The sequence below is a fragment of the Bacillota bacterium genome (assembly GCA_040755295.1).
GTDB lineage: Bacteria > Bacillota > Desulfotomaculia > Desulfotomaculales > Ammonificaceae > SURF-55.
Genome location: JBFMBK010000005.1, coordinates 115344 through 159329, shown reverse-complemented (window position 1 = coordinate 159329; position 43986 = coordinate 115344). Strand labels below are relative to the sequence as shown.

At 54.8% G+C, this 43986-nt stretch carries 41 protein-coding genes and 1 riboswitch (1 of these 42 cut by a window edge); of the genes, 23 read left to right on the top strand and 18 right to left on the bottom strand.

The genetic code is table 11. The features are described from left to right. The 4 genes from AB1500_05980 to AB1500_05965 all read right to left on the bottom strand — a co-directional run. Positions 1–141 (bottom strand): ribbon-helix-helix domain-containing protein (locus AB1500_05980; protein ID MEW6182713.1); only part of this gene is annotated, 141 nt, incomplete at its 3' end. 174 nt (positions 142–315) lie between these two features. Further along, the gene (locus AB1500_05975) at positions 316–645 is read right to left on the bottom strand and encodes a hypothetical protein (GenBank protein MEW6182712.1); all 330 of its coding nucleotides are present in this window, start codon (positions 643–645) and stop codon (positions 316–318) included. Positions 646–969: 324 nt separating this feature from the next. After that, positions 970–1641 (bottom strand): transposase, encoded by a 672-nt coding sequence (locus AB1500_05970; protein ID MEW6182711.1) that lies wholly within the window; start codon positions 1639–1641, stop codon positions 970–972. 111 nt (positions 1642–1752) lie between these two features. Next, entirely contained in the window at positions 1753–2859 is a 1107-nt protein-coding gene (locus tag AB1500_05965) for a DUF3866 family protein (protein ID MEW6182710.1), read from the bottom strand. Positions 2860–3189: 330 nt separating this feature from the next. On the opposite strand from AB1500_05965, the gene AB1500_05960 reads away from it, so the two are divergent. Beyond that, a complete protein-coding gene (locus AB1500_05960; GenBank protein ID MEW6182709.1) occupies positions 3190–4944 on the top strand; it encodes an NFACT RNA binding domain-containing protein in 1755 nt (584 codons plus the stop codon). Positions 4945–5288: 344 nt separating this feature from the next. On the opposite strand, the gene AB1500_05955 is transcribed toward AB1500_05960, so the two are convergent. Further along, on the bottom strand, positions 5289–5597 hold the full coding sequence (locus AB1500_05955) for a PDGLE domain-containing protein (GenBank protein ID MEW6182708.1): 309 nt from the start codon (positions 5595–5597) through the stop codon (positions 5289–5291). Positions 5598–5606: 9 nt separating this feature from the next. Continuing rightward, positions 5607–6230, bottom strand: coding sequence for an energy-coupling factor ABC transporter permease (locus AB1500_05950; protein MEW6182707.1), 624 nt, complete (start codon positions 6228–6230; stop codon positions 5607–5609). A 331-nt stretch (positions 6231–6561) separates the two neighbouring features. Between AB1500_05950 and cbiQ the strand changes: the two genes are divergently transcribed. Beyond that, positions 6562–7491, top strand: coding sequence for a cobalt ECF transporter T component CbiQ (gene cbiQ / locus AB1500_05945; GenBank protein MEW6182706.1), 930 nt, complete (start codon positions 6562–6564; stop codon positions 7489–7491). A gap of 25 nt (positions 7492–7516) precedes the next feature. Here the strand turns inward: cbiQ and AB1500_05940 are convergent, their stop codons facing one another. After that, positions 7517–8416 carry an ABC transporter ATP-binding protein gene (locus AB1500_05940; GenBank protein MEW6182705.1) on the bottom strand — a complete coding sequence of 300 codons (900 nt, stop codon included), beginning with the start codon at positions 8414–8416 and terminating at the stop codon, positions 7517–7519. 428 nt (positions 8417–8844) lie between these two features. Here AB1500_05940 and AB1500_05935 point away from each other — a divergent pair, with 428 nt between their 5' ends. The 6 genes from AB1500_05935 to AB1500_05910 all read left to right on the top strand — a co-directional run bounded on the left by AB1500_05935 (position 8845) and on the right by AB1500_05910 (position 15051). Beyond that, entirely contained in the window at positions 8845–9216 is a 372-nt protein-coding gene (locus AB1500_05935; GenBank protein MEW6182704.1) for a metalloregulator ArsR/SmtB family transcription factor, read from the top strand. A gap of 57 nt (positions 9217–9273) precedes the next feature. Next, the gene (locus AB1500_05930) at positions 9274–11259 is read left to right on the top strand and encodes a heavy metal translocating P-type ATPase (protein ID MEW6182703.1); all 1986 of its coding nucleotides are present in this window, start codon (positions 9274–9276) and stop codon (positions 11257–11259) included. A gap of 313 nt (positions 11260–11572) precedes the next feature. Further along, positions 11573–12043 (top strand): MOSC domain-containing protein, encoded by a 471-nt coding sequence (locus AB1500_05925; GenBank protein MEW6182702.1) that lies wholly within the window; start codon positions 11573–11575, stop codon positions 12041–12043. 58 nt (positions 12044–12101) lie between these two features. Continuing rightward, the gene (locus AB1500_05920; GenBank protein MEW6182701.1) at positions 12102–13010 is read left to right on the top strand and encodes a cysteine synthase family protein; all 909 of its coding nucleotides are present in this window, start codon (positions 12102–12104) and stop codon (positions 13008–13010) included. A 219-nt stretch (positions 13011–13229) separates the two neighbouring features. Beyond that, on the top strand, positions 13230–13709 hold the full coding sequence (locus AB1500_05915) for an Rrf2 family transcriptional regulator (protein ID MEW6182700.1): 480 nt from the start codon (positions 13230–13232) through the stop codon (positions 13707–13709). 445 nt (positions 13710–14154) lie between these two features. Continuing rightward, positions 14155–15051 (top strand): ATP-binding protein, encoded by an 897-nt coding sequence (locus AB1500_05910; GenBank protein MEW6182699.1) that lies wholly within the window; start codon positions 14155–14157, stop codon positions 15049–15051. A gap of 247 nt (positions 15052–15298) precedes the next feature. Here the strand turns inward: AB1500_05910 and AB1500_05905 are convergent, their stop codons facing one another. Beyond that, positions 15299–15868, bottom strand: a complete 570-nt coding sequence (locus tag AB1500_05905) for a PadR family transcriptional regulator (GenBank protein MEW6182698.1) — start codon at positions 15866–15868, stop codon at positions 15299–15301. Between the two features lie 388 nt (positions 15869–16256). Here AB1500_05905 and AB1500_05900 point away from each other — a divergent pair, with 388 nt between their 5' ends. After that, positions 16257–16715: a DUF3795 domain-containing protein gene (locus AB1500_05900; GenBank protein ID MEW6182697.1), complete on the top strand. Its 459-nt coding sequence runs from the start codon at positions 16257–16259 to the stop codon at positions 16713–16715. A 129-nt stretch (positions 16716–16844) separates the two neighbouring features. Here the strand turns inward: AB1500_05900 and eam are convergent, their stop codons facing one another. Then, a complete protein-coding gene (eam, locus tag AB1500_05895; protein ID MEW6182696.1) occupies positions 16845–18125 on the bottom strand; it encodes a glutamate 2,3-aminomutase in 1281 nt (426 codons plus the stop codon). 94 nt (positions 18126–18219) lie between these two features. Further along, positions 18220–18436, bottom strand: a riboswitch (cyclic di-AMP (ydaO/yuaA leader). 236 nt (positions 18437–18672) lie between these two features. Continuing rightward, positions 18673–19728 carry a stalk domain-containing protein gene (locus AB1500_05890; protein MEW6182695.1) on the bottom strand — a complete coding sequence of 352 codons (1056 nt, stop codon included), beginning with the start codon at positions 19726–19728 and terminating at the stop codon, positions 18673–18675. 400 nt (positions 19729–20128) lie between these two features. Here AB1500_05890 and AB1500_05885 point away from each other — a divergent pair, with 400 nt between their 5' ends. From AB1500_05885 to AB1500_05870, 4 genes are all read left to right on the top strand, one after another. Further along, positions 20129–21208 (top strand): TolC family protein, encoded by a 1080-nt coding sequence (locus AB1500_05885; GenBank protein MEW6182694.1) that lies wholly within the window; start codon positions 20129–20131, stop codon positions 21206–21208. 228 nt (positions 21209–21436) lie between these two features. Next, complete coding sequence (locus AB1500_05880; GenBank protein MEW6182693.1) at positions 21437–22954, top strand: HlyD family efflux transporter periplasmic adaptor subunit; 1518 nt, start codon at positions 21437–21439, stop codon at positions 22952–22954. Between the two features lie 2 nt (positions 22955–22956). Beyond that, complete coding sequence (locus AB1500_05875; protein MEW6182692.1) at positions 22957–23706, top strand: ABC transporter ATP-binding protein; 750 nt, start codon at positions 22957–22959, stop codon at positions 23704–23706. Continuing rightward, a complete protein-coding gene (locus tag AB1500_05870; protein ID MEW6182691.1) occupies positions 23703–24917 on the top strand; it encodes an ABC transporter permease in 1215 nt (404 codons plus the stop codon). Before AB1500_05875 ends, AB1500_05870 begins: the two co-directional genes overlap by 4 nt. 108 nt (positions 24918–25025) lie before the next feature. On the opposite strand, the gene AB1500_05865 is transcribed toward AB1500_05870, so the two are convergent. The 3 genes from AB1500_05865 to AB1500_05855 all read right to left on the bottom strand — a co-directional run bounded on the left by AB1500_05865 (position 25026) and on the right by AB1500_05855 (position 27032). Further along, positions 25026–25829 carry a peptidylprolyl isomerase gene (locus AB1500_05865; GenBank protein ID MEW6182690.1) on the bottom strand — a complete coding sequence of 268 codons (804 nt, stop codon included), beginning with the start codon at positions 25827–25829 and terminating at the stop codon, positions 25026–25028. A 252-nt stretch (positions 25830–26081) separates the two neighbouring features. Then, on the bottom strand, positions 26082–26297 hold the full coding sequence (locus tag AB1500_05860) for a hypothetical protein (protein MEW6182689.1): 216 nt from the start codon (positions 26295–26297) through the stop codon (positions 26082–26084). A gap of 525 nt (positions 26298–26822) precedes the next feature. Next, on the bottom strand, positions 26823–27032 hold the full coding sequence (locus AB1500_05855; GenBank protein MEW6182688.1) for a hypothetical protein: 210 nt from the start codon (positions 27030–27032) through the stop codon (positions 26823–26825). Positions 27033–27415: 383 nt separating this feature from the next. Here AB1500_05855 and nuoE point away from each other — a divergent pair, with 383 nt between their 5' ends. The 8 genes from nuoE (at position 27416) to AB1500_05815 (ending at position 38722) form a co-directional block, all read left to right on the top strand. Then, a complete protein-coding gene (gene nuoE / locus AB1500_05850) occupies positions 27416–28057 on the top strand; it encodes an NADH-quinone oxidoreductase subunit NuoE (GenBank protein ID MEW6182687.1) in 642 nt (213 codons plus the stop codon). Beyond that, complete coding sequence (locus AB1500_05845; GenBank protein MEW6182686.1) at positions 28023–29912, top strand: NADH-ubiquinone oxidoreductase-F iron-sulfur binding region domain-containing protein; 1890 nt, start codon at positions 28023–28025, stop codon at positions 29910–29912. The genes nuoE and AB1500_05845 overlap by 35 nt, the downstream gene beginning before the upstream one ends. A gap of 10 nt (positions 29913–29922) precedes the next feature. Continuing rightward, a complete protein-coding gene (gene fdhF / locus AB1500_05840; GenBank protein ID MEW6182685.1) occupies positions 29923–32595 on the top strand; it encodes a formate dehydrogenase subunit alpha in 2673 nt (890 codons plus the stop codon). Between the two features lie 448 nt (positions 32596–33043). After that, positions 33044–34351: a phenylacetate--CoA ligase gene (locus tag AB1500_05835; protein ID MEW6182684.1), complete on the top strand. Its 1308-nt coding sequence runs from the start codon at positions 33044–33046 to the stop codon at positions 34349–34351. Next, positions 34348–36132 carry an indolepyruvate ferredoxin oxidoreductase subunit alpha gene (gene iorA / locus AB1500_05830; GenBank protein MEW6182683.1) on the top strand — a complete coding sequence of 595 codons (1785 nt, stop codon included), beginning with the start codon at positions 34348–34350 and terminating at the stop codon, positions 36130–36132. Before AB1500_05835 ends, iorA begins: the two co-directional genes overlap by 4 nt. Next, entirely contained in the window at positions 36129–36749 is a 621-nt protein-coding gene (locus tag AB1500_05825; GenBank protein MEW6182682.1) for an indolepyruvate oxidoreductase subunit beta, read from the top strand. Before iorA ends, AB1500_05825 begins: the two co-directional genes overlap by 4 nt. Next, positions 36736–38040, top strand: a complete 1305-nt coding sequence (locus AB1500_05820; protein ID MEW6182681.1) for a phenylacetate--CoA ligase — start codon at positions 36736–36738, stop codon at positions 38038–38040. Before AB1500_05825 ends, AB1500_05820 begins: the two co-directional genes overlap by 14 nt. A 250-nt stretch (positions 38041–38290) precedes the next feature. After that, positions 38291–38722: an ACT domain-containing protein gene (locus tag AB1500_05815; protein ID MEW6182680.1), complete on the top strand. Its 432-nt coding sequence runs from the start codon at positions 38291–38293 to the stop codon at positions 38720–38722. Positions 38723–39055: 333 nt separating this feature from the next. Here the strand turns inward: AB1500_05815 and ytxC are convergent, their stop codons facing one another. Together ytxC and AB1500_05805 are read right to left on the bottom strand one after the other, a co-directional pair. Next, positions 39056–39892, bottom strand: coding sequence for a sporulation protein YtxC (gene ytxC, locus AB1500_05810; protein ID MEW6182679.1), 837 nt, complete (start codon positions 39890–39892; stop codon positions 39056–39058). Positions 39893–40399: 507 nt separating this feature from the next. Beyond that, positions 40400–41182: a hypothetical protein gene (locus AB1500_05805; protein MEW6182678.1), complete on the bottom strand. Its 783-nt coding sequence runs from the start codon at positions 41180–41182 to the stop codon at positions 40400–40402. Between the two features lie 425 nt (positions 41183–41607). Here AB1500_05805 and AB1500_05800 point away from each other — a divergent pair, with 425 nt between their 5' ends. Then, positions 41608–42414: an FRG domain-containing protein gene (locus tag AB1500_05800; GenBank protein MEW6182677.1), complete on the top strand. Its 807-nt coding sequence runs from the start codon at positions 41608–41610 to the stop codon at positions 42412–42414. Positions 42415–42525: 111 nt separating this feature from the next. Here the strand turns inward: AB1500_05800 and AB1500_05795 are convergent, their stop codons facing one another. Together AB1500_05795 and AB1500_05790 are read right to left on the bottom strand one after the other, a co-directional pair. After that, on the bottom strand, positions 42526–42735 hold the full coding sequence (locus tag AB1500_05795; protein ID MEW6182676.1) for an aspartyl-phosphate phosphatase Spo0E family protein: 210 nt from the start codon (positions 42733–42735) through the stop codon (positions 42526–42528). 234 nt (positions 42736–42969) lie between these two features. Further along, positions 42970–43332: a hypothetical protein gene (locus tag AB1500_05790; GenBank protein ID MEW6182675.1), complete on the bottom strand. Its 363-nt coding sequence runs from the start codon at positions 43330–43332 to the stop codon at positions 42970–42972. Positions 43333–43469: 137 nt separating this feature from the next. Between AB1500_05790 and AB1500_05785 the strand changes: the two genes are divergently transcribed. Continuing rightward, positions 43470–43748, top strand: a complete 279-nt coding sequence (locus AB1500_05785; GenBank protein ID MEW6182674.1) for a hypothetical protein — start codon at positions 43470–43472, stop codon at positions 43746–43748. Positions 43749–43775: 27 nt separating this feature from the next. On the opposite strand, the gene AB1500_05780 is transcribed toward AB1500_05785, so the two are convergent. Next, on the bottom strand, positions 43776–43986 hold the 3' portion of the coding sequence (locus tag AB1500_05780) for a hypothetical protein (protein ID MEW6182673.1). The gene runs 53 nt beyond the window's last position; 211 of the gene's 264 nt are visible here — the last part of the coding sequence; its start codon lies beyond the right edge, outside the window — the gene reads right to left on this strand; the stop codon is at positions 43776–43778.

The following is a 43986-nucleotide window of genomic DNA, read 5'->3' as shown; positions in this document are numbered from 1 at the left end:
GGCATCCTCGGCGAGCGCCTCTCTGACGGCTTCGTTTACAAGTTCGGATAAGGATTGGTTGGTCTCTACGGCTTTAAGCCGCAGCGCTTTATGCAAATCGGGGTCAAAGTAGATGGTCGCCCTCTTGGTTTGTGCTGTCATAATGCCCTCCTCCTTTGTCATCTAAAGACATTATAGCATCTTAACGTCATGGCGCCAAGTCATCTTATAGCAAACGTCCGGCGCTTCGGCGGCGCCGGGAAAATCCTTCGATTGAAGCACCAACATAACTTCGGCGACCGCTGGAAGCGCTTGTTATGCGGCATGCCCTGTGGATCACTTCAGGAGAGCGACAATCCATGGCACTACTGCTGTTATAATAGCAGAGATGGAGAGCAAGCCGAGAACGGATACCCACTTGGGAACAATGCCGAGGTCGGCCGTCAGCTCCCAGGCCTGTGTCCCTGGAACTACCTCTTCATTTGATGCGAGTTCGGGAGCACGCCTTTTGATGAAATGCTGGATTAGGAAGACATTCGCCAGATACAAGATGATAGCGAGCCCAATTAAGATCAGCGATACTTGCCACTTTTCAAGCCCAACCTGTCGTTGGACCCGCATAGCAATCACTGCGAGGACAAAAGTGCCAACAAGAATGATCATCACCTGCTAATACCTCCGTTTCCAAGCACAAAAACGATTGACTATGACCGTAATTCCGGTTGGGTACATACCCCGAACGAGGCTGTTCAGCGTGCTGCCCACGATCTTGTACTGCTCTACAAGTTTGTTGTAATGATCGCAATCCTGATTGTAGGCTTCAATCGAATACCCTTGTTCACCCTGGGCCTTTCGGCACAGCAAGTCCGTTATTCGCTGCAACTCAGTCACAGCGGCGTCCAGCGACCGGACGTATTGTACGAGAGTTGAAGCAAACTGGTAGAATCTTGGGGGGGTAGAATCTTGGGGACACCATACTAAATTACTTACTCAATTCTTTTTCTGCCGGGGTCCTTTAGGTCCGCTCTTGCGTGGCCGCAACGCCCGTCCCAGTGCTTCTTCGAGACTGGTAAGGAAAGATTCGTCACCAAGCGGTCGCCCCGTCCTCTCGTGAAGCCGTAATGCTTCGATCTCCTCGACCGACATGCAGCAGGCAAGATATTCCCGCCAATCGCCGAACATTTCCAACAACGGCCTGACCCGCACCAACCGGTCGTCGTGCCCCGCAACGTGCGCCCCTGCACTACTCCAGGGGTATTGCCACGGTTCTGCCACTAATCCGGAACGGACAGGATTATGCTCTATGTAGCGTGCCGCGGCATACAGGTGAGCTTCATCCATTGGAAAAGAAGAAAAACGTCCCTGCCACAAGTGCCCCGTCCATCCTTCCCTCAGGTTTACCCGGGAGGTATAGCGGCGATGGGCTTCGGCAATCGCTCCTGTCAAGGCCTCTTTTGACGGTGGTACGGCTATGAGATGTACATGGTTCGGCACCAGGCAATAGGCCCAAATCTCGACCTTCCACCTGGAACACCATTCCGCCATTAGGTGTAAATATGCTTTATAGTCCTCTTCGCAAAAGAATGTTTGCTGCCGCCGGTTACCACGCTGTGTAATATGGTGGGGTACACCGGGCGCTACCACCCGCGCTATTCTTGCCATACCTGTATTATAATTGGTATCGGTTCCCGGGGGCAATAATTCCGTATGGTGTCCCCCGAATTTCCGATCTTAAATGTGTCTATCGGCATGAGCTGAACGTTGAACGTTCTCTTACGCTTCCGCGAGGGCGAGTTTTGCGGCGAGCACTCCCGCGGCCCCGGCCGCAAGGAAAAACTCCGTCTCTTCGTCGCGGCCCCGCCCCATGGTGCTTACTTTCAGTTCCAATTCATCCAAAGTGTCAAAAACCCCCGTGGCGTCCACCGTTTCCAAACGGTGACGCCGGGTTATGCCCACCGCATCTAATTGTTGAAGAACCAAAGCCGTTTTTTCCGTTTCCATGACCGGTACCGGCACGGCGCACGGAACCAGGGCGACCGATCCCAGCGCGGTCAAGGTGTGGTGGCTTACACCCCTGTGCCGCTCCCGCCGGTCCGCAAAACTGAGACGCAGAGCGGCCACGGGCTTTCCGTTGAGGACGCCGGCGGCATTGACCACCTCCCCCTGCTCAATGGCGGTCGTGCCGAAGCGCGTTCCCGTCCCCACCACGCCGGGACCCATCCCGACCACAATCACGTCGGCCTCGCCGGCGTAGCGCGCCGCCAGAAGGCCGCTATAAACGTTCACGGCCTCGAAATCCCCGCCGAAGGCGTGACCCGCGGTCACCGTAGCGGATAGCAGCCCTTTCCCCTTAAGGGCGTGGACGGTGCGGGAAAAAGCCAGCGGTAAAGCGGCGCCGTCGGTCATCACGTAAACCAGGCGAAGCCTTCCCCCGCCCTGCCGCCAGAGCGCGGCGGCGACCGGAGCAAGCTGGCTGTGGAGTTCCAGCGCCACCACCGGCACCCCGCCAAGGTCCGCCGTGTTCTCAAGCACTGAGTGGAACGGGCTGTCCGGCTCCTCCACCGCCATGACCTTGATTTGCGCCGGCGTATAACGCAGCTTCATGATATGCCCTTTTTCAGGGGCTTCCAGGCTGCGGGGCAAAAGGCCCGCAACCACAAAATGATACCCGCCGCTTCCCAGACCTTCGGCCACAGCGGTTGTATTCAGCAGGACCTCGTCGCCCGGAGCCGGCCTGCCGGTAAAGGCCTCATAGGCTATGGCTTTCGCTTCCGCGCCTTCCACGGCCACCACGAGTTCGATAAGGCCGGGGCGGGAATCGATTGTCCTCAAGACCCTGCCGGCCCGAAGCCGCACCAGAGTGCCCGTGTTTCCCCGCATTGACCTGCACCTCCACCCCTGTTATACTCAGGTTCAAAGTTCAAGGTTAAAAGTTCAACGTTAAAGGCTTGAAGAGTTCTTCATGCCGCAGCAGCACTACGAACGATCAAAGATGTTGACCCGTAAGCCGATTACTCAAAAGCAGCAGCGTAACACGGGCGGAACGCGGCGAAGAAATAATGCAGTGCAAGGAAGACTGGTAGAGACGAACCGGAGCGTACTCGGAAGGTACGTGAGGATTCGGCTCTGCCGGGCTGACGCAGCAACGCGTTGCTTATCGACGCGCCCATCTAAAGAAGTATTTATTCTATTATAAAGGAGATTCCCTAGGTGCCTTTTGACGGCCTGGTTTTAAACAGCGTAACCCGCGAGCTTAATGCCCTTATTACCGGCGGCCGTGTCGAGCGTGTCTACCAGCCCGCCGCACTTGAAATAATACTCGCGGTACGCAGCAACCGCGAAAAGCACCGGCTTTTCCTGTCCGCCGCCGCCGATGCGGCCCGTGTACACCTTACGGAAACGGACAGACGGAACCCGGCCAAAATCGCTTTCTTCTGTTCCACCATGCGGCGGCACGTCGAAGGCAGCCGGATAACCGCGATAACCCAGCAGGGCCTGGACCGCATCCTTCATATCGAACTCAAGGGAACGGATGAACTCGGCAGGCCCGTCACGCACCTGCTTATCGCCGAAATAATGGGCAAGCACAGTAACATTATCCTCCTTAACCCCGCGGAAAACAAGATTATTGACGCCATTAAGCGTTACTCCCACGCCGTCAGCCGCTACCGTGAGGTGCTTCCGGGCCAGGTTTTCACCCCGTCGCCCCCTTCCGGTAAAGCGGACCCCCGCGCGGCCGCCGAAGACGATTTCATTGACGCGCTGAGCGCTCTGGGACCGCAGACAGGGGCGGCGACCGGCATTCAGCGCCTTTACGAAGGTTTCAGCCTTTTCAGCGCCCGGGAGGTGGCCCGCCGGGCGGGACTTGATCCGGACGCAGCCCTGGAAGGCTGCGGTATTTACGAATACCGGCGCCTCCACGCATCACTAAGGGAACTCGTGGACTCCGTCACGGGTGGTGGCGCATCACCCACCCTGATCCTCAAGGGCGAAACGCCGGCTGATTATGCCGCCTTCGAACCTTCGGCGGGCGCCGGTCAGCCGGTCCGCGCCGGGATGAACGAAGTCCTGGACCGGTTCTACCGGGAACGTAACCGGGCAGCGGCTTTTGCCGCGCAAAAGCACCGGATCGAGCAGTGTTTGACCCGGGAAATCGGGCGCCTGAACCGGAAGCTCGAGAACGTCGAGACCCTGCTGTCCGACCCGGAGCCGGACCGTTTCCGGATGTTCGGAGAACTCCTCACCGCCAACCTATACCGCCTCGGCCCCCACGTGGATGAAGCGATATGCGAAAACGTCTACAACCCTGATGCCCCGCCGGTGACTATACCGCTCGATCCGGCGCTTACGCCGGGACAGAACGCCCAGCGGTATTTCAAGAAATACGCCAAAGCCCGAACCGCCCGCCGGCGCGCCGCAGACGAAAGGCAGCGGCTGGAGGAAGAAATCGCCTACCTGTCGGGCATCAGTGTTGCCGGCGAGCAGGCCTCCGGCCTGGAGGATCTCACGGAGGTCGTGGAAGAACTTGCGGAACAGGGGTACCTTCAGACCGGCGCCGCCCCGCACAAGAAGGATAAAAAAGAGGAGCCCCGGCCGCTGAAACTGGCTTCGGCCGAAGGCTTTGTGATTCTCATCGGGAAAAACAACCGGCAGAACGACTATGTCACCTTCCGCATGGCCGCCGCCGACGATATCTGGCTTCACGCCCGCGGGGTGCCGGGCGCCCACGTTATAATCAAAACCGGAGGCGGGGAACCGTCTCCGGGAGTGCTTGCCGAAGCAGCCGCCCTGGCCGCCCACTTCAGCCAGGGCCGCCGCAACAGGTCCGTACCCGTAGACTGGACCCGCCGCGCCAACGTCCAGCGCCCCAAAGGCGCGCGGCCCGGTTTCGTAACCTACTCCGGGGAAAAGACCATTCACGGCGATCCGTCTCTGGCCGGAGCCCTTTTGATACAGCCCGAATGAAAGGTTCAAGGTTCAAGGTTCAAAAACAAAATTCAGAATCCAGAAGCCAGAATCCAGAATGTAAAAGCCGGAATACAGAAGTCAGAAGACGGAAGGCAAAAATAAGACTCCCGCCTTCTAACTTATTTTTGTCTTCTAATTACTGACTACTGCCTCCAAGTTCAAAGTTCAAAGTTCAAAGTTCAACGTTCAACGTTAAAGATAGCATTCGGAAGTCAGAATCCAGAATTCAGAAGGTAAAAATGGGACTCCCTTGCCTTCTATCTTGTGTTTATTGTCTTTTAACTTCTGCCTACTGTCTCCTGACTACTGCCTACTGTCTTCTACCTTCTACCTTCCACCTTCTATCTTCTGACTTCTACCTCCTGCCTTCGCCTTAACCTCAGAACCCGTCCGGCACCGAAGGCTATTACGAAGGTAAGCGCCGTACCGGCGATGCCGGCGACAGCCGTAGAAACCCCTTCGCTCCGAACGCCTGGAAGGGTATAGTCCGCCATTGGCGCGTGAACTACTGCCTTACCCTCGCCCTTATCGATAAAACCATTGGTCCGGGCCACCTTTTCCAGCCCGTCCGGATCGGATGAGGCAAAAGGTGAAAGGATACCCGCCACGATCACAGCCGCAACAATTACAATCCATATTTCCCTGCGCATTATGTCACCTCATATCCCGGCGGTCCGGGTCAACAAGCCGGAGCGCGTCCGCTGCAGATACCCCAACACCGCCGCCGTGATTATGCCCTCACCGACCCCGATGAACAGGTGCCAGAAAAGCATCGCCGGCAGAACCACCATGATGGGGCTCGTCCCGGAAAGGGCAAGTTCGAGCGCGCAGGCGGCAGCCGCGGCAAGCACGGAAATCCAGCCCGCGACGAATGAAGCGGCCGCAGCCCCCAAACCCCGCAGAGCCTTATAAACCGCATAGCCCGTAAAAGGAGCGATGAAACCCATATTTAAAACGTTGGCGCCGAGAGCCGTCAGCCCGCCGTCGTTAAAGATAAGACACTGGATGATCAGGATTGCGGTCATAATGATACCCGCACTGAAAGGACCGAAAAGAACGGCGGCCAGAACACCGCCGATCAGGTGCCCGGACGTGCCGCCGAAGACCGGAAAGTTGATCATCTGGGCGGCAAAGATGAATGCCGCCATGACCCCCATCACAGGAACCTGTTTCTCAGCAAGCGCCTCCCTGGTCTGCCTTATCGCCGCCCCGACCAGAGCGGTTGAAATAACGCCGCAGGCCGCCCATATTTTAGGATTTAAGAAACCGTCAGGTATATGCATCTTCTCTCCCCCTTTAAGTGTTCTTTTTTAGGGCGCGACGATAAGCTGCGCATAGCTTTGTCAGCCTGCCACGGCCGGGTCCTCACGTATTTCAGGGATACGCTCCGGGCTGTCCCCGACAGGCTTTCGCGCTCTACTTGCTTCTCGCCGCGTTCCGTTTATGTTACTCTTCTGCTTCTAAGTTTTAAGCTTACGGGTCTGCATTACTTCCTTCACGTTCCGCTTAGGCGGTATGGTTAACTCAGAACCTTTTTCTAAAAGCGTCACTGTACAACGCGGGATTTTTCCTGTATCCTGACTACTGAACACTGAAAATCCCAAGGAGACCGGCATGAAAATCCCACAGTGGCTGAGTGAACCGGCGGCGTCCACGGGTGATTTGACCCATGTTCCGAAGCGGCGCCGCACCGAGGGACCACTCGAGAAAGCCCTTAAAGGCCTGGAACGGTTTCTCGCGGAAACCCTTTCCGCGGAATCGGCGGAAGAAAAAAAGGGCTTCTGGCAGGCATTGGACCCGCGGGTCAAGGTGATAACCACCGTTGTTTTCATAGCCCTTCTCACCGCCGAAAACCACCTTCCGGTTCTGCTTGCATCTTATGGACTGGTACTCATTCTGGCAGTCTCATCACGCGTCCCGCTCGTCTCTTTCCTGGCGCGCACATGGGGCTTCACTCTTATTTTTGCCGGAGTAATGGTCGTTCCGCTCACCCTGAGCCCGGTGACTCCGGGCGCGCCGCTGATGGTGCTCCTGCGTGACGGCATAGATATCGGATTCATCCGTTTTTCCGGCCCGCTTACCGTCACCGACGCCGGTCTCCTGCGCGCCGCCGTCATCTTTCTGCGCGCCGGCGCGGCAACGTCTCTCGCGCTGCTCTTGACCTATACCACGCCGTGGACCAGTCTTCTTAAAGCTCTGCGGGCGTTCCGTATCCCGCGGCTGGTTATCTTGATCCTGGAAATAACCCTGCGGTACGTTTTTCTCCTGGTCAAGGTCGCCGTTGAGACCCTCGAAGCCCGTAAACTCCGGATGGTAGGTCCGCTCAGCCGGAGAGAGAAAAGGGCCTTCTTCGGCGGGATACTCGGCGTGATCGCCTCCAGGTCGTACACCCTGCACGAAGCGGTTTACGAGTCGATGCTCGCCCGCGGCTACACCGGTGAACCCAGACTGATCGACCGCTTCCGCCTGCGGGCGGTTGACTTCATCTGGATCGCTTCCGCCGCCGTGATTATCGGAGCCCTTTATTGTTTCAGCCGCTTCTGATCCTCCAACCTCCGACCTCCAACCTCTAATTCCGGCCTCCGTGGCCCTTTTCCGTACCGTGCTCCGGGATTGAGCCGGCATCCTTTGCATGCGCTTCCATCCCGTTATGGAAAAGGTGAACATGCGGGTAGATGTGATCCCTGCCGCTTCCCACCTGATGCAGATGGTAGTCCGGATGCACCAGGTTCGCCGATAACAAAAGATTACGGTCGGAGAGTATCTCCTCCAGCCCCCCGGCGGCAATCAGCCTGTGGTTCTCCCCCAGGACCAGAACCCTTTCCGCCAGCACCGGCACCGTAACGAGGTCGTGCGTAACCACGACGATCGTCTTACCCGCGCGGGAAAGCGTGAGCAGGAAATTCAACAGCCAGTGCTGCGAACGGGGGTCAAGGTTGGCGGTAGGCTCGTCTAACAACAGCGCTTCCGGATTGACGGCAAGCACGGCGGCAAGCGCCACCTTCTTCTTTTCCCCGTCCGAGAGCCGGTGCGGCAGGCGGTTCCCGAGATGAGCGATTTCTACGAGGGACAGGGTATCGGTAACGCGCTCCTTTACCTCGCCGGGGGACAAACCGAGGTGAAGCGGTCCGAAAGCCACCTCGTCCCAGACCGTGGGGCAAAAAAGCTGTGCGTCCGCGTTCTGCAGCACTACTCCTACCCGCCGCCGGAAAGACCGGGCAAAACGCCGGTCCTTGAAAGCCGGAGCCCCCATCGGTTCACCGTAAGCGGTCAACGTGCCGCTGGTCGGGAAAAGGAGCCCGGCCATCAGCTTCAAGAGCGTTGATTTCCCGGAACCGTTCGGCCCGAGCAGCACCAGGCGTTCCCCGCGACGGATACGGAAGCTGATGTCCTCGATAACCGGCCGGTCCGGGTGGTAGCGGAAACCCACGTCGGACAAAGAAAATACACATTCGCCGTCCGGCGGCATAAACAACCCCCTGCTCCAAGAAATATAACCTTGAAAAACAAAAAACCACTTCAGTCAAAGACCTCCATGGCCTATTCAAGAGTTTTACGAAACTCTGATTCCGAAATTCTACGTTACAATTATGAACGGACTCTAGGGGAAACCGCGCCGATTGGAAGCCGGAACCGAGAAGTCCTCAAGTGATTCCTTTCCATATCCGTTATTCGTTATTGTCATTGCGGTTTCCGCGGGTTCTTCTGAACCCCTTTTAAAAATTATACGGGTTCCGGCAAAAGGCGTCAATCTCTTATTCCCTTAAGACCGACGGCGCGCACGTATTTTTCAGCGTCTGCTTGACAAGGGACAAGCCCTTTTCATATAATCAATTAAACAGTTGCTTAAATGTATAATCTATAAGCAGCCCCAAAAATCACACTCGGAGGGTCCATATGGTACACGAGCCGCCGAAAAAACAACCCGATCCCGACGTCTGTGACAGTTTTTGCCCCTCCGGCGAATCCGCCCGGCTCAGGAATAAGGTGCTTGAGGTCGAGGGACTGTCGGAGCTTTTCAGGGTTCTCAGCGACGAAACACGCACCAAGATCGTTTACCTCTTATACCATAAAGAGTTATGTGTCTGCGACCTGGCGGAGTTGCTTGAAATGAACCTGCCGGCCATCTCTCATCACCTGCGGATACTGAAAGCCTTACACCTGGTAAAATACCGCCGGAAGGGCAAAATGGTATTCTACTCCCTCGATGACCAGCACATCGTCAACCTGATCCGTGAGGCCCGGGAACATTTCGCGGAGGTCAGGTAAAACCCGGACAGAGTCCGACGATTATAATGCCGTTTAACGGAGCGGGTTGGTGCAACAGTGGCGCTTGCCGATATTAAGCAAATGAATAAAACGATTCCGGAAATAAAGGACACTTGTAACGGATGTTGCCCGCGTTGTGCTCCGGGACAAAAAAACGTCCCGGAGGAAAATCGCGGTCGGCTGCCTGCCATCGTAACGGCGGGACTTCTTTTCGCCGCTGGTGTTGTTTTCGGCGCCGTTCTGCGCGGTAACGGCTACGCATGGGCGGAATACCTGATTCTGCTCACCGCTTACCTCCTGGTCGGCGGGCGGATTATCCTGGAGGCATTCAAGGGCTTGCTGCGCGCCCGGGTTTTCGACGAAAATTTTCTGATGACGACGGCCACGGTCTGCGCCATCGTCATTCACCAGGTGCCCGAGGCCGTGGCGGTCATGCTTTTTTATTCGATCGGGGAGTACCTCCAGGAACTGGCGGCCGGCCGCTCACGGCGTTCCATCACCGCCCTCCTGGAGATCAGGCCGGATATCGCCAACCTGAAGGCCGGCGGTGAAACGCTTAGGGTCAGACCGGAAGAGGTGCAGGTCGGCCAGTCCATCATCGTCCGCCCCGGCGAAAGGGTTCCGCTCGACGGCGAGGTCGTCGGGGGATCGTCGTTCGTCGACACCTCCGCCCTTACCGGGGAACCCGTGCCCCGGAAAGTGGAAGCGGGCGGGGACGTCCTTGCCGGTACGGTTAACGGACCGGGTCTCCTGGAAATCAGGGTTACCAGGACCGCCGGTGAATCCTCAATCGCTAAAATCCTCGACCTCGTTAAAAACGCGGCGTCCAGAAAGGCGCCCACGGAACAGTTCATCACCACTTTCGCACGGTATTACTCACCGGCGATGGTCCTGGGAGCGCTGACGATCGCCGTCGTTCCGCCGCTGCTGCTGCCGGGGGCCTCCTTTTCGGACTGGATTTACCGCGCCCTGGTGCTGCTTGTCATCTCCTGCCCCTGCGCGCTGGTGGTTTCCATCCCGCTGAGCTATTTCGGCGGGCTCGGCGGCGCCTCCCGCAACGGCATCCTGATCAAGGGGGGCAACTTCCTGGAGGCCCTTACCCGCCTGCACACCGTGGTCTTCGACAAGACCGGCACCCTGACCAGAGGTGTGTTCCGGGTCTCAGCGGTGACCCCCCAAAACGGTCACCGCCAAAATGAGGTTTTGAGGCTGGCCGCCGCGGTAGAATCCGGCTCCAACCACCCCATCGCCAGGTCGATTATCGAAGCTTACGGGCGAAAGACAGCGGTAAACGCGCCTGAGGATTTCCAGGAAATCGCAGGCTTCGGGGTTAAAGCCCGGGTGGACGGCCGCGCGGTCCTTGCCGGAAACGACCTTATGCTGCACCGTGAAAACATTCCTCACGATGATTGCGATATTCCGGGAACCGTGGTCTACGTGGCGGTGGACGGCGCATTGGCCGGGCATATAGTTATTTCCGACGAAGTCAAGGAGGACGCTGCGGAAACCATCGCCGCGTTAAAAAGATTGGGGATAAAGAAAACGGTGATGCTGACCGGCGACGACGCCACCTCCGCGCGTCGAGTGGCCGCCGCCCTAGGGGTTGACACTTGTTTCGCCCGGCTTTTGCCGGAAGACAAGGTGGAAAAACTCGAAGAACTTCAGGCCGCCCTTAAAGACCAGCGACGGGAAAAGTTGTTGTTTGTCGGTGACGGCATCAACGACGCCCCTGTTATTGCCCGGGCTGCCGTAGGCGCGGCCATGGGCGGTCTCGGCTCCGACGCCGCCATCGAAGCCGCGGACATCGTAATCACTGACGACCGCCCCGGCAAACTGGTCGCGGCCATTGAGATCGCCCGCGGGACCAAAAGGATTGTCGTCCAGAACATCGCCCTCACCCTGGGAACCAAGTCTTTTTTCCTGATCCTCGGCGCCGCCGGAATCGCCACCATCTGGGGAGCGGTCTTTGCCGACGTGGGGGTCGCGCTGCTGGCCGTTCTCAACGCCGCCAGGGCTCTGCGCCCCGCCGTAAGCCGTTTGTAAGCCATTTTTAACTGCCAAAACGCCAAGGCTTCAAAAGAGCATAGTAGTCAGTAGCCAGCAGTCGAATATAGAATTTTGGATTCCGGACCGCCGTTTGACTCAGGACTCAGGACTGAGGACCGGGGACTTAACCTGTGACTTGTGACTCGTGACCGTAACTTTTTATCCCCTCCGTGTGCCCTGTGTCGTTGCGGTTAATGTGACCTAGTTGACAGAAACCCGGTCCGCGGTTATGTTAAAAGAACATGGCTCTGCTCGCGACCGTCATGATCGACCGATACAGGACACACCACCGTGGGAGGTGAAAAAGACTTTGGGAGCTTGGGGCGCTGAAGCCGACAAGAAGGGACAGGTTGTAGCGGTTTGCCGCAGTGAGCATAAGGGCGAGCGCAAGAAAAACATCGGCAGGGGCTTGCTTATAACCGGCCACGGCCTGGAGGGTGACGCCCACACCGGTACCTGGCATCGCCAGGTGAGCCTTCTCGCTCTTGAAAGCATAGAAAAGATGCGGGCGAAAGGTCTAGATGTCGGACCGGGTGATTTTGCGGAAAACATCACCACCCGCGGACTGGGCCTGATGCACCTGCCGGTTGGCACCGTGCTGCAGATCGGCGCCGCTTTGGGGGAAATAACCCAAATCGGCAAGGAGTGCCACTCCGCCTGCGCCATTCGCCGCCAGGCCGGGGACTGCGTGATGCCGCGCGAGGGCATTTTTGTGAAGGTGCTCGAAACCGGTCCGGTTCAGGTCGGCGACACGGTGGAGGTAGTAACGAAAGGTCGGTAGCCGGTAGGTAGTAACCGGAGTAGAGGGCAAGAACAGAATTCCTGGAGGTAAAGCCAAGGTGAGCATTCTATTAACCATTGGTAACACGCCGATTGTCGGACTGACTAACCTTAACGGCAATAAAAACGTAAGGGTATTCGGGAAACTTGAAGGCAACAACCCGGGTGGTTCAGTCAAGGACCGCCCAGCATACTACATGATCAAGAAAGCCGAGGAGTCCGGGGAGTTAACCGGGGACAAGATAATACTTGAGTCCACCTCGGGAAATACGGGAATCGCCCTTGCCATGATCGGAGCTGCTAAGGGGTACAGGGTCAAGCTCTTCATGCCGGAATGCGTCAGCGTGGAAAGACAACGCACCCTCCAGGCCTTCGGCGCGGAGGTTGTGCTCACCCCTGCGCGGGAGAGCACAGACGGCGCCATCAAGAGGGCGCAAAACCTTCTGGATAATGAGCCGGACAGGTATTACATGCCCAACCAGTTCGCCAACAAGAACAACGTGCTCTCGCATTACGAAACCACGGGCCCCGAAATCTTTGCTCAGACCGGGGGAGAGGTCGATGTGTTCGTCGCCGGTATGGGAACCACCGGAACACTAATCGGAACCGGCAGGTATCTCAGAAAAGCAAAACCCGGGATTAGGATTATCGGGGTGGAACCTACGAAGGGGCACGCGATACAGGGGCTAAAGAACATGGAAGAAGCCATCGTCCCTGCGATTTACAACCCAAAAGAGCTCGACGGAAAGGTCACGGTTGAGGACGGCGAAGCCTTTGAAACCACACGGCTGCTTGCCGTGAAAGAAGGGGTCTTTGTCGGCATGTCGAGCGGCGCGGCGGTGGCCGGCGCGCTGCGTATCGCCCGCGAAATGACTTCCGGTACGGTCGTTGTGATTCTGCCCGACCGTGGTGATCGCTATCTTAGCACCACCCTCTTCCGGTCGATCTGTGCGAAATGTCCCCCTTAGACTTTATTTGACATTTCCCTAAAAACGTGATACATTTTACCAAAATAATTTCAGATTAACGTAATTTAGACAGTTGACAACAATATTTTTACAATTTATAATAGCTACTAATTTAATAATATTAGTTATATATTGACATAGGTTCTTTCCTTTCATTCGTTGTTGAGTTTGAGTGAACAACTTTAGGGTGCTCTTCCGGTAAATCCGGGGAGGAAGCAGATGAAAATTTCAACAAGGGTTCGCTACGGGGTCAGGGCGCTGATGGACATCGCAGAAAACGGTTCGGAGCGTCCCGTAAGCCTTAAAGACGTCGCGCGCCGGCAGGGGATATCCGAACAATACCTCGAGCAACTCGTCTTACTTTTGAAAGGAGCCGGGATGCTGAGGAGCGTGCGTGGCTCGCGCGGCGGATTTTTTTTAAATAGGAGTGCCTCGGAAATCCGAATCAACGAAATTGTTAAGGCTCTCGGCGCTAGAATCGCTTTCATTGACTGTCTTGAAAATCAAGCGCTGTGCCAAAGGGCCGATTGTTGCGCCGTACGCGACCTGTGGCAGGAAGCCAACGACGCCTTTTGGAGTGTGCTGTCCTCGGTAACGCTCCACGATTTAATGCAGCAGCAGCAAGACAAGGTCGAACGTTCAAGGGCTCCTTATTATTCTGTTAAAAGGCTTGCGGTGGATTGCACCGATCTGCGTTAAAGATCAAAGAAGCGGTGATTGTTAAACAGCGGTAATAATTGGGATTGCCCCGGTTCAGCCCTAGACTATGCAACTTTCGTACCAAGTGTGCCGTCACACAGACGACGCTATAATCCCTAGCTCTTTATAAAACCGGGGCACCCATAATTATTCAAAGGGGCTGTAGCATTTCCAGCCATTATTTGCGATTTCCTGTAACTGTCTTCATTTGCCACAATTAAACTTTCTTCGCCATAATATCGTCTAATCATAATGCCCCGGCTCATCCCAAACAGGAACTTTATTGATGAACATCTCCGTCGATCCAATACAGCGGGATTCCTCGCCGCAGGGCGAATCTTGTTCTGTACGGTTGTTGTTAGGAAAAGCAGCGATTTGTAATTGAAAAGGCGACGGACAGCGTGTAAAGTTAGTATGTAAGTAACCGGCACCGGGGGTATGTCTCATGAAATGCCGCGTCTGTAAAGAAGAGGCTTTTGTTAAATTCCCCGCGCATAACGCCGCGTTTTGCGAAAAGCATTTTGACGCCTTTTTCCTGCGACAAGTGGCACACACCATAACGAGATACCGGATGCTCCCTCCTGAAGCCCCTGTTATGGCGGCGCTTTCGGGCGGAAAGGACTCCCTGGTTACCACTGTCGTGCTCAGCCGTCTGGGGTACCGGGTGGAAGGTCTGTTTATCGACCTCGGGATCACCGAAGGGCATTTTTCGCCTGCTTCCAGGAAAGCCTGTGACGATTTTTGCGCGGAACGCGGTATACCGCTGAGGGTCTTCAGCCTTGAAGCGGCGTTCGGAATGACGATCCCTCAAATAGCCGGCCGCTATCCCCGGCTGTGCGCCGTCTGCGGCGTGACCAAACGCCATATCATGAATGAATACGCCCTGGCGTCCGCGGCGGCGGCCCTGGCCACCGGGCACAACCTAGACGACCTTGCGGCCGCCCTTTTTGCCAACCTCCGGCGGTGGGACCTCCATCACCTTGCTAAAGGACTTCCCGTCCTCCCCGCCGAAAACGGTTTCGCGATGAAGATCAAACCCCTAGCTATGCAAACGGAGGAAGAAATCTCCACGTTCGCAGGACTTCACGGGATACGACCTGTCTCGGAAAGCTGCCCGTACGCCGCCGAAGCCAAATTCAAGCGGTACAAAACGATGCTGAACAACCTTGAAAAGGAATCACCCGGGACAAAGCGCGTTTTCTATGAAGGTTACATAAAAAACGCCAATCGGTTCAAGGAGGATACCTCCCGCCCGCCGCTTAAAGCCTGCAGCGTCTGCGGGCTGCCGTCCTCGGCGCCGGTCTGTACCTTCTGCCGCATCTGGCGCGAAGCGGGAAAATAAAAACGTCGTAGGAAGCGAAGGTCGGAACCCCATTCAACCGTACAATAAAGTTATTTCTCATCATATCAACATCCATTGCACTGCTGGCAGGGGAAGGTTCACAGGCCTTATCTATCAATGTCAGCCGAATAATATGCCGGGTACCACTTCTGAAACCAGATGCTGAAACCAGATGCTGAAAACAAATCCGCGGAGTACACTTCGGGGTCAACTAGACAGGTGTCGAGCATTTGCTGAGTCTAAGGTGTTATACAATCCTGCCGGACCGCTTCACGCCCGGCTCAACCTTTTTTATGGTCTCTTCCAGCCACTGCACCCACGCCCTCTCGTTCTTGATGCCCATCTCAAGCGGCAGGCCCCAGAAAAAACCTTCGCGCCTCTGTCCCGTCTCTTCAATCCTTTCCGCCAACGCCTGTTTTACGGACCCTTCATACATGCTCAGCACCTTCCGGTGGGATTCCAGGTCATGGCGCAGAAGGGTAATTATCTCTTCCTTGCGCAGATTGCCCCCGAAGAAGACCTTAATCAGAAAAGCCAGTCTCAGCGGCGACGGCTCCGCCGGTTCCCGAAGCCACCGCTGCAGCTCTTTGCGCCCCGCACCGGTAATATGATAAACCTTTCGATTCGGGCGGTTCTCCTGGTACTCCACCCGCATCGAGAGCAGGCCCTCCTGCTCCATCTGGTTCAGCGTAGGGTATATCTGGCTCAGGTTTGCATTCCAGAAGTACTTGATAGACTGATCGAAACATTGCTTAAGATCGTAACCGGTCATTCCCTTGTAGTTTAAAAATCCCAGCAGCGCGTGTTTTAGCGACATGTTTTACCTCCTTTTTTGCTCTTTATAGGATTATATATATATGGTTATATATATAATATTTTTAATATTTATCGCCATCAAGTATTAATTAGAATTTTTTGCCCGGGCACCCTTCTAAACACCCATTTTTATTAAAACGGCAGGAAAATTGAACCGCATAAAGAAGAATTCACCTGTCCGACATACACCAGACAACCCCAAACGGCCTGCCCGAATCCCTCAACGAACGCGCCCCGGACGTATTTAACCGCCGGATACCATCGGCAGAAAGAAACGCCGGGTTTTCCACCCTGTAAAGGAGGAGATGCGGGGGTTCACGCTTGAATAAATGATTAGCGCTGGCGATGTCCGTAATGAAATTCAATGTTGTAAGAATAGGGGAGAAACAATGGATAAAGAAAGTGCGGGCTTAATCGCGTATTGCGGCCTTTACTGCGGCGATTGTCCCAACCATACCGGCAGGATCGCCGACCTGGCGAGGGACCTCAGAAAAGAACTCCGGCAGATAAGGTTCGATAAAACAGCGGAATTTATGTCGACTTTTTCGTTCTTTAAGGTGTTTGAAAGGTACACGGATTGTTACGAAGTGCTCGGCGCGATGGTAAAATTCCGCTGCAAAAGAGCCTGCAGGGGCGGCGGGGGTCCGCCCTTCTGTAAAATGCGAAAGTGCTGCGAAAAGAAAGCCATCGAAGGCTGCTGGGAATGCGCCGAATTTGAAACCTGCAATAAGCTTGACTTCTTAAAACCGTCGCACGGTGTCGCCCATATTGAAAACCTGAAAAAGATAAGAAAACAGGGCGCCGAAGAGTTTGTAAAAGGCAAAAAACTATGGTACAAGGAAGGATAGCGTGCATACATGCGAATGCCGGCGCACTTCGGGTGGAAGCAACAGAGGTTTGCCTGAGGGAGGGTGCCTTTACCCCGACCGGGTGCGAAAAACAAGACTCCCCTCCCTTTTAGAACTCAAAGATGCCGGCTATATTGTCGTTCCGTCATCCTCCGGAATGATAGTGCATTCGATTTCACGGTGTTCCCAGTTTCTCAGCCTGACCGAGTCCCCGTCGTTGCGCAGGATATAATTAGGAAGCACCGGAACCTTCCCCCGGCCGTTAGGAGCATTAATAATGTAGGTCGGTACAGCAAGGCCGGAGGTATGACCGCGCAGTTTATCCATTATTTCCAGGCCCTCGTTCAGGGTCGTGATGAAATGGCGCGTCCCTTTTACCGGTTTGGCGTGGAAGATGTAATAAGGACGGACTCTTATTTTCAGAAGCTCCTGGTTGAGTTTTTTCATCACGTGGGGGTCATTATTGACGCCCTTCAGCAGGACGGACTGATTCCCCAGAATTACACCGGCCTCCGTCAACCGGTCACAGGCCTCTTTGCTCTCCGGCGTGACGGCCCGCGGGTGGTTAAACTGCGTATTTATGTAAACCGGCGGGTGCTTTCGCAGCACCGCGCAAAGTTCCGGCGTAATCCGCTGCGGTAATGTAACGATGGTTCTGGTGCCTATGCGCTTAATTTCCACGTGCTTGATGCTGTCCAGTTCACTCAGCAGCCATGCTATTTTCCTGTCGCTCAAAAGCAGCGCGTCACCGCCCGTGAGTAAAACGTCACGGATCTCCTTGTGCCCGCGGACGTATTCCAGCGCCGCAACCAGTTTGTGATGCGGCTCGTGCCTGTCGACCTCCCCGATATTCCTGCGTCTCTGGCAGTGCCTGCAATACATGGCGCACTGATTCGTGACGTTTATTATCAGGCGGTCAGGGTAACGTCTGGTTATGCAGGGCGCCGGCGACGTCAACTCCTCGGCCATGGGGTCTTCGTAACCGGTTTCATCCATCTCGTCTATGGAGGGAACAGACTGGCGCATTATCGGATCGTCAGTCCTCCCCGGTTCGATCAACGAGGTAAAGTAAGGGGAAATAGACCAACGGAACCGGATCCCTACAGTCCTGATTTGATCGCAGTGCTCGTCGCTAAGCCCCAGCAATACGGCCAGGGTCTCGACGTCGTTTATCCGGTTGCGCAACTGCCAGCGCCAATCGTTCCAGTTGTCTTCCGTGGCGTTGAAGAGTTCGAGTAGTCTGTTTTTATTAGCCTCGATGGTCCTCTTCATATCAAACCCTGTTTTTATTTCATCCTTCTTTTCCAGGTAATCGCTTATCGTTTCTTTCAATTCGGCCGCCCGCATAAGAGCGTAGGCCCTTTTCCCCCCTTCGTTTTCCGTCCAGTCTTTCTTGAAAGGTATAGACATGGTTTACATCCCTCCTCTGATAGTTTTTCCTGAAAATAAACAGCCCCGGACTAAGCCATAGGCATTCCGGGGCTAAACATACGCAAAGCGTAACGCTTCCCATCTTTCAACGCTTACGAAGTTAGCTGACGGATTCGGGTTGAAAGAATAACCCTACCCAACACTCAACGAATAATTACCTGGCGTTTGCTACAGATGATTCAGCGTACAATCAAGCTGCCAGATAAAGCTCATAAACTCCTGAGTGCCGGGATTCACCCCGGAAAATCGGTTCCCCCGTTTCCCATACGGGAACTCAGCGATTTTAAAAAGCATATTAAGTTATTAATTTTAAGTAGGTAAGCAACAACCTCTCTTTGTTATAATTTAGGAAAACCAAGCATTCTTTTCAACAACTGTTAAGGCCGTTTATACAATATAATCTTAACAATAAACGGATGATAAGTCAATATTATTTACCGGTAAATTATGTAATTATTTAAATCTTAGTAACAACTGTCTTCGGCCTGTAGAAACCGGATTTCAGTGTTCTGAATTAATAATACGATCAACTGTTAACTGATAGATGAGGATCCACCGGCAACGGGACGACGGCGTATGCCTTTATCTTCGAAACTGTCAATCCTCCCCGAATGTAATTAGAAAAACTGCTTGTCCCGCCTCCAGGTAAAAGATTCACAAAAGTATACCCTCCCCCTATTATCTCTTCGTTTGCGTCATAAAGAGCATAGGTGACCATGACATTTTTTAATGTTTGGTTATATGGGTTATTAATTATCCCGGTGACTTCTCCGTCGTACAAGGAGCTTCCGTCCGAAGTATACTGCAAATCATAAAACTTAAAGAGAGGGATCTGCCTGCCCATTTCATCCCAGGCGGTTTCGGAAACTTCAACACTCATAGACGAAGGCGGGACCGAAAGAAAGACCTTGTCTCCCGCATAGACGGTTTTTTCCGGCGGAATATAGGATATCTGATCGGTTATTGTTTTGATAATGTTGCCTTCAGCATTAGAAAACCGGACCACGACATCAATATAATCCGCCGCCGAAACGGTGTCGAGGTTGGTTATTTCTATCCCATACGTTACGTGATAATAGTTCAAATCCCGTGGCCCGAGCGTCCAACCTTTTTTGACGACGCTCAGTTTCCCCGCGGGCACTGCCGGCGGTCCGGTCGATACGGGAACACCGGCGCTCTCGACATATACCGTCCGGGAAGACTGAACCCAGTCCACCCGGCAGTCCAAAGCCTCACCCACAAACCGCAGGGGGACCATGGTGCGGCCGTTTTTAATAACGGCCGGAACGTCCAAATCAACCGGGGCGCCGTTCTTGGACACCTGGCCGCCCACGACCAGAACGATCTCTATATCGCCTTTCCTGGCCGTAACCGTACCGGTATCGCCATCCCACTGCACCTCCGCATCGACAGCCTCGAAAAGCGCCCTCATGGGGACAAGAACCCGTCCCTGCAGAATTTCCGGAGGGACATCGAAAGATAATTGCTTTCCATCCAGAACAACGGCGGGCGCGGCTTGAGCGACGCCTGCGGCCGCAACTAATACAAGTAAGGCCGCTGCGAAAAACGTGATTACACGCATCAGGATCCTCCTTGTGACAGATGTTCAACCGGCTGGAATACCGCCAAGAATTAAATTAAAATCCCGATGTCTTGTGTTTATTTTCATGATTCGCTGTCAGCTTTCGACTTTCCTGTAAAATAAATTCTTAAACGGTCCCGGGTTCAATTAAATAGAAGTAAATGATCCACGGAAGGCCAACGGTGCGTTAGTTCACAAACTCTCCATGTTTTGTTAACAGTTTGTTCACAATTATTTGGTAGAATCTAAGGCATCAGGAAGGGAAGCAAAAAAACCACGTTATTACCATAGGAAAAGGAGGTGCTTTCAAAAAGTCCATCATACACTCCGGCATAAAGGGGATTAGACCGAGACGCCCTCTAATACCGTTCATCACAAATCGGTTATTGGGAGGAATTGGATGCGAAAACTGATTATCTCATTACTGACCCTAATCTTCGTTTTAGGGTTATCTGTATCGGCAACATTCGCAGAACCGGAGGATAAAACCATGACCCTGGAACAGGCGATCGGCCTGTCTCTCAAGAACAGCAGCAGTCTTATCAAAGCCCAGGGCAATATTGACATCGCGAAGGCCCAGCGCGACGACGCAAGTGCCGCAGTCAGCTTTATCCCAGTGGAGGGAAGTGAATACGACGCCGATTTTGAATCCAACTGGAACAAGCTGCTGACCGCCGATCTTAACTGGCGAAAAAGTGAAAAAACCTTAGGCACAACCCGGGACAGTGTGGTGATGAGTGTGTATAAAAGCTTCTGGGACGTGCAGACAGCCCAAATGAAGCTGGACCTACAGCAAAAACTCAACCGGCAATCGTTAACAAAGTTACAGGATACCCGCACCGGAGTCAGGGCGGGAACCGTTTCTCCGCCTGACCTGGCTACGGCTGAAGCTGCCTGGCAGCAGGCGCAAAGCAGTTTGGTCACCGCTCGGAACGCCCTCGATACCGCATACACTAACTTCAACCAGTTGCTTGGACTGCACCCGGACGAACGGCTGCAACTGACCGATACTCCGGTCTTTGAACCTTTAAACATAACCAGCCTTGATTACGAGGTTGAAAAGGCTGTTGAGAACAGTCCCGACGTCTGGGAAGCCCTACAAAATATAACAAAGGCGGAATGGGCGGCCGATATGATGTTTTTTAACGGTTCGTATACCACTTATACGGAAAGGCAAATAGCGGTCGATCAGGCGGAACTCAGCGCCGCCGACGCTAAGGAATCCCTGGACAAATCTATTCGCAACCTCTATTACCAGATCAAAAACCAGGAAGAAAGCTATGCCGTAGATCTGGTATCTTTAAAAACGGCTCAGGATAACCTGCGGATTGCAAAGCTTAAATATGACGCCGGTATGATTACAAACGCCGAAGTGATAGCCGCGGAAATTGAAGTGGCCAAGGCCCAAGAGACGATTGAGGAAATGGTCCGCAACCACGCTTATTCGGTAATGACTTTCCAAAAACCCTGGGCCGCTTGAGAAGGTAACCCGCCAGCGGAAGTTAACTATTCGGGCACGGGTTTCAGGGCTTGATTCATCCGGCACTCAGTGAGCAATTACACCGGGTGAAAGAAACGGTATCTATTAGCCGGCTTGCACCTCTGCAATTTAACGGCGAGTTTAAAACCTGAGCGCTGGAAGTAGCCATAATCGAGAATAGCGACGGATTGGACCCGGGACCAAGTACTATTTCAGTGGAGGTCGGTTATGGAAGCAGTTTCCGAGATAAAACTCCCAAACAGGCGCAAAGGATTATTCCTGCTCCTGGGATCATTGGTGATAATTGTGGCCGGGATCGGTTACTGGTGGTGGCACGGGCGTCAGGACCAGCCACGGTACATATCCATGCCTGTAATGCAGGGCAGTATTATCAACGCCATCAGCGCAACAGGAATGGTCAGTGCGGTTAAGAGCACGGGTCTGGACTTCAAGAACAGCGGCGAAATCAAGAAGGTGAACGTTAAAGCCGGCGACCGGGTGAAGGCCGGACAAGTCCTGGCCTCTCTCGACACCGCCGACCTGGAAGTGCAGTTGATAAAGGCCCGGGCCGCTTTGAACTCCGCGGAGGCAAAGCTGCGCCAGTTGCAAGACGAACCTACGGCTTCCCAGCTTGCTCAATCAAAGGCAAGTCTGGCCCAGGCTCAGATCGCATACAATAGCGCGGAAGCCGCCTTAAAGCGAAACCAGATCCTTTTTGACGGAAAGGCGCTGGCCCAGATGGATTTGGATAAATCCATCTCCGACCGGGATACCGCCCTCGTCAAACTCCAGCAGGCGCAAGCGGACCTGGAAACGCTTGAAGAGGGCGCCGGCGCGGAAGATATAGCCGCCGCGAAAGCCCAGGTCGATTCGGCAGAAGCGGAGCTTACGCTCGCCCGGAACAATTTGGATTCCGCCGACCTTCGGGCTCCCTTTGACGGGATCATCAGCGCCGTCAGGGGGGAGGTCGGCCAACGCACCAGCGGCGGCGGCAACAGCAGCAACGACAATGACATCGCCAACAGTTTCATCGCCCTGATTACGCCCGAATTGCAGGTAAAAGCTCAGGTTAATGAAGCGGATATCGGCAAAGTCAAGACCGGTCAGCCGGCGACATTCACCGTAAACGCCTTTCCGGATAAAAGCTTTAACGGGAAGGTATCTTCCATATCCGCCGAAGCGACAACGGTATCAAATGTACAGTTGTACGACGTCATCATATCCCTGATCGATCCCGACACTTCCCTTAAAGGCGGCATGTCGGCAAGCGTTGAGATAATTGTGGCGCAAAAAGACGGCGTAATAACCGTGCCCCGCGCGGCGGTAACCTTTGCCGCCGGTAACCGGAACCTGGCCCGTACCGCCGGCACGACCGGCGTCGAAACGCGAGCCGGTAATTTGCGAGTGAAAGGAACACCTTCGACAAGCGGGAACGGCGAAAACACCCCACAGTCGTCCGACAGCCGCAGCGACGGAACAACCGCACCAACCCCGGAGAATACCGGCATGTCTTTGGTATTTGTCTTAAAGGACGGTCAACCGGAAGCCCGGCGGGTTGTCACCGGTTTGAGCGACGAGCGCAATATGGAGGTCCAAAGCGGTTTAAAGGTAGGCGAGCAAGTAATCATTGGAAATGCCGCTACAGGAAACCGGGCTGCGACCAGCGGTGCGACAAGCAGTGGTTCATCCAACAGGTCGCAACAGCAACAAGGGCAGATGATGTTCAGGATGGGGAGGCCCGACTGATCATGACCGATCCTGTGATAAAGGTCGACAAAGTGACTAAAATCTATATAACCGGTGATACAAAGGTGCCGGCTTTGAAAGAGTTAGATCTGACTGTTAAACCGGGCCAAATGGCGGCAATTATGGGAACCTCGGGTTCGGGTAAATCAACCCTCATGCATATCCTGGGGTGTCTCGACCGCCCTACAAGCGGCCGTTATTTATTGAACGGCCGTGATGTAAGCCTGTTGGACCGGGATAGTCTGGCCTATATCCGCAATCGTCAGATCGGCTTTGTGTTCCAGAGTTTTAATCTTCTAAAAAACACCGCGGCATGGGAAAATGTATGCCTTCCGTTGGTCTACACCGGCGTTCCGAGGAAGGAAATGATCACCAGGGCCCGGAGCGCGCTGCAGCAGGTAGGATTACAGGGAAGAGAGTCGCACCTGCCCACCCAGCTTTCGGGAGGTCAACAGCAGCGGGTCGCGATCGCCCGCGCCCTGATCAACGAGCCGGCGATAATACTGCTTGACGAACCAACCGGAGCCCTCGATACCATAACCAGCATCGAGGTTATGGCCCTGCTGCAGCGTCTTCACGCCGAACGGGGAATCACCATTATTATCGTCACCCACGAACACGATATCGCGGAGTATTGCCAGAGGGTCGTACGCCTGCGAGACGGTACGGTGGTTGATGACGGTATCATCGAACAACCGCGATCGGCGGAACAAGAGCTGTCGGCCATGCCGCGGGAAGAAGGTGTTATATGAACCTCCGTTCAGCATTCACGGTCGCCTGGCGAGGACTCCTTACCAACAAAATGCGTTCCCTGTTGACCATGCTGGGCATCATCATCGGCGTGTCGGCCGTAATCATCATGATCAGCGTGGGTCAAGGGGCTTCAAAGCAGATTACTTCCCGAATCGCCAGCATGGGTTCCAACCTCCTGGTTGTCAGGCCGGGGATGGCACTCGGCGCCGTCCGCGGCGCAGGCGGGTCTGTCAACAGCCTCACCCTCGACGATAACCGGGCGATAGCAGACCTGCCCCTGGTTGAAAACGTGGCGCCGGAATTGAGTCAGAGAGTCACCGCCGTGGCCGGCAGCCAGACGTGGACGACAACCGCGGTAGGGACAACCGGTTCCTACAAAGCTATCAGAAACCTGGCTGTAGAATCAGGTTCCTTTTTTACCGACGACGATGTCGACCGGGCGGCCCTGGTGGCCGTCCTGGGCCCCACGGTCGTCGACAGCCTTTTCTCTCCCGGGTCCAACCCGATCGGGGCTTCCGTCCACCTGAACAACCTTGATTTTACGGTTGTCGGTGTTATTGCTCCTCAGGGGAGCGGCATAGGGGGGGCCGATCAGGACGACACCGTCTACATACCCGTTACAACAGCACAGGTGCGCTTCTCGGGTGACAGGTCCGTCCGGCTGATTAACGTCCAGGCCCGCGATGAGATGAGCCTGGCAACGGTTCAGGACGAGGTTACCCAGCTCTTAAGACAAAGGCACCGTCTCGGAGACCAACAGGATGACGACTTCAGCGTGCAGAACATGACCGCCGTCATGGAGACCGTCGCCGATACGACCAAAATCCTGACCCTTCTGCTGGCCAGCGTGGCGGCGGTGTCTTTACTGGTCGGCGGCATCGGGATCATGAACATCATGCTGGTATCGGTGACCGAGCGCACCAAAGAAATCGGCATCCGTATGGCTGTAGGAGCCACCGGCGGCGCCATCCTGGGACAGTTCCTGATCGAAGCCCTCGTGCTCAGCCTTGCCGGAGGTTTCCTTGGCATGGGTTTCGGGATTGCCGGGAGCAAAGTCGTCTCCCGGGTGGCGGGCTGGTCCACGGTGATTTCACCCGGTTCTGTTTTGCTGTCCATCGGTTTTGCCGCCCTGGTGGGCATCTTCTTCGGTTATTATCCGGCCCGTAAGGCCGCCAACGCCGACCCCATCGAGGCCTTGCGTTTTGAATAATAAGGCCTGACCCGGACGAACAAGAACCAAATATAAAGCCTGGGAAATATAAAGCGGACGTCGTTCTTGCCCGTCCGCTTCTCTTTTTTAAAAGGAATCAAGCGCCGTTTACTTTTCCAGCTGCACCTGCTGCATCTTATCGCCGATCGCAATCTTGTCTACGATATCCATCCCTTTGGTTACTTTCCCGAAAACGGCGTATTGGCCGTCAAGCCACGTCGCGTCGGTCTTTAAAATATAGAACTGCGATCCCGCGGAATTCGGGTCGCGCGAACGCGCCATGGCCAGCGCCCCCCTTACGTTCTTAAGCGCGGGGCTGGTTTCGAGCTTGATGCTCCAACCCGGGCCGCCGGTGCCGTTGCCTTCCGGATCGCCGCCCTGGATGACCCAGTCTTCTACCCGGTGGAAGGTCAATCCATCGTAAAACTTCTGGCTGATAAGCTTCTCAAAATTCGCCACCGTGATCGGCATAAGCTTCGGATACAGCTCCAGCTCGATTTCGCCCTTGGCAGTGGAAATAGTCACGCGTTCGGTTTCCGTATTTGCCGTGCTGCTCTCGGTCTGATCCATGTTATCCTCCTTCGTTGTAGTGGTCCCCTCGTTTACGGCCGTTGACGGGGTCTGTTCCGGGCTCTCCTTTTCCCCGCCGCCTTCCGTCGCGTTGGTATCATTATACACTTCTTCCTTCGCGGTCGAATTCCCGTCCGCCGCGGGCTTATCCTGCCCGCTGTCCGACTGCTTTGCGGTATCGCCCGCCGGTGTTGTTTGCGCCACACGCTGATCGGCCATTTCCTGCTTGTATGCGCCGTAACCGACCGTGGCCAGAAGCGCGAAACAGAAAACCAGAATACCGCCGACAAGCGCCCTGCTCACAGGCTTCGGCTCCTGTCTCTTTATTTTCTTCCTACTCATCTTCCCCACCTCTGAAAACCTGATATAGAATTTTCTAAAAGTAAATCCGTTTAGTTAACGATGATAGCACAAGTTTTTAACGATAACAAGGACGTTCCATCCTCAACCGGGGCGTTGCAGCCGCATGAGACTTCTAATGCAGACCTTTAACAGATGGGGACATTTGCGAATTTCAATGTCTTTAATTGCCGCTTGAATCGTTTCCACTGTGGGTACATTAGTGAGCCTTCCAGACCCATTGCTGAACATCCTTCAGGAAAACCTGGCCGACCCCTGAGGCTGTAGTTCCTTTTCGTTAATAAATACCGAAGGCGATCCTGTCAGTCCAAGAGCCACAGCCTTTTCGTCATCAATCCTGTGAAAATTCACCTCCGCTTCGACCTTTTCAATGGCCAACGCACGGGTGATATTTTCGCGCAAAGCTTCTTCCGAACCGCAGTCCGGAGATAGATAGCAGTCAATTTTCATAATCCTCTCTCCTCTTACGCTGTAATCCATATTTATAACATAATTAATATACTCAACGACCACCGGCTAAAGCCGGCTGAAAACAGTCGCACTGGCTTGTCATAAATAGCCATCAAATCACCCTTTTCATATTCTTTACCCAAGAAGGGTTTCTTCAGCGAAAAGATTCGATGTAAACCCCAGTATATTCCTTTTCTACGCCAAGTGGGTAGCGGACTGTTACGCCTTCCTTAATGCGCCTGCTACCACACGCCTTTGCAGCGAAGCGAAGAAAGAGTTTCCGGCGCAGACGGCGAAGAGCCGCGAGAACCGGCTGGTAAGGGCAGGCCGATGCGGCATTGTGGCTTATAGTCACCGATCCTTACTCGAAAGTAACGGCCTTCCACTCTAAGCTTCTTGAGATTTGGTATCTCAGAAAAAGATTGAACCGATTCGACGCCTTCGACTACTTTCCGAGCTTGCCTCAGAATCCCTTATCTTTGATTCGCTTCAGGTCTCTGGTAAAACTGGCTTTGAATTCGACCTTCATCCCTGACCGCCCTGGAGAATATCCAGTATCTTCTGTTTATCTACCGATTCGGTAGCCTCTTCATCCTTGATGGCATGAGCCAATGCGATATCCTCGATCGCCTCGGATAGTATTTCGTAGATTACCTCTCTACGATCTTCGAGTACCTCTACCAAGGCCTGTTTCATTAATTCCTTGAGCTTACTTTCATCAATACATATTTCCATAAGTAAACCTTCAATTCCGATGAGGCACACGCGCCCGATCCAGCAAAGACCCTTTACCTGTCACGTTTTCAAACCTTTCCTGTCAATTATTGTCGTTAGTATACGGCTGGAAGGGAGTAGTGTCAAGCATAGGAGCCCGTTTGCAATCACATTAACTAATTACCGCAACCACCTAATTAAGTGCTAATCATTGGTATTCTTATTTATTCGTTAAATGGTCAGCAATTGAGAATCAAACATTTTGTCGTAAAAAGAGGAGATAAGGCGATAAATGACGAAATGTACGTGTATAAACAGATGGGTAGCGGGAAAAAGATTTAACTACCCTTTCGCTCGCCCGTAATAAAGGGACTGCACGCCGACAAGTTCAGGGAGGGACGGGAATGGACACTCAAAGTCAGGAGTTATTACACGAGATACTCTCCCGCCATGAGAAAAGCCGCAGTTTACTTATACCCATCATCCAGGAAGCCCAGGAAGCCTTCGGTTACCTGTCCCGCGAGGTGCTCCTTGCGGTGGCCGATCACCTGGGCCTCCCGCCGAGTACGGCTTACGGCGTGGCGACCTTCTATGCCCAGTTCCATCTTACATGCCAGGGCAAGCATAAGGTCAAGGTCTGCCAGGGAACCGCGTGTCATGTGCGCGGGGGAAAGGCCATAATGGACGCGATGAAGAAAGAGCTTGTGATAAAGCCCGGCGAAACCACCCCGGACGGCATGTTCAGCCTGGAACGCGTGGCCTGTGTAGGATCATGTTCACTGGCCCCGGTAGTGGTGGTGGATGACAAGATCTATGGCGGTATGGCCCCATCGAAAATAACGGAACTTGCATTGAATTCACTGGACAGCAAACCGCTGAAGAGGATTTTGAGAATTAAGAGAATCTTTAAGATGCCGGTGGATTTCGGCCGGCTGGGAAGACCGTCCGGCACGATCACGGGCTTGGACAGGCCATTTATCTATTCCGCAGCCGGCAGGAAGCACGCCGCCGATGGGTATGATTATGAAAAGAATCACATCGATTAAAGCGCTGGAAACCCTTCGCGAAGATATACGGGCGCAACGTGATTCCAATCAGCTTAGAATCACGGTTTGCGGCGGTACGGGGTGCAGGGCCAACGGAAGTGTTGAGCTGGCCCGGTCGCTGGCCAGGGAACTCCGCAGAAGCAGACTCAGGGCGAAGGTTGAGCTTAAGGTCAGCGGGTGTCACGGTTTTTGCGAAAAAGGGCCGGTGGTGACCATCGACCCTCAGAGCATCTTTTACCACAGGGTGGGCCGGGAAAACCGGGAACAGGACATACACGATATCATTCAGAACACCGTCATCGAGGACAAACCGGTCGAACGGCTGCTTTATACCGACCCGGAAACCGGCCGGAAGATAGCGCACTACGCTGATATTCCGTTCTATGCAAGGCAGATGCGGATCGTCCTGGGCGATAACGGCAGGATCGACCCCAACAGCATCGAGGACTACATCGCGGGGGGCGGATACGCGGCCCTCGTAAAGGTGCTGGCAATGAACCCGGAAGAGGTCATCGACCAAATAATACGTTCCGGGCTAAGGGGCCGCGGCGGGGCGGGTTTCCCCACCGGTCGGAAGTGGGACTTCTGCCGGAAGGTTATAGACCGTTCCATGCGTTACGTCATCTGCAACGGCGATGAGGGCGACCCCGGAGCGTTCATGGACCGCTCGATCATGGAAGGCAATCCCCACTCCGTGCTGGAAGGAATAATCATCGGCGCCTACGCCATATCGCAGGGGGTCAGCCCGGCGGAAGGCTACATATATGTCCGGGCCGAGTACCCCCTTGCCGTGAAGACGATACGCCTTGCCATCCAGCAGGCTGAAGAGTTAGGCGTTCTGGGTGATAACATCCTGGGCTCGGACTTCAGTTTACGCGTTAAAGTGAAGGAAGGCGCGGGCGCTTTCGTATGCGGCGAAGAGACGGCGATGATGGCTTCCATCGAAGGAAAAAGGGGCATGCCCCGCCCCCGGCCGCCTTTTCCCGTGGAATCGGGACTTTGGGGCAAACCGACCGACATCAACAACGTGGAAACCTGGGCCAACATTCCGTCTATCATCAACCACGGCGCCGAATGGTACGCCGGTATCGGCACGGAAAACAGCAAAGGCACCAAGGTGTTCAGCCTCGTCGGCAAGGTCAAGAACTCGGGTCTGGTTGAGGTGCCGATGGGCACGACCCTCCGGGAGATTATCTTCGATATCGGCGGCGGCATCCCCGACGGAAAAACGATTAAGGCGATTCAAACCGGCGGGCCTTCAGGCGGATGTATTCCTGCGGACTTACTCGACCTGCCGGTGGATTACGACAGACTGGCCGAAGCCGGCTCGATCATGGGGTCCGGCGGTATGGTGGTCTTGGACGAAGAAACCTGCATGGTCGATATCGCCCGGTATTTCCTCGAATTCACCAGGAACGAGTCCTGCGGAAAATGCGCGCCGTGCCGGCTGGGTATCCGCCAGATGCACAGGATTGTCGAAGACATTTGTTCCGGGAACGGCCGTCCGGAAGATATTGAACTGCTCGAAGAACTGGCGCTTTCGATTAAGAAAGGCTCTCTTTGCGGCTTAGGACAAACGGCGCCCAATCCGGTCCTGACCACACTTAAGTACTTCCGGCACGAGTATGTAGAACACGTTTATAAGCGCCGCTGCCCGGCCCGGAAATGCCGGGGGTTGGTCCGGCATGAGATCGACCCCGAAAAGTGCAAAGGCTGCGGGCTGTGCCGTAAAAACTGCCCTGTAGGGGCGATCACGGGGGAACGCAAGATGCCCCATATCATCGACCCCGAAAAATGCATCGGCTGCGGCGTCTGTTTTGAAAAATGCACCTTCAAATCCGTCAAGGTTTTATAAGGAGATATATATGCCTACAATCACCATAGACGGTCAAAAAGTCGAAGCGTCAAAGGGCACCACCGTCCTTGAAGCCGCCCTTAAAGCCGGAATCTATATACCGCACCTTTGTTTCCTGCCGGGGTTGGAACCCTACGGCGGCTGCAGGCTGTGTATCGTTGAAATCGAAGGCATGCGGGGCATGCCAGCGGCGTGTACCACCACTGTCACGGACGGGATGGTCGTATACAGCGATGTGCCTTCGGTCACCCACGTCAGGCGCATGACGGTGGAGTTAATCGCCGCGGACCACCAGTCCGATTGTCTCACCTGCACCTCAAACCAACAATGTGAGCTTCAGCGCGCGGCGGCCCATCTCGGTGTCCGGCACCGACGCCTTCGACCTGGAACACGCAAAGACGTTAAAGACTCGAGCAACCAGTTCTTCGAACGCGACATGTCCAAATGTGTCCTGTGCACGCGCTGCGTACGGCTCTGTCACGAGGTGCGGGGGGTTGGCGCCATCGATGTTGTTTCGCGGGGATATAACAGCCGTGTCGCCCCTTTCTGGGACGCTCCCATAGCCGATTCAAACTGCGAATCCTGCGGAATGTGCGTAGATGCCTGCCCGGTGGGAGCACTTACCCCCAAAACGGAGGCGCTGCCGCCGACCGAAACGGTGCGCACGGTTTGCCCGTACTGCGGGTGCGGCTGCGGGCTTATTCTCGGAACCAGGGAACGGAAAATCGTCCAGGTACGGGGTGACGACGCCAACCCTTCCAACCGCGGCCAACTCTGCGTCAAGGGACGATTCGGACTTGATTTTATCAGCTCCCCCGAACGCCTCACCTCCCCGTTAATCCGCCGCAACGGCAAACTCGAGCCGGCATCGTGGGAAGAAGCGCTGGCGTTCACAGCAGAGCATTTTAATATGATACGTGAAGCTTACGGTCCCGACGCCCTAGCCGGCTTTGCCTCCGCCAAGTGCACCAACGAGGAAAACTACCTGTTCCAGAAGTTCATGCGCGCCTGCCTGGGAACCAACAATATCGATCATTGCGCGCGCCTTTGTCATGCCTCCACGGTGACCGGTCTGGCCCGCGCCTTCGGCTCAGGGGCTATGACGAACTCCATCGCGGAACTGGAGGAAGCCGACTGCATCCTGGTCACCGGTTCCAATACGACGGAGGCGCATCCCGTTATCGCCCTTCAGATAAAGGCAGCGGTCAGCCAGCACGGGGCAGATTTAATCGTCGCTGACCCCCGCAAGATCGACCTGGTGCGGTTTGCCCGTCTGCACCTGCGGCAGCGCAGCGGGAGCGACGTCATGCTTATCAACGCCGTGATGAACGTAATAGTGGCGGAAGGGCTGGAAGATCAAAGGTTTATCGAGGAACGAACCGAGGGTTTCGAGGAAGTTCTGGAAGCGATACGGGCCTGCACCCCCGAAGTCGCCGCGGTGGTCACCGGCGTTCCGGCGGAATCCATACGCGAAGCGGCAAGGTTTTTCGCACGCGCCGAGCGCGCCTCTATCGTTTACAGCATGGGGATCACCCAGCATACCACGGGCACCGATAACGTCCTTGCGCTTGCGAACCTTGCGATGCTTACCGGCAGCGTAGGCCGCAGTTCCACAGGAGTCAATCCTCTCCGCGGGCAGAACAACGTTCAGGGCGCCTGCGATATGGGGGCGCTTCCCGACGTTCTTCCCGGCTACCGGCGGGTGGAAGACCCTGCCGCCCGGCGAGAGTTTTCGGAGTCATGGGGCCGTCCTATTCCGGAAAAACCAGGCCTTACAGTTATGGAGACCCTCCACGGGGTCGTTGACGGAGCGATCCGCGGCCTTTATATCATGGGTGAAAACCCCGCCCTGTCCGATCCGAACTTCCTCCGGACCAAGAACGCGCTGGAAAACGTAGACTTCCTGGTCGTGCAGGACATCTTTCTCACCGAGACCGCCGGATACGCCGACGTCGTCCTTCCCGGCGCATCTTTCGCGAAAAAGGACGGCACCTTCACCAACACCGAACGCCGCGTGCAGCGGGTGAGAAAAGCCCTGCCCGTCCCCGGGGAGGCAAAGGAAGACCTCGATATAATCCAGGAGCTTTCCACCCGCATGGGCTACCCCATGAGATACACCGCTGCAGCGGCGGTCATGGAGGAAATAACAAGGCTTACCCCGATTTACGGAGGGATTTCTTACGCCCGGATTGACGGCGAAGGTATACAGTGGCCCTGCCCCGACGCCTCGCATCCCGGAACACCCTACCTTCACGGGAACGGTTTCACCCGCGGCCGCGGCAGGTTTCACCCGACACCGTTCCGCGAGGCGGACGAGCTTCCGGACGACCAGTTCCCGCTGTTGCTTTCCACCGGAAGGTTGCTTTACCACTTTCATACCGGTACGCTTACCCGCCGCGTGCCGGGACTTGAGGCCCTAACCCTTCCGGGGCTGGTCGAGGTTCATCCCGAAGACGCCAAAGACCTCGGCGTTTCGGACGGCGACAGGGTCCTTCTTCAATCGCGCCGCGGCCAGGTCGAGGTGCAGGCGGTTGTTACACCCCGCGCCCGGTGCGGGATGGTTTTCATGCCCTTCCACTTCCGTGAGGCGCCGGCCAACCTATTGACCAACGACGCCCTTGATCCTCTGGCCAAAATTCCGGAATTTAAAATCTGCGCGGTGCGGATGTCGCCCCTCCAGTAAAGGATCCGGCTTCTGCCGCAATTCAAGAGACCAAAGCCACGGAGGTTAAGAGCCGCGATTACGGCAAGGACGGAGTTTTATATCCAAATTCTACATCCTGTATTCTACATTCCACATTCTATATTCTGCTATTCGGGCCGGTCCGGAACACACGGTTATTACGCGGCAGGTTTCGTTCCGGCGCCGTCAACCTCCGCATCCAATCTTTCGGATTACGGTTGATCCATTCTCCGGCAACGTCCTCTTTTCTAGGCAACTATTCAGCAGTAAAGTGCTTCGCTGACGAAACGCCTGAATAGATACTTTGGTGAAAACCGGACCGCAAAAACGGAGGCTAAGCCGCTTATACGGCCAAACCGGAGCTTGCCCTTGAAAACGTATGCCATCTTTACCTTTTATGCTATAATAATTAACTGGTTGGCAAAACTAATCCGGGGAATGGTGCTTTATCATCTGGGACAGACGGAACGAAACCTTAACGCGCAAGGAGCTTGAAGCCCTGCAGCTTAAACGCCTGAAAGAGCTGGTTCAACGGGTTTACCGGGCGGTGCCCCACTACCGCCGTACCCTTGAGGCGAACGGCGTCAATCCGGATGACATCAATTCCCTGGCGGATATCCAACGCCTCCCGTTTACCGCCAAGAACGAATTGCGGGAGAATTACCCGTTCGGGTTTTTCGCGGTTCCCCTGAAGCGCGTCATCCGTATTCACGCCTCTTCCGGCACCACCGGCAAGCCCACTGTCGTGGGCTACACGAAAAAAGACCTCCGCACCTGGGCGGAACTGATTGCCAGGATCGTTACCATGGCCGGGGTAAAGCGCGGGGATATAGCACAGATATGCTTCTCTTACGGGCTGTTCACCGGCGGTTTCGGGCTTCACTACGGACTCGAACGCGCCGGCGTGACCATAGTGCCTGCGGCCGCCGGCAATACCGAAAGGCACATACAGCTGATGCAGGACTTCGGTTCGACCGTTATCGTCGGCACCCCCTCCTACGCCCTTTACATCGCTGAAACCGCGTGGAAAATGGGAATCGACCCCCGGTCGCTGAAGGTGCGGCGGGGGCTTTTCGGCGCCGAGCCCTGGGGGGAAGGTATACGCGCGGAACTGGAAAAAATATGGGGCATAGATGCATACGACAACTATGGTCTGAGCGAGGTCATCGGTCCGGGTGTCGCCGGTGAATGCGAGGCGAAGGCAGGACTACATATTAGTGAAGATCATTTCCTCGCGGAGGTCATCGATCCCGAAACCGGTTCCCCGCTGCCTCCGGGAGAAAAGGGCGAGGTTGTCTTCACCGCGCTGACGAAAGAGGCATTCCCGGTAATCCGTTACCGGACGCGTGATCTGTCACGCCTGATAATCGAACCTTGCACCTGCGGCCGGACCACCGCACGCATGGAGAAGGTCACCGGGCGGACCGACGACCTGTTGATCATCAGGGGTGTCAACATCTTCCCTTCGCAGATTGAAGAGGTTTTGACAAACACCCCGGGTCTGTCCCCACATTATGTGATTATCATAGATAAAAAGGGATACCTTGACGATATCGAAGTCCAGGTGGAGATTTCAAGCGAAGGCTTTACCGGCCGTTTTCAAGACCTCGCCGCCCTTGAGGACCACATTCGAAACCGGCTTCAGGCCGTATTGACGCTGACTCCAAAGGTAAAGCTCCTCGAGTTCGGGTCGCTTGAAAGAACCTCCGGCAAGGCACGACGTGTCATCGACCGGCGCAAGGAGGTCGGGAAGTGAGACTTCTAAGCGGGAATGAAGCCATCGCCCGCGGCGCATATGAAGCCGGGGTCGGGGTCGCCGCAGCCTACCCGGGCACCCCGAGCACCGAGATCCTCCAGAACATCGCCCGTCATTACCCGGCTATTTACGCCGAGTGGGCACCCAACGAAAAGGTGGCGATCGAGGTGGGAATCGGCGCCTCTCTCGGCGGAGCACGCGTTCTTGTAGCCATGAAGCACGTAGGCGTGAACGTCGCCGCCGATCCCCTGGTTACACTGTCTTACACCGGGGTGAACGCCGGGTTGGTGTTGATATCCGCCGACGATCCCGGTATGCACAGTTCCCAAAACGAACAGGATAACCGGTATTACGCCCGGCTCGCCGAAACGCCCCTTATCGAACCGGCCGACAGCCAGGAAGCAAAGGACTTCGTCCGGTTTGCCCTCGAACTCAGTGAAACCTATGACGTCCCGGTAATCCTGCGCACCACTACGAGGGTGGCGCACTCAAAAAGCCTGGTGCAGGAAAGCGAACCTGTCGACCTTGTGAAGAAGCCCTATGAAAAGGATTTTACCAAATACGTCATGGTCCCCGCGAACGCCCGGGTCCGGCACAGCCTTTTTGATGAACGGCGTGAGAGACTGCGCCAAGTGGCGGAACGGACACCGCTGAACCGCATCGAAAAGGGCGACGGGCGGATCGGCATTATCACCTCCGGCATCGCCTATTACTACGTTAAGGAAGCCTTCCCCTGGGCCTCGGTGCTGAAACTCGGCATGAGCCAACCCCTTCCCTCTGAGCTTATCCGGGCTTTCGCGCGGCAGGTCGAACGCCTGTTCGTCGTGGAAGAACTCGAGCCTTTCCTCGAAGAGCAAGTGGCCGCGCTTCGTTTATCGGTCCGCGGAAAGGAATTAATCCCGCGGACGGGCGAGCTCTCCCCGGCTGTTATCCGGCGCTTTTTAATGCAAGACCCGTACCTCGCCGAGGCGGCCCGCGAACACGATCCCCAGGCGCCGGCCGGCGCGCAGGAGGAGATCTCTTCTCTGCCGCATGCTCCTTTGCCGGCGCGGCCTCCCGTGCTCTGCCCCGGATGCCCGCACCGCGGTCTGTTCTATGTCCTTAAAAAGCTCGGACTAAGGGTCATGGGGGATATCGGCTGTTACACCCTGGGCAGTCTTCCGCCCCTTTCCGCCATGGATACCTGTATCTGTATGGGCGCCGGTGTCGGTATGGTTCACGGTATGGCTAAGGCCGATCCTGACAGCGCCGTCAAAACGGTCGCCGTAATCGGCGACTCCACCTTTATACATTCCGGCATCACCGGTCTGATCGATATAGTCTACAACCAGGGAGCAAGCGTCGTCATCATCGCCGACAACCGTACCACCGCGATGACCGGGCACCAGGACCACCCCGGCACGGGTAAAACCCTGAGGCGGGAGCCCGTTAAGGCGCTCAACCTCGCAAAATTGGCCCGCGCCGCCGGAGTGCCCCACGTTTTTACGGTTGATCCTTTCGATCTTGCAGCCACAAAAAGGACGCTGCAAAAAGCGCTCAGAATCCCGGAACCGGTCGTAGTTATAAGCAGCCGGCCCTGTATTTTGCTCAGCCCCGTAACACCCGCCCCTGTCCCTGTAAACCCCGAACTATGCCGTGGTTGTAAACTATGCCTGCAGATCGGCTGCCCGGCGCTTTCCTACCGCGACCGGGTGATAATAAACCCGCACCTCTGCGTCGGCTGCGGACTTTGCGCCCAAGTCTGCCGGAAGGGCGCCATCGGTAAGGAGGGCGAAAAATGAGCATAAACATAAACATCCTGGTTGCCGGCGTCGGCGGCCAGGGCATCCTCCTGGCCGGAAAGCTGATTTCCCAGGCGGCCATAGCCGCCGGCCTGGACGTTAAAACATCCGAAATTCACGGAATGGCGCAGCGCGGCGGCAGCGTCACCACCCACGTCCGTTTCGGCGACAAGGTTTTTTCGCCGGTGATCGATCCCGGCGAAGCGGATTTCCTCCTGTCTTTTGAAAAACTCGAGGGGTTAAGATACCTCGATTTTCTCAAAACGGGAGGAACCGTAATCCTCAACGATCAGGCCATCGACCCGCTTCCCGTGGCTGTGGGGTCGGACGTATACCCCGCAGCCGCCGAGGACCGCATCGCGGCCCGGTTCCCGGTGGTTTTCATCGACGCCGTTTGGGAAGCGGAGACACTGGGCAACCTGCGGGTTGCCAACGTGGTGCTGGTCGGCGCGCTCGCCCGTTTTCTCCCCCTGCCGGCTTCTTCCTGGGACACAGCGCTGACCGCAGCCGTTCCGCCGCGGTTTCTGGAGCTCAACCGCCGCGCCTTCGCGCGCGGTCTCGAGTTGGCTCAAAAAGATTATTTTGTGGTCGGAGGTGCCAATCATGTGGAACCCTGAAGTAGAATGCATGCACCGTGATAAGCTCCGCGAACTCCAACTCCAGCGCCTCAAGGAAACCGTCCACCGGGCGTATGACAAGGTTCCTCACTACCGGCAGAAGTTCAGGGAGACCGGACTGGAACCGGGTGACGTCAAAACCCTGGACGACCTCACCAAATTGCCCTTCATGGTCAAGAACGACCTGAGGGACAACTATCCTTTCGGACTTTTCGCCATTCCCCTGCAGGACATCGTCCGCGTCCACGCATCATCGGGGACCACGGGTAAGCCGATTGTGGTGGGATACACACGTAAGGACATCACCACCTGGTCGGAGGTTATGGCACGTACAATCGGAATGGTTAACACCACCCGCAGCGATGTGGTGCAGGTCGCATACGGATACGGACTTTTCACCGGCGGCCTCGGGCTGCATTACGGCGCCGAGTACTTGGGCGCTACGGTGATTCCCATATCAGGAGGCAACACCAAGCGGCAAATCATGCTGATGCAGGACTTCGGCACCACGGTGCTTTGCTGCACACCCTCTTACGCGCTGTATATCGGCGAGGTGTTCCAGGAAAGCGGCATCCCGCGCGAAAGCCTCAAGCTGCGCGCCGGTTTGTTCGGCGCCGAGCCCTGGTCGGATAACATGCGCCGGGAAATTGAAGATAAACTCCGGATCGACGCCGTGGACATTTACGGCATGAGCGAGCTTATCGGGCCGGGGGTGGCGAGCGAGTGTCTGGCCAAGGACGGGCTCCACATCTGCGAGGATCATTTCATACCCGAGATAATCGACCCCGAAACCGGAAAGTCGCTGCCGCCGGGCCAGTACGGCGAGCTGGTCTTCACAAGCATAACAAAGGAGGGCTTCCCCGTCATCCGCTACCGCACGCGGGACATCTCGATGCTGATGGAAAAACCGTGCTCCTGCGGGCGCACGCACGTCCGCATGGCGCGGATAACGGGCCGCAGCGACGATATGCTGATCATAAGAGGCGTCAACGTCTTCCCGACGCAAATCGAGAGCGTCCTCCTTTCCATCAGCCAGACCGAACCCCACTATCTGCTTGTGGTCGACCGTGAAAAAGCGCTCGACACCCTCGAAGTATGGATCGAGGTGTCGGAGGACCTCTTCCGTGACGAGGTAAAGGGTCTAGAGGATCTTGAACGTCGTATCCACAACGAAATTGAGAGCGTGCTCGGTATTTCCGTAAAAATAAAACTGGTCGAGCCCAAGACGATTCCCCGCAGCGAAGGGAAGGCAAAGCGTGTGGTGGATAAGCGGGACCTGGTTAAACAATAGGAATTTACCGTACCACAGGAGTCGGAAGGCGAAGGTAGAATATAGAAGGTAGAAGGTAGTAGGTAGTAGGTAGTAGGTAGTAGATGTAGGGAGACGGTAGGAGACAGAAGGCGGGAGGCTTGTTCCCCATTCTGCATTCGGAATTTTATATCTATATTCTATCTTCTGACCGTCTTGGCCACTCAGAAAAAGATATTCTATATTCTACTTAACGTTGAACCTTGAACTTATTTTCGCAGGAGGGAAAACAGTGGCTGTCAAACAGATCTCGATCTTTCTGGAGAACAAAAGCGGCCGGCTGGCGGCGGTAACCCAGTTGATGGCCGACGAAAAGGTGAACATCCGCGCGCTCTCCATCGCCGACACCTCGGATTTCGGTATTCTGCGCCTGATCGTGGACCAGCCCGACAAGGCCTACCAGGCGTTGAAGAAAAACGGGTTTACCGTGTCCGCCACCGACGTCCTTGCCGTCGCCGTACCGGACAACCCCGGCGGTCTTGCGCCGGCGCTTGCGGTGCTGGAAGCAGCGGGCGTCAACATTGAATACCTTTATGCCTTTGTAGCCAAATGCGCCGATTTGGCGATGGTGCTCTTTAAGGTTAACGATACCGGGCGTGCAACCGCCGCTCTCAAGCAGGCCGGTTTTACCGTGCCTAAGCCGGAAGAAGTATATTCGATCTAAGTCGCGAATTGCGAGTCACGAGAATATAGAAGGTAGAAGACCGGAAGGTTTAGAAAGTAGAAGTCGGAAGTCACGAGTTACGAGTTCCAAGTCTCAGGTCCAATATTCTACATTCTATATTCTACTTACTGTTTACTTAATTCTGACTTTGAACCTTGAACTTTATACAGTCGCGAGTCACAGGTCACAGGTCGCAGGTCGCGGGTCTAAAGTTGTAGCCCCCTGACTTCAGTCTCCCTTAGACTGCTGACTACCGACTGCTGTCTACCGGCGGTCCGGCATCCATAATTCCATATTCTATATTCCACATTCCGCCTACTACCCTACTACCTTCTACTTACTATCTGCCTTAGGACTCGGGACTTCTTTTTTGCGGCATATGGAACAACCGGTGCATTCCTTAAGATAAAAAACGGCGCGGAGCAGTTTTGACGCGTGGGCAGAAGGCGTGTAACCGTGCAATGTAACCTTTTGGGCTCCAATGGTCAGCAGCGTGCCGATCAGAAGATCCTCGTTCCCAAGGTCATCCCCCTGTATCTCGCCCGGAACGCCGTTTTCGAGCCGGCCGCCCCGCTTGTCGCAAAGGACAAAGCTGCCTGCATCACCCGGCAGGCAGTGAACCTGTCTTATCCCGGCGTTCCGGTTCTGCCGGAACCGCCGCAGAAAAGACACCAGCCGTACCCATTCTTGTTCCAACAACGCCTGATCCGCCAGCCGCCAGATTACCGCGGTTACAAAAGCGTCGAGGTTCTTAAGGCGAAAACGTAAAAAACCCTTGAGATCAACCCAGTCTTCGGTGGACAGGTATTCGTTCAGCCGTACTATGATTTCCGACCGCAACGGGGTTAAAAGATCGCGCGCCTCCCGGAGATACCTTTTAATAACATCCTGAACCTTTGCATCCCAGAGTCCCTTTCGGGAAAAGAAGTCCTCGGCCCGTATGTCAAGCGCGTAGGCGGTTAGAAAGGTACCCACGACCCGCCCCATTCGGAGGCGGACATAGCGTCTTTCGTTCTCGCTGCCGACCGCCACCCTGACCCTTAGGACACCGTTTCCGATAACCACCAACCGGCAGCGAAAACGCTCGCGCCGGAGCATCCTGACCTCATGACGCAAAGCTGCGACAAGCTCTCTGCCGGCGATTTTGCCGGCATGAAAAACAAGTTCCAACCTTCCACCCCCGCAAGACCAGGCTTACGGCGTAAGTTATGCATAAAAGCGCCGGAATATGTATTCCCGTACAAACCTGCCGGGGAAAATCTGCACGGGTGCGCACGATGATGACCACCGTCGGTTCCCCGCGTTCATAATTAAAACTCCCTGGAGGCAAATGTTAACCTCCCCCGTAAACCTTACGCCGGAGCCTTTACGAAGATAGAAGCAGCATCCCAATCAAGGCGGCTGCTGTAACAACACAACCCCTTGAGCGGTTTTCACTCGCCACGACTTAGAAAACCATAGTATTAGAAGTTGAAGTATGGAAAAGCTTAGGAGGCGGCGGAATACGACATAACGCGGGTTTGTACGAACCGGGTTAACGTTCCTATGCACCAAACAGACTAGCTGACCACAGAGAATTGTCCTAAAAACACGTCCGAATACCAGCAGACGGAACCGTCGGCCGGCAACCAACTGCGATGTAAAGAACCAGGCCTTTTCTTTCAGAAACAACACGCTTCAGCTAAGCAGTTTAAGCACCGCCTGCGGCTGCGCTTTCGACTGAGCGGCCAGCATCTCCGACATCACCTGCTGGTTGTTCAAATTAATTATCCCCTGCGCGACGTCCAGACCGGTAGCGCCCGTAGCCGCCCTGTTTTCAACACTCGAGGATCGAGTGGAATAAAACTCCTCCAGACGGTTTTGCACGCCGGACAGATAAGTCTGCTGGGAAGAAACGGCCGCGATGGCGTCGTCGACCACCTCGACAGCCTCGGAGGTGCCGATTTCGGAACCGGATTCGTCAAGCGCATCAAGGCCGGTCACCGACTGCTGCATCGAGCTGATGTTAATAGTAACGGCCTCGCCGGTATCGGCGTCCAGCCGAATCTCCGCCGTGTAGGAACCGTCCAGAAGCTTCTCATTGTCAAACTTCGTATTGCTGACAATACCATCGTATTCCGCCCGTAAAGCCGCCGCTTCATTCTTAATCTCTTCAGTCTCCGAATCGTCCGCGCCATCCGCCTCGACGGCCAATTCCCGTATGCGCTGCAGAACGGAATTCATCTCACCCAGCGCCCCGTTTGCGGTCTGGATCAAGGACGCACCGTTCTGTATGCCGCGGTTGACCTGCTCCAGGCCGCGAATCCGGCTGTGTGTGATTCCGGAAGTCTCCTGCCGCACCGCGCTGCCCGCGTTTTTGGCTTGGAGCGAGTAGGACAGACGCGCGACGGTCCTGTTCAACGCAGTATCGGTTTGGCTCGCCTTGCGCAGGGAATTCAGCGCGCTGTTGTCTATAACCATCCTTTACACCCCCTTTACTGAACCGAGTCATATTTACCATCGTCGGACGCGGTACTGCGCCCGTTATCACTACCGCGCTTCCAGGGGCAAAATTTCCCCCTAATGTTATTACAAAGGGGCATTTGGTTTATAGGGCGGTATACGGTCTTATTCATACGGGACCGGAGTACTATCTTTTAAGGCGGCGGAAGTCCCATAGGAGGGCCGCAACAACATTTTTCCATCACATGTGACGGTGTAACCGGCAAAGTCCGTAAAAACCGTTACTGAAGAACCGGCCCGGCTATCGGCGGCAAAACGTTCGATTTTTAGCTGCGGTTCAAAAAAACTGCTATACTTCAAAATAGAATACGGAACTGCCGGCAAGACTCTTTACAACTTAGACCGGAGCCCGGGGTTTTTAAATAAAAGGAGCTGCTTCAAGAATGAAAACGCCGAACGACACACGGGTCACCTCCTGGACGGAGTTAATTGAACAACTGTATTACGGTTCCTGGAATGACCATCTTCAAAGGTACAGATCCAACTTCGCCTTTCGGGGTTTGTCCGGAGATAATTTGGAATTAAAGACCTCTTTGATGAGGCTCGAGGGCAATTACTACGACCTGGAGTTTCATATCCTCAGAAACTTCAAAAAATATGCGCAGATACAACACCCCTCCCCTGATACCGACTGGAGCTGGCTGGCCATAGCCAAACACCATGGACTGCCTACACGGCTGCTGGACTGGACCTTCTCACCGTTCGTGGCCATGCACTTCGCGACATCCAACATCAGCGAATACGGGGCGTACGGTGTGATATGGTGTGTCGACTTCGTCAAGCTGCACAACAGTTTTCTTCCGAAAATTTTAGAAAACAAATTAAAGGAAAAGAGGGCTCTTTGCTTTACGGTGGAAATGCTGTCGGAAGTCGCGGAAACCCTTGAGGTTTTTGACGGTCTTACCGAAGATCATGGGGCAGATTTCGCCTTATTTTTTGAACCCCCTTCCATGAACGACAGGATCGTAAACCAGTTTGCCTTGCACTCCGTAATTTCCAACCCTAAAATGACTCTGAACGATTTACTCGACAACCACCCCGAACTGTACAGGAGGATAATCATTCCAAGCAGCTTGAAATGGGAGGTCAGGGATAAGCTTGATCAGGCCAACATAAACGAGAGGGTGCTCTTCCCGGGGCTCGACGGCCTCACCAAATGGCTTACAAGGCACTACACTCCCAAGAAATAACCGTATTCGCGACTGTAAAACAGCGTTCTTTCCGGAAGGATTATAGAACCTAGACCTTAGGTAATCGTGTGTCTCTAGGATACGATAGGAATAGTCTTTGAAAGAATGGGGCTATGACTTGGAGATTAGGAAACGTTCCAATTTTTCTTCTGTTTGCAGCTTATCTTTAAAAATCAGGTAGTACTCATTTAGCGTCGCGTCCAGTATCTGACTTGCAACCAGGACCTCCTGGTCTTCAAGCCCTTTTAACTCGTACAACTCATGCAACCTGTAACGTAAGTCTTCAATTCTCATAAGAATCTCTTTAAGATCGCTTGACATTTTTCTCCCTCCAGATATTTATTACGAAAAAGGAAGTCATTTTCCGGCCAAAAAAGCAAAATTTCTTTATGGCACGTCCCGAAATCATGACCGGAACCAGGCTTAATGATGGAGGGTAAGCATTTACACGGATAACGGTTTTATCAAGCAGAATTGCGCCGCACGGATATCATTCCGTGAAACCTCTTGATTTATCGGATGTTATTGCGATTTTTGTTCTTAGGCCTATCCCGATTAATTCTTTTTTACCACCGCCAAAGGAAACAGGCTCTTAATCAACAGCGCCGCCTGTTGATATGCCTGAAACCAGCCGTAACTATTGTTTTCTTCCTCTTCCGAAGCGGCGTTTTCGTACCTTTCAAGATAGTATAAAGCCGCGTCTTCAAACCGCCAGGTAAACCGCGTGGCAATCTCCGGGCCCCAGCGTTCCCTGGCTTCTTCCACCGCAGACAGCATTTGCCGGCATGCTTCCCCCCGGCCGCGGTGATACTCCCTTTCGTCCACCGATACGCTTAGGCGGCCGGCGTTCTCACTTGCATTAACCGCGTCGCGCAAGGCGTCGATAAGCCTGGTCAGGGGACAGTCGGATTCCATCACTTTGCGCCTCCTTAAGTACTGATATCCACCGTTTCAAGAATAAGCCTGCATATCCTTTTCCTTTAAGGGCGCCGGGATGCGCTATCTAAGGCAAGCATTGCCTGCTTTCTTAAAGCAATGTGTAAGGCATAATAGCATTGGAGTTCGGCATACCATCGCCCGTTAAACCGCCCGTAAACCCTGCCGGTATATTTGAAACGGAAGTGGTGACAGATCGATATATCTTCAGATGTGTCTTTCACGAAATGCAGTCTTTCCTGCCTATTCTAATGTTTGCCTTCACCAGAAGCATCTCGGCCGGGATCAGGGACACGCTGGCGAACTTCATCACAGGAGAAATGAAACTTTACAGCGAGTACCTGGAGTATGGGATGTTCAAGGGTTGGATCAACGTGCCGCCGGCGTACCGGGTTTAACCGCGTCTTTGTCTTTCCGCGAAAACCTTACATAAGTTTCAGGCGGGCCAACAAAAGGTTCAGCTTGTACCGGATATCGGAAACCGTGGCTTCCACGTCGTCCAGCTTTTCGCTAAGCTTCTGTTCCAGTTCGCAAAACAGCGAGGCGATGTTGTAGAGATCCACCGCCCCGACAACCGCTCCGCAGGAAGCGCACCGGATGAACAAGAGTTTATAATCCATGTTAAGCGGCTTGTTT

Coding starts and splice junctions, on each gene's coding strand:
- AB1500_05970 (MEW6182711.1), bottom strand. CDS start 1,641: ATGGCAAGAATAGCGCGGGTGGTAGCGCCCGGTGTACCCCACCATATT.
- AB1500_05965 (MEW6182710.1), bottom strand. CDS start 2,859: ATGCGGGGAAACACGGGCACTCTGGTGCGGCTTCGGGCCGGCAGGGTC.
- AB1500_05955 (MEW6182708.1), bottom strand. CDS start 5,597: ATGCGCAGGGAAATATGGATTGTAATTGTTGCGGCTGTGATCGTGGCG.
- AB1500_05950 (MEW6182707.1), bottom strand. CDS start 6,230: ATGCATATACCTGACGGTTTCTTAAATCCTAAAATATGGGCGGCCTGC.
- cbiQ (MEW6182706.1), top strand. CDS start 6,562: ATGAAAATCCCACAGTGGCTGAGTGAACCGGCGGCGTCCACGGGTGAT.
- AB1500_05940 (MEW6182705.1), bottom strand. CDS start 8,416: ATGCCGCCGGACGGCGAATGTGTATTTTCTTTGTCCGACGTGGGTTTC.
- AB1500_05935 (MEW6182704.1), top strand. CDS start 8,845: ATGGTACACGAGCCGCCGAAAAAACAACCCGATCCCGACGTCTGTGAC.
- AB1500_05915 (MEW6182700.1), top strand. CDS start 13,230: ATGAAAATTTCAACAAGGGTTCGCTACGGGGTCAGGGCGCTGATGGAC.
- AB1500_05910 (MEW6182699.1), top strand. CDS start 14,155: ATGAAATGCCGCGTCTGTAAAGAAGAGGCTTTTGTTAAATTCCCCGCG.
- AB1500_05905 (MEW6182698.1), bottom strand. CDS start 15,868: ATGTCGCTAAAACACGCGCTGCTGGGATTTTTAAACTACAAGGGAATG.
- AB1500_05900 (MEW6182697.1), top strand. CDS start 16,257: ATGGATAAAGAAAGTGCGGGCTTAATCGCGTATTGCGGCCTTTACTGC.
- eam (MEW6182696.1), bottom strand. CDS start 18,125: ATGTCTATACCTTTCAAGAAAGACTGGACGGAAAACGAAGGGGGGAAA.
- AB1500_05890 (MEW6182695.1), bottom strand. CDS start 19,728: ATGCGTGTAATCACGTTTTTCGCAGCGGCCTTACTTGTATTAGTTGCG.
- AB1500_05885 (MEW6182694.1), top strand. CDS start 20,129: ATGCGAAAACTGATTATCTCATTACTGACCCTAATCTTCGTTTTAGGG.
- AB1500_05880 (MEW6182693.1), top strand. CDS start 21,437: ATGGAAGCAGTTTCCGAGATAAAACTCCCAAACAGGCGCAAAGGATTA.
- AB1500_05875 (MEW6182692.1), top strand. CDS start 22,957: ATGACCGATCCTGTGATAAAGGTCGACAAAGTGACTAAAATCTATATA.
- AB1500_05870 (MEW6182691.1), top strand. CDS start 23,703: ATGAACCTCCGTTCAGCATTCACGGTCGCCTGGCGAGGACTCCTTACC.
- AB1500_05865 (MEW6182690.1), bottom strand. CDS start 25,829: ATGAGTAGGAAGAAAATAAAGAGACAGGAGCCGAAGCCTGTGAGCAGG.
- AB1500_05860 (MEW6182689.1), bottom strand. CDS start 26,297: ATGAAAATTGACTGCTATCTATCTCCGGACTGCGGTTCGGAAGAAGCT.
- AB1500_05855 (MEW6182688.1), bottom strand. CDS start 27,032: ATGGAAATATGTATTGATGAAAGTAAGCTCAAGGAATTAATGAAACAG.
- nuoE (MEW6182687.1), top strand. CDS start 27,416: ATGGACACTCAAAGTCAGGAGTTATTACACGAGATACTCTCCCGCCAT.
- AB1500_05845 (MEW6182686.1), top strand. CDS start 28,023: ATGGGTATGATTATGAAAAGAATCACATCGATTAAAGCGCTGGAAACC.
- fdhF (MEW6182685.1), top strand. CDS start 29,923: ATGCCTACAATCACCATAGACGGTCAAAAAGTCGAAGCGTCAAAGGGC.
- AB1500_05825 (MEW6182682.1), top strand. CDS start 36,129: ATGAGCATAAACATAAACATCCTGGTTGCCGGCGTCGGCGGCCAGGGC.
- AB1500_05820 (MEW6182681.1), top strand. CDS start 36,736: ATGTGGAACCCTGAAGTAGAATGCATGCACCGTGATAAGCTCCGCGAA.
- AB1500_05805 (MEW6182678.1), bottom strand. CDS start 41,182: ATGGTTATAGACAACAGCGCGCTGAATTCCCTGCGCAAGGCGAGCCAA.
- AB1500_05800 (MEW6182677.1), top strand. CDS start 41,608: ATGAAAACGCCGAACGACACACGGGTCACCTCCTGGACGGAGTTAATT.
- AB1500_05795 (MEW6182676.1), bottom strand. CDS start 42,735: ATGTCAAGCGATCTTAAAGAGATTCTTATGAGAATTGAAGACTTACGT.